This is a genomic window from Micromonospora sp. NPDC049836, assembly GCF_044465125.1.
Classification (GTDB): Bacteria; Actinomycetota; Actinomycetes; order Mycobacteriales; family Micromonosporaceae; genus Micromonospora.
On the sequence record NZ_JBITLH010000017.1, the window covers coordinates 1 to 56,664 of the forward strand.

Annotated in this window: 47 protein-coding genes (1 of these 47 only partly in view); 35 read left to right on the forward strand and 12 right to left on the reverse strand. The window is 74.9% G+C overall.

Annotation, left to right across the window (positions count from 1 at the left end; genetic code table 11):
- Positions 1 to 142: 142 nt before the first annotated feature.
- Positions 143 to 2,359 (reverse strand): family 43 glycosylhydrolase, encoded by a 2,217-nt coding sequence (locus tag ACIBPB_RS30150; RefSeq protein WP_396842828.1) that lies wholly within the window; start codon positions 2,357 to 2,359, stop codon positions 143 to 145.
- Positions 2,360 to 2,481: 122 nt separating this feature from the next.
- Here ACIBPB_RS30150 and ACIBPB_RS30155 point away from each other — a divergent pair, with 122 nt between their 5' ends.
- The 5 genes from ACIBPB_RS30155 (at position 2,482) to ACIBPB_RS30175 (ending at position 8,632) form a co-directional block, all read left to right on the forward strand.
- Positions 2,482 to 3,228, forward strand: coding sequence for an ArsR/SmtB family transcription factor (locus tag ACIBPB_RS30155; protein WP_396842829.1), 747 nt, complete (start codon positions 2,482 to 2,484; stop codon positions 3,226 to 3,228).
- Positions 3,229 to 3,801: 573 nt separating this feature from the next.
- Positions 3,802 to 5,145: a cytochrome P450 gene (locus ACIBPB_RS30160; protein ID WP_396842830.1), complete on the forward strand. Its 1,344-nt coding sequence runs from the start codon at positions 3,802 to 3,804 to the stop codon at positions 5,143 to 5,145.
- Positions 5,142 to 5,945 (forward strand): isocitrate lyase/phosphoenolpyruvate mutase family protein, encoded by an 804-nt coding sequence (locus tag ACIBPB_RS30165; RefSeq protein ID WP_396842831.1) that lies wholly within the window; start codon positions 5,142 to 5,144, stop codon positions 5,943 to 5,945. Before ACIBPB_RS30160 ends, ACIBPB_RS30165 begins: the two co-directional genes overlap by 4 nt.
- Before the next feature lie 100 nt (positions 5,946 to 6,045).
- Positions 6,046 to 7,014, forward strand: a complete 969-nt coding sequence (locus tag ACIBPB_RS30170; RefSeq protein WP_396842832.1) for a hypothetical protein — start codon at positions 6,046 to 6,048, stop codon at positions 7,012 to 7,014.
- 4 nt (positions 7,015 to 7,018) lie between these two features.
- Entirely contained in the window at positions 7,019 to 8,632 is a 1,614-nt protein-coding gene (locus ACIBPB_RS30175) for an asparagine synthetase B family protein (RefSeq protein ID WP_396842833.1), read from the forward strand.
- Between the two features lie 48 nt (positions 8,633 to 8,680).
- Here ACIBPB_RS30175 and ACIBPB_RS30180 read toward each other — a convergent pair whose 3' ends face one another.
- The gene (locus ACIBPB_RS30180; RefSeq protein ID WP_396842834.1) at positions 8,681 to 9,169 is read right to left on the reverse strand and encodes a GNAT family N-acetyltransferase; all 489 of its coding nucleotides are present in this window, start codon (positions 9,167 to 9,169) and stop codon (positions 8,681 to 8,683) included.
- A 59-nt stretch (positions 9,170 to 9,228) separates the two neighbouring features.
- Between ACIBPB_RS30180 and ACIBPB_RS30185 the strand changes: the two genes are divergently transcribed.
- The 4 genes from ACIBPB_RS30185 (at position 9,229) to ACIBPB_RS30200 (ending at position 12,079) form a co-directional block, all read left to right on the forward strand.
- Positions 9,229 to 9,654, forward strand: coding sequence for a MarR family winged helix-turn-helix transcriptional regulator (locus ACIBPB_RS30185; RefSeq protein ID WP_396842835.1), 426 nt, complete (start codon positions 9,229 to 9,231; stop codon positions 9,652 to 9,654).
- Between the two features lie 47 nt (positions 9,655 to 9,701).
- On the forward strand, positions 9,702 to 10,535 hold the full coding sequence (locus tag ACIBPB_RS30190) for an alpha/beta fold hydrolase (RefSeq protein WP_396842836.1): 834 nt from the start codon (positions 9,702 to 9,704) through the stop codon (positions 10,533 to 10,535).
- 102 nt (positions 10,536 to 10,637) lie between these two features.
- Positions 10,638 to 11,111, forward strand: a complete 474-nt coding sequence (locus tag ACIBPB_RS30195) for a DUF1203 domain-containing protein (protein ID WP_396842837.1) — start codon at positions 10,638 to 10,640, stop codon at positions 11,109 to 11,111.
- A gap of 38 nt (positions 11,112 to 11,149) precedes the next feature.
- The gene (locus ACIBPB_RS30200) at positions 11,150 to 12,079 is read left to right on the forward strand and encodes a PfkB family carbohydrate kinase (protein WP_396842838.1); all 930 of its coding nucleotides are present in this window, start codon (positions 11,150 to 11,152) and stop codon (positions 12,077 to 12,079) included.
- 165 nt (positions 12,080 to 12,244) lie between these two features.
- Here ACIBPB_RS30200 and ACIBPB_RS30205 read toward each other — a convergent pair whose 3' ends face one another.
- A complete protein-coding gene (locus ACIBPB_RS30205; RefSeq protein WP_396842839.1) occupies positions 12,245 to 13,690 on the reverse strand; it encodes an LVIVD repeat-containing protein in 1,446 nt (481 codons plus the stop codon).
- Between the two features lie 138 nt (positions 13,691 to 13,828).
- On the opposite strand from ACIBPB_RS30205, the gene ACIBPB_RS30210 reads away from it, so the two are divergent.
- The 5 genes from ACIBPB_RS30210 (at position 13,829) to ACIBPB_RS30230 (ending at position 19,864) form a co-directional block, all read left to right on the forward strand.
- Entirely contained in the window at positions 13,829 to 14,536 is a 708-nt protein-coding gene (locus tag ACIBPB_RS30210; protein ID WP_396842840.1) for a DUF305 domain-containing protein, read from the forward strand.
- Between the two features lie 49 nt (positions 14,537 to 14,585).
- A complete protein-coding gene (locus ACIBPB_RS30215) occupies positions 14,586 to 15,806 on the forward strand; it encodes a sensor histidine kinase (RefSeq protein WP_396842841.1) in 1,221 nt (406 codons plus the stop codon).
- The gene (locus ACIBPB_RS30220; protein ID WP_396842842.1) at positions 15,803 to 16,468 is read left to right on the forward strand and encodes a response regulator; all 666 of its coding nucleotides are present in this window, start codon (positions 15,803 to 15,805) and stop codon (positions 16,466 to 16,468) included. The genes ACIBPB_RS30215 and ACIBPB_RS30220 overlap by 4 nt, the downstream gene beginning before the upstream one ends.
- A 148-nt stretch (positions 16,469 to 16,616) precedes the next feature.
- On the forward strand, positions 16,617 to 17,378 hold the full coding sequence (locus ACIBPB_RS30225; protein WP_396842843.1) for an ABC transporter ATP-binding protein: 762 nt from the start codon (positions 16,617 to 16,619) through the stop codon (positions 17,376 to 17,378).
- A 5-nt stretch (positions 17,379 to 17,383) separates the two neighbouring features.
- Positions 17,384 to 19,864, forward strand: a complete 2,481-nt coding sequence (locus ACIBPB_RS30230) for an ABC transporter permease (RefSeq protein WP_396842844.1) — start codon at positions 17,384 to 17,386, stop codon at positions 19,862 to 19,864.
- Positions 19,865 to 19,896: 32 nt separating this feature from the next.
- Here ACIBPB_RS30230 and ACIBPB_RS30235 read toward each other — a convergent pair whose 3' ends face one another.
- Entirely contained in the window at positions 19,897 to 21,288 is a 1,392-nt protein-coding gene (locus ACIBPB_RS30235; RefSeq protein ID WP_396842845.1) for a protein kinase, read from the reverse strand.
- Positions 21,289 to 21,836: 548 nt separating this feature from the next.
- Here ACIBPB_RS30235 and ACIBPB_RS30240 point away from each other — a divergent pair.
- The 8 genes from ACIBPB_RS30240 (at position 21,837) to ACIBPB_RS30275 (ending at position 29,027) form a co-directional block, all read left to right on the forward strand.
- Positions 21,837 to 22,472, forward strand: a complete 636-nt coding sequence (locus ACIBPB_RS30240; RefSeq protein ID WP_396842846.1) for an RNA polymerase sigma factor — start codon at positions 21,837 to 21,839, stop codon at positions 22,470 to 22,472.
- 16 nt (positions 22,473 to 22,488) lie between these two features.
- Positions 22,489 to 23,298 (forward strand): hypothetical protein, encoded by an 810-nt coding sequence (locus ACIBPB_RS30245; protein ID WP_396842847.1) that lies wholly within the window; start codon positions 22,489 to 22,491, stop codon positions 23,296 to 23,298.
- 160 nt (positions 23,299 to 23,458) lie between these two features.
- The gene (gene egtA / locus ACIBPB_RS30250; RefSeq protein WP_396842848.1) at positions 23,459 to 24,694 is read left to right on the forward strand and encodes an ergothioneine biosynthesis glutamate--cysteine ligase EgtA; all 1,236 of its coding nucleotides are present in this window, start codon (positions 23,459 to 23,461) and stop codon (positions 24,692 to 24,694) included.
- 5 nt (positions 24,695 to 24,699) lie between these two features.
- Entirely contained in the window at positions 24,700 to 26,028 is a 1,329-nt protein-coding gene (egtB, locus tag ACIBPB_RS30255; RefSeq protein ID WP_396842918.1) for an ergothioneine biosynthesis protein EgtB, read from the forward strand.
- Positions 26,029 to 26,071: 43 nt separating this feature from the next.
- Positions 26,072 to 26,818: an ergothioneine biosynthesis protein EgtC gene (gene egtC, locus ACIBPB_RS30260; protein ID WP_396842849.1), complete on the forward strand. Its 747-nt coding sequence runs from the start codon at positions 26,072 to 26,074 to the stop codon at positions 26,816 to 26,818.
- Positions 26,819 to 26,857: 39 nt separating this feature from the next.
- On the forward strand, positions 26,858 to 27,823 hold the full coding sequence (gene egtD / locus ACIBPB_RS30265; protein WP_396842850.1) for an L-histidine N(alpha)-methyltransferase: 966 nt from the start codon (positions 26,858 to 26,860) through the stop codon (positions 27,821 to 27,823).
- Positions 27,824 to 28,065: 242 nt separating this feature from the next.
- Positions 28,066 to 28,653, forward strand: a complete 588-nt coding sequence (locus tag ACIBPB_RS30270) for a TMEM165/GDT1 family protein (protein WP_396842851.1) — start codon at positions 28,066 to 28,068, stop codon at positions 28,651 to 28,653.
- A gap of 170 nt (positions 28,654 to 28,823) precedes the next feature.
- Entirely contained in the window at positions 28,824 to 29,027 is a 204-nt protein-coding gene (locus ACIBPB_RS30275; RefSeq protein ID WP_357323027.1) for a hypothetical protein, read from the forward strand.
- A 68-nt stretch (positions 29,028 to 29,095) separates the two neighbouring features.
- On the opposite strand, the gene nhaA is transcribed toward ACIBPB_RS30275, so the two are convergent.
- Positions 29,096 to 30,406: a Na+/H+ antiporter NhaA gene (nhaA, locus tag ACIBPB_RS30280; RefSeq protein ID WP_396842852.1), complete on the reverse strand. Its 1,311-nt coding sequence runs from the start codon at positions 30,404 to 30,406 to the stop codon at positions 29,096 to 29,098.
- 393 nt (positions 30,407 to 30,799) lie between these two features.
- On the opposite strand from nhaA, the gene ACIBPB_RS30285 reads away from it, so the two are divergent.
- Complete coding sequence (locus ACIBPB_RS30285) at positions 30,800 to 32,257, forward strand: polysaccharide biosynthesis tyrosine autokinase (protein ID WP_396842853.1); 1,458 nt, start codon at positions 30,800 to 30,802, stop codon at positions 32,255 to 32,257.
- Here ACIBPB_RS30285 and ACIBPB_RS30290 read toward each other — a convergent pair.
- Entirely contained in the window at positions 32,238 to 32,792 is a 555-nt protein-coding gene (locus tag ACIBPB_RS30290) for a low molecular weight phosphatase family protein (RefSeq protein WP_396842854.1), read from the reverse strand. The genes ACIBPB_RS30285 and ACIBPB_RS30290 overlap by 20 nt on opposite strands.
- A 141-nt stretch (positions 32,793 to 32,933) precedes the next feature.
- Here ACIBPB_RS30290 and ACIBPB_RS30295 point away from each other — a divergent pair, with 141 nt between their 5' ends.
- The 6 genes from ACIBPB_RS30295 (at position 32,934) to ACIBPB_RS30320 (ending at position 39,393) form a co-directional block, all read left to right on the forward strand.
- On the forward strand, positions 32,934 to 34,190 hold the full coding sequence (locus tag ACIBPB_RS30295) for a glycosyltransferase family 4 protein (RefSeq protein WP_396842855.1): 1,257 nt from the start codon (positions 32,934 to 32,936) through the stop codon (positions 34,188 to 34,190).
- Between the two features lie 156 nt (positions 34,191 to 34,346).
- On the forward strand, positions 34,347 to 36,059 hold the full coding sequence (locus ACIBPB_RS30300) for a DUF4012 domain-containing protein (protein WP_396842856.1): 1,713 nt from the start codon (positions 34,347 to 34,349) through the stop codon (positions 36,057 to 36,059).
- Positions 36,060 to 36,072: 13 nt separating this feature from the next.
- On the forward strand, positions 36,073 to 36,714 hold the full coding sequence (locus ACIBPB_RS30305; RefSeq protein ID WP_396842857.1) for a hypothetical protein: 642 nt from the start codon (positions 36,073 to 36,075) through the stop codon (positions 36,712 to 36,714).
- A 173-nt stretch (positions 36,715 to 36,887) separates the two neighbouring features.
- Entirely contained in the window at positions 36,888 to 37,334 is a 447-nt protein-coding gene (locus tag ACIBPB_RS30310) for a protein-tyrosine phosphatase family protein (RefSeq protein ID WP_396842858.1), read from the forward strand.
- Positions 37,335 to 37,565: 231 nt separating this feature from the next.
- Entirely contained in the window at positions 37,566 to 38,840 is a 1,275-nt protein-coding gene (locus ACIBPB_RS30315; protein WP_396842859.1) for a D-alanyl-D-alanine carboxypeptidase family protein, read from the forward strand.
- A gap of 409 nt (positions 38,841 to 39,249) precedes the next feature.
- Positions 39,250 to 39,393, forward strand: coding sequence for a hypothetical protein (locus ACIBPB_RS30320; RefSeq protein WP_396842860.1), 144 nt, complete (start codon positions 39,250 to 39,252; stop codon positions 39,391 to 39,393).
- Positions 39,394 to 39,479: 86 nt separating this feature from the next.
- Here the strand turns inward: ACIBPB_RS30320 and ACIBPB_RS30325 are convergent, their stop codons facing one another.
- A complete protein-coding gene (locus ACIBPB_RS30325; protein WP_396842861.1) occupies positions 39,480 to 39,725 on the reverse strand; it encodes a hypothetical protein in 246 nt (81 codons plus the stop codon).
- A 202-nt stretch (positions 39,726 to 39,927) separates the two neighbouring features.
- Between ACIBPB_RS30325 and ACIBPB_RS30330 the strand changes: the two genes are divergently transcribed.
- Positions 39,928 to 41,628 carry a cellulose binding domain-containing protein gene (locus ACIBPB_RS30330; protein ID WP_396842862.1) on the forward strand — a complete coding sequence of 567 codons (1,701 nt, stop codon included), beginning with the start codon at positions 39,928 to 39,930 and terminating at the stop codon, positions 41,626 to 41,628.
- 129 nt (positions 41,629 to 41,757) lie between these two features.
- Here the strand turns inward: ACIBPB_RS30330 and ACIBPB_RS30335 are convergent, their stop codons facing one another.
- Together ACIBPB_RS30335 and ACIBPB_RS30340 are read right to left on the reverse strand one after the other, a co-directional pair.
- Positions 41,758 to 43,191 (reverse strand): endo-1,4-beta-xylanase, encoded by a 1,434-nt coding sequence (locus ACIBPB_RS30335; RefSeq protein WP_396842863.1) that lies wholly within the window; start codon positions 43,189 to 43,191, stop codon positions 41,758 to 41,760.
- Between the two features lie 251 nt (positions 43,192 to 43,442).
- Positions 43,443 to 44,633 (reverse strand): endo-1,4-beta-xylanase, encoded by a 1,191-nt coding sequence (locus tag ACIBPB_RS30340; RefSeq protein ID WP_396842864.1) that lies wholly within the window; start codon positions 44,631 to 44,633, stop codon positions 43,443 to 43,445.
- A gap of 367 nt (positions 44,634 to 45,000) precedes the next feature.
- Between ACIBPB_RS30340 and ACIBPB_RS30345 the strand changes: the two genes are divergently transcribed.
- Entirely contained in the window at positions 45,001 to 46,020 is a 1,020-nt protein-coding gene (locus tag ACIBPB_RS30345) for a LacI family DNA-binding transcriptional regulator (RefSeq protein ID WP_396842865.1), read from the forward strand.
- A gap of 52 nt (positions 46,021 to 46,072) precedes the next feature.
- Here the strand turns inward: ACIBPB_RS30345 and ACIBPB_RS30350 are convergent, their stop codons facing one another.
- Positions 46,073 to 47,053, reverse strand: coding sequence for a LacI family DNA-binding transcriptional regulator (locus tag ACIBPB_RS30350; RefSeq protein ID WP_396842919.1), 981 nt, complete (start codon positions 47,051 to 47,053; stop codon positions 46,073 to 46,075).
- Between the two features lie 205 nt (positions 47,054 to 47,258).
- Between ACIBPB_RS30350 and ACIBPB_RS30355 the strand changes: the two genes are divergently transcribed.
- The 4 genes from ACIBPB_RS30355 to ACIBPB_RS30370 are packed head-to-tail and all read left to right on the forward strand — an operon-like array spanning position 47,259 to position 52,748.
- On the forward strand, positions 47,259 to 48,527 hold the full coding sequence (locus ACIBPB_RS30355) for an extracellular solute-binding protein (protein WP_357322175.1): 1,269 nt from the start codon (positions 47,259 to 47,261) through the stop codon (positions 48,525 to 48,527).
- Positions 48,524 to 49,522, forward strand: a complete 999-nt coding sequence (locus ACIBPB_RS30360; RefSeq protein ID WP_396842866.1) for a carbohydrate ABC transporter permease — start codon at positions 48,524 to 48,526, stop codon at positions 49,520 to 49,522. Before ACIBPB_RS30355 ends, ACIBPB_RS30360 begins: the two co-directional genes overlap by 4 nt.
- On the forward strand, positions 49,519 to 50,385 hold the full coding sequence (locus tag ACIBPB_RS30365) for a carbohydrate ABC transporter permease (protein ID WP_357322193.1): 867 nt from the start codon (positions 49,519 to 49,521) through the stop codon (positions 50,383 to 50,385). Before ACIBPB_RS30360 ends, ACIBPB_RS30365 begins: the two co-directional genes overlap by 4 nt.
- A gap of 38 nt (positions 50,386 to 50,423) precedes the next feature.
- Positions 50,424 to 52,748, forward strand: coding sequence for a glycoside hydrolase family 3 N-terminal domain-containing protein (locus ACIBPB_RS30370; RefSeq protein WP_396842867.1), 2,325 nt, complete (start codon positions 50,424 to 50,426; stop codon positions 52,746 to 52,748).
- 47 nt (positions 52,749 to 52,795) lie between these two features.
- On the opposite strand, the gene ACIBPB_RS30375 is transcribed toward ACIBPB_RS30370, so the two are convergent.
- Positions 52,796 to 54,889 carry an alpha-glucuronidase gene (locus ACIBPB_RS30375; RefSeq protein WP_396842868.1) on the reverse strand — a complete coding sequence of 698 codons (2,094 nt, stop codon included), beginning with the start codon at positions 54,887 to 54,889 and terminating at the stop codon, positions 52,796 to 52,798.
- A protein-coding gene (locus ACIBPB_RS30380; protein ID WP_396842869.1) for a beta-galactosidase crosses the window boundary here: on the reverse strand, positions 54,886 to 56,664 show its 3' portion. The gene runs 255 nt beyond the window's last position; only the last 1,779 of its 2,034 coding nucleotides appear in the window; its start codon lies off the right edge, out of view — the gene reads right to left on this strand; the stop codon is at positions 54,886 to 54,888. The genes ACIBPB_RS30375 and ACIBPB_RS30380 overlap by 4 nt, the downstream gene beginning before the upstream one ends.

Here is a 56,664-nt window from a genome sequence, read left to right on the forward strand (position 1 = left end):
CCGGCCCCGCCCCCCCCCCCGGCCGCCCCCCCCCCCCCCCCGCGGGCCCCCCCCCGGCCCCCCCCCCCCCCCCCCCCGGGCCGGGCGCGGGCGCGCCCCCCCCCGGGGGGGGGGCCGCGGGGGGGGGCCCCCGACCCGGGGCTCAGCGGTAGAGACGCAGGTAGTCGAACTCGGCGGTGACCGGCGGCTCCGCGCCGCCGTGTGCGACCAGCCCGATCCGGGGCGTGGTGTCGGCCGGGAAGGTCCAGACCGCGCCCCACGTCCAGTGCTTCCCGTCCCGGCTGGAGCCGGCCCGGAACTCATGCTCACCGCTGGCCGGGTCGACGTGGTGGGCCAGCCGCAGCCAGGTCGTGGTGGCCGGGGTGCCGACGATGCTGCCGCCGTACACCGGCTGGCCGGCGAAGGGCTGTTCGTAGCCGTACTCGACCTGCCGGGTGTTCCAGATGGCCACCTGGGCCAGCCGCGCGAACCGGTCGTCGTCGACGTACGCGACCAGGCCGGCCTGCTGGTAGTTGCGGACGGTGTCCTCGCCGAGGTCGAGGGCCACCTTGGTCTCCGCCACGTAGTCGCCGGTCGGCGCGTCGCGCAGCAGCACCCCGGCGGTGTTGCCGGTGCCGACCAGATCCGTCGACTCCACCGGCCAGCGCAGCGCGCCGCCGGACACGGTGGCCGTCGGGTTGCGCCGGACCCACCGCCAGGCCGGATCGAGCCCGTCGGTGAACTCGTCGGACCAGCCGGGCAGCAGCCGGCCCACGGCTGGCGGGGCGACGGTGTGCCGGACCGGCCGGTACAGCCGGGCCACGCTGACGTTGTCGAACCGGGCCGGGCCGCCGTCGGCGAGCAGGGCGAGCGGGCCGGTCGCCGGACGGGCCAGCCGCAGGGTCACCACGGCGAGCTGGTCGCCGAGGCGGGCCGGGCTCAGCTCGGCGACGAGGTCCCGGCCGCGTACCTCGACCGCCAGGTTGTGCGGGTCGGCGAGGTCGAGGCCGGCGGGCAGCGCGGCGTGCGCGCTCGCGCCGCCGGCCTGCCGGACGGTCAGCCGGCCGGTGCCGACCCGGACGTCCACCCGGCCGAGGCGCAGCCCGGCGGCGGTCGCCCCGGACAGCCGCAGGTCGGCCTCCGCCCGCACGTCCCCACCGGAGACGGTACGGCTGGTCAGGGCGCCGGTGCCGGTGACCTGTCCGGCGTCCACCCGCCAGCTGCCGGCGGCCCGCCAGCCGGCGAGGTCGGCCGTGTCGAAGCGGGCGTCGAGCGTCCCGGTGGTGGTCAGGGCGGGCCGGGCACCCTCGGACGGGCCGGCGCCGGCGTTCACGGTCGGCCAGCCGTCCACCCAGTCCAGGCGGTCCAGCAGCATCGGCCGCTCGTTGATGCCGAACGGCTCGTCCAGGTACGGGTCGGCCCGGTCGATCGCGTGGTAGACGATCCAGTCCTGCCCGGACAGGTCGGTCAGCACCCCGTTGTGGCCGGTGCCGATCCACCGGTTGCCGTTCTGGGTGAGCACCGGGGTGCCGCCGGCCCGGGAGACGTCCAGCCGCTGCCCGTCCCGGTCCACGAACGGCCCGCGCGGCTCGCGTGCCCGTCCCACCTGGACGGAGTAGCCGGTGGCCGGGCCGGCGCAGCAGTTCGCGGTGGACGCGAAGAGGTAGTACCAGCCGTCGTGGCGGACCACGTAGCCGCCCTCGAACTTGTTGTCGATCGCCACCAGCGTCGGTGTGCCGACCGCGCGCAGCCCGTCCGGGGAGAGTTCGGTGACCGAGATGCCCCCGTAGTAGCTGCCGTAGTAGAGCCAGTGCCGGCCCGCCGGGTCGGTGACCTGGCTGGGGTCGATGGTCCAGAGGTAGCCGCCGCCCCCGCCGGGTCGCGGGGCCACCACCGGCTCGTCGGCGAAGGTCCACGGGCCGGCCGGGGTGGGCGCGGTGGCCGCACCGACCGCGGTGTCGAAGGTGTCGCCGGAGACGGTGGTGTCGGTGACCGTCACGTACATGACCCAGCGGCCGGCGACCCGGCGCACGTCGGGCGCCCAGAACGCCGCCCCCGGCGCGGCCCAGGACGGGCGCTGCTCGGGGGCGAAGGCGTCCCCGACGTACGTCCAGTCGGCCAGGTCGGCCGAGCGGGCGATCGGCACCCGGTGGGCCTGCCGTTCGCCCTCGCGGAGGGGGTCGGAGGTGCCGAAGGCGTACCAGAGGCCGTCGTCGCCGCGCACGACCACCGGGTCGGCGAAGGTGTCGGCGAACCCGGCGGAGATCGGGTTGCGGTAGCGGTCGGGGGCGGTGCCGGCGGCCGGCGCGGCGGCCGTGCCGCTCAGGGCGAGCGCGAGGACGGCGGCGAGCACGCCGGCGCGGTGGAGGTGTCGTCCCATCAGACCTGCCTCGGGTATGGACGGACGTCGGTCTGCCGCTTCTACAACGTTGGATACAACGATGTAAAGGCCGCCGCACCTGTCGACCGGGACCGAACCGTGGCCGTGCCAGCATGGAGGGCATGACCACGACCGGTACCGACGGCCGCGCGCTGGCCGGCCTCGCCGCGCTGCTCGCCGATTCCACCCGGGCCAGCTTCTGCCTGGCCCTGCTCGACGGGCGGGCCTGGACGGCCGGCGAGCTGGCCCGGACCGCCGGGGTGGCCCCGTCCACCGCCAGCGACCACCTCACCCGGCTGGTGCAGGGCGGGCTGCTGGTCGAGGAACGGCAGGGCCGGCACCGGTACGTGCGCCTCGCCGGCCCGGCGGTGGCCCAGCTCGTCGAGGACCTGGCCGGCCACGCGCCCATCCCACCCGCCCCGCCCCGCGGCCTGCGCGCCGTGTCGGCCGGCGTCGCCCTCGCGTACGCCCGGACCTGCTACGACCATCTCGCCGGCCGGCTCGGCGTGGTGCTGCACGACGCCCTGCTCGACCGGGGCGTGCTGGACCGCGCCGGCGGCCTGGCGCTCACCCCGGCGGGCGTCGGATGGCTGACCGAGCTGGGCGTACCGGTCGAGCCGCTGCGCGCCGGCCGCCGGCCGCTGGTCCGCGACTGCCTGGACTGGACCGAGCGCCGCCCGCACCTGGCCGGCGCGCTCGGGGCGGCGCTGTGCCGCCGCTTCCTCGACCTCGGCTGGACCGCCCGGGGCACCGGCCGGGCGGTCCGCCTCACCCCGGCCGGCCGGCCCGCCCTGGCCACCGCCCTCGGGGTCGCCCCCGACGACCTGGCCGCACCCGCCTCCCGCGACACCGCACCCGCCCGCGCCTGACCCGCCCCACCGCCCGACCCGCCCCCAGCGCTTCCCCCTCCGCCCCAACGCTTTCCGCGCCCGACCCGCGCCGACGCTCTCCGGGCCCGACCCGCGCGGACGCTTCCCGCGCCCCACCCGCGCCGACGCTCTCCGGGCCCGACCCCCGCGCAGCCACACCGCCAGGTCGACCCCGAGCCCGAGAGATCTTGGTAGGAAATGGCCCCCAGGGGGGCCGATTCTTACCAAGATCTCTTGTCTTTGCGTCTACGCCGCTCCCCGGCTCGGGATGGCGGTTCCCGTGTCGGCTTTCTGCGTGTTGCCGCTTTTCGGTATCCCGGTGAAGGTGGATCACGCGGGACGGCCGGTACTGAGGTGTGCGGAGGAACGGGGCGTGGGACCGGGCGGGAAGCCAGATCGCGATCCGTCAGGCCGTCGCGCACCGCCGGACACGCCGCTGGGTGGAGCGCCATGGGTGTCTCCGGGGTGCGGACACACCCATGGCGTTCCACCGGCCGGACGGGGCCCGTGGTCCGGTGGCAGGTGGGGAACCGTTCGGTCCGGACCGAACGGTGGGGCACCTACGGTCGGAGCATGAGCTGGTCGATCATCGCCCCCGCCCCTGGTACGCCACCCTGCGGACCGCCCACTCCCGGCGCCGACGGGTGGACCGTCACCCGGCATGCCGACGTGCTCGCCGTGCTGACCGACCCCCGGTGCGTCGTGCCCGCGGCCGCCCCCGGTGCGCCGGACGGCACCCTGGCCTGGCTGCGCGGCGCCGTCAGCCGGTTCAGCCCGCCCGAGCAGCATCCCGCCCGCCGGGCGGTCGGGGTCGCGGCGCTGGCCGACCTCGACCCGGACGAGCTGCGCACGACCGCCGCCCGGGCCACCGCCGTGCTGCTCGACGTGGTGGCCGCCCCAGCCGCCCCGGCCGGCCGCACCACCGCCGCGCCCACCGCCGTGCCGCCGCACCAGGCGACCCTGCCGGGCCCGGCGGACGCCGACCGGTCCGCCACCGTGCCGCCGCACCAGGCGACCCTGCCGGGCCCGGCGGACGCCGACCGGTCCGCCGCCGTGCCGCCGCACCAGGCGATCCTGCCGGGCCCGGCGGACGCCGACCGGTCCGCCGCCGTGCCGCCGCACCCCGTGATGCTGTCCGGCCCGGCGGACACCGACGGGTCCGGTGCAGGTGCGCCGACGGCACGGGCCGGTATGTCGCCGGCCGCCGGCGGGGCGGGTGACCACCCTGGTGCAGGGCGGGCCGACGTGATGGCGCTGCTGGCCCGGCGCGTACCGGTGGAGGTGCTGGCGGCCGGGCTCGGCCTGGCCGATCCGGTGGCAGCCGCGCCGGCGGTGGCGGCGGTGGCGGCCGCGTACCACCCGGGTGCGGACCCGGCGGCGGTGGCCGCCGCCGACCGGGCGGTGGCCGCGCTGCTGGCGCTGTCGCCGCCGGCCGCGCCGGAGGTGGCCGCGAACCGGATCGGGCTGCTGGTGCAGGCCTGCGACGCGACCGCCGGGCTGATCGGCGCGGCCGTCCGGTGGGGGCTCGCGGCGCCGGCCGCCGTCCCCACCGCCGACCTGCTGGCCGAGGTGCTGCGCCTGGAGCCGCCGGTGCGGGCCACCCGCCGGGTCACCACCGTGGCGCTGCGCCTCGGCGGCCGGACGATCGGCCCGGACACCCCGCTGCTGCTGCGCTTCGACGCGGCCAACCGGGACCCGGCGGCGCATCCGGAACCGGACCGGTTCCGGCCCGGCCGCGGGTCACTGACCTTCGGCGCCGGGCCGCGCGGCTGCCCGGGGGAGCGGCACGCGCTGGCCCTGGCCGAGGGGGTGGTCGACGAGGTGCGCCGCCGGTGCGCCGCCACCGGCGGCCCGGTGACCCACGAGACGCACCCCACCCTGCACGTCCCGACCCAGATCGAGGTGAGCGTCCGATGAACGCCCGTACCGCCTTCCGTGACCTGCACCGGCCCGGCCAGCCGCTGCTGCTGCCGAACGCCTGGGACCACGCCTCCGCGGCGGCCCTCGCGGCCCGCGGCCACCCGGCCGTCGGCACCACCAGCCTGGGCATCGCCGCGGCCGCCGGCAAGCCGGACGCGGCCGGCGCCATCCGGGCCGAGAGCGTCGCGCTGGCCCGGCGGCTGCGGGACCTGCCGGCGCTGCTCAGCGTGGACATCGAGGGCGGGGGCAGCGACGACCCGGCAGCCGTGGCCGAGCACGTCGCGGAACTGGCCGCGCTCGGCGTGGCCGGGGTGAACCTGGAGGACGGCCGCCCGGACGGCACCCTGGCGCCCGCCGACCTGATGGCCGCCAAGATCGCCGCCGTCCGGGCCGCCGCGCCGGAGGTGTTCGTCAACGCCCGCACCGACGCCTGGTGGCTGGGCGTGCCCGAGCCGCTGCCCGAGGCGCTGGACCGGGCCCGGGTGTACCGGGAGGCCGGGGCCGACGGCTTCTTCGCGCCGGCCGTGCCGGAGGACCTCGTGCCCCGGCTGGCGGCGCACGTAGGGCTACCGCTGAACGTGCTGTACCGGCCCGGCGGGCCGGGCATGGCCGCCCTCGGCCGGCTCGGCGTGGCCCGGGTCAGCACCGGGTCCCTGCTGTTCCGGGCCGCCCTGGGCGCGGCGTTGCACCTGGCGGACGCGGCCCGGGGGGACCGGGAGGCCGACCTGCCGGACGTGCCGGCCTATGACTGGGTCGCTGAGCTGTCCGTGCCGAATTCAGCCACTCGTCGCCCTTAAGGGGGGATAGGAGGATTGTTCGGGGATCGCCCTCTCGCTGCGATTACGGTGTGTTTCAGGTTCGACCACGCCGCGTGATGCCCGGAGAGGGGACCCGACCATGCGAGTGCCCAGCCGAAGCCCCGGGCAGCAGCCCGGGCCCGCCGTCGCGCCCGCCGCTCCCGCCCGCCGCCTGCCGCCCGCCACCGGCCGCCGCCCCGCCCCGGGGCGGCGGCCGGACCTGGCCGCGTACCGGGCCGCGGTGGCCGAGCTGCTGGTCGAGGTGGGCGCCCTCGCCGACGCCCCGTCGACCGCCGCCCGGCAGGTGCTGCTGGACCAGCGGCTGCGGGAGCCGGCCATCGCCGCCGTCCTCGACGCCACCCCGCAGGGATTCGTCGGCGCCCGGGAGACCCTGCTGCTGGAGATGGCCCGCTACCAGCCCAACGCCCGCAGCTCCGCGCAGGACCTCACCGCCCTGGTCCGGATCTACCTGCTGTCCCGCATCGACGTGATGTGGTGGCGGGACACCCCGACCCTGCTCACCGACAGCCAGGTCGACAGCAGCACCGACCTGGTCGACCTGGAGTGGCTGCGCCGGCGCGGGCTGCTCGCCTTCCGCTATCAGGAGCAGCCCGTCGGCGTGTTCGGCCGGGGGCTGCGGGCGGTCGGCCGACGGCTGCGGCCCGACGCCACCCCCCGCACCGCCGGGCTGCGGTTCCGCCGGGCCCGGCGCGAGATCGTGGCCCTGCTCAACGACATCGGCCGGCAGTTCGCCCTGGCCTGCCCGCCCGGCACGCCACCGCTCTGGGCCACCAGCCTGGCCCGCAGCGCCGAACACCAGTACCGGCTGCGCCGCCTCGGGTACGCCGCGATGGTGCCCAGCGGGCACTGCCTCGGCTGGGCCGCCGACGTGGAGGTGGCGTGGTACCAGCGGTTCGGCGTCCGGGACACGCTGACCGAGCTGCTGCTGGCCCGGCAGGAGGTCGGGGAGATCAACGTGATCGACGAGGGCCAGGCCTGGCACATCTGTCTCGCGCCCGACGCGCGGCGCCGGTTCCGCCGGGCGTACGAGGCCGAGATGGGGGTGTGAGGCGATGTGCGGCATCGCGCTCAGCCTCGGCCCCGAGGCCGATCCGGCGACCTTCCGCCGGATGCTCGCCGTCCTCGCGCCGCGCGGCGAGGTGACCGAGACCCGGCAGGAGAACGGTCTGCTGGCCGGCGTACGCCGGCTGCGGGTGGTGGATCCGGACCGGGCGGGCCAGCCGTGGCTCTCGCCCGACGAGCGGCACCTGCTCTGCTACAACGGCGAGATCTTCAACCACCACCAGCTGCGCGGGGAGCTGACGCGGCTCGGGTACCCGTTCCGCAGTGCCAGCGACACCGAGGTGGTGCTGGCCGCCTTTCGGCAGTGGGGCGAGGCGGCGGTGCACCGGCTGCGCGGGGAGTACGCCTTCGTGGTGGTCGAGCGGGCCGGCGGGCGGGCCTACCTGGCCCGCGACCCGCTCGGGGTCAAGCCCCTCTACTGGTCCCGCGGCCCGGGCTGCGTGCACCTCGCCTCGGAGGTGAAGGCGCTGGTCGGGCACGGCGCGCCGATCAGTGAGGTGCCGCCCGGACACCACGGCTGGGCCGAGCCCGACGGCCGGCTCCGGTTGCGCCCCCACGTGGACCTGCTCGCCCTCGGCGCGGGGCGGCCGGTGATCGACGACCCGGACGAGGCCGCCCTGCTCGTCCGGGCCGCGCTCACCGACAGCATCCGGGTGCGGCTGGACACCGACCGCACCGTCGGGGTGATCCTCTCCGGCGGCCTGGACAGCTCGCTGGCGCTGCTGCACACCCGGCAGTCGCACCCGGACTGCGTGGCGGTCACCGTCGGCGTGCCGAACAGCCCCGACGTGGCGTACGCGCGGCGGCTCGCCGCCGACCTCGGCGTGCCGCACGAGGTGGTCGAGCTGCGCCCGCGCGACATCCGGCTGGCCGACGTCCGGGAGGCGATCCGGATCTCCGAGCTGACCGAGTACGGCGACATCATCAACGCGGTCGTCTCGGTGCCCCTCTTCCGCCGGCTGCGCGAGCTGGGCGTCAAGGTGGTGCTCACCGGGGACGGCTCGGACGAGCTGTTCGGCGGCTACCCGATGTATCACCGCGCCGGCCCGGAGCGGTCCCGCCGGCTCTTCCTGCACAAGATCCGCAACCTGTGCCGCACCGAGTTGCAGCGGGTCGACCGGGTGAGCATGGCGCACCGGGTGGAGGCGCGGGTCCCCTTCCTCGACCTGAGCCTGGTGGAGCTGGCCATGCGGCTGCCGCTCGACCTCAAGGTGCGCGACGGGCAGGAGAAGTGGATCGTCCGGCGGGCCTTCGCCGACGTGCTGCCGGACTACGTCCGGCGGCGCCCGAAGAACCCGATGTCGTACTCGTCCGGGCTGCACGAGCGGGCCCGCCTGTACAAGCCGCTCTTCGCCCGGCTGTACCGCTCCTTCGGCTACGACCTGCTCGAACCGGTCCGCCGCGACTTCGACAGCGTGCTCACCCGCTGCGGCAACGACCTGGACCGGGCGATCGCCGACGGGCTGGCCCGCCCCGACTACACGGTGCTGGAGCACGCCCGGGACCTGGTCGGCGCGGCGAAGTGGAACGCCGTGCCGATGGTCCGCCGGCTGGTCGGCCCGCGCCGGACCCGGGGCGGCGACGGGGCGCCGCTACCGGGCTGAGCGGGTCGCCCGGACCGCACCCGGGTCGTCGGGTCGAAGGCTCCGGGTTCACCGGACCCGCTTCTCGTAACGCCGGCAGGCGACGAGGACGGGGGCGGTGCCGGCTTCGGCGGGGTAGTCCAGGGCCGCCGCGTCGCGCCAGCCGTGGCGGGTGTAGAACCGGCGGGCCCGGGTGTTGCCGACCGCGACCGCGAGCCAGGCCGAGTCGAACCGGGCGGCGACGGCGTGCTCGGCGGCGGCGAGCAGCGTGCCCGCCACCCCGGTGCCACGGGCCGGCCCGACGACGTACACCTGCTCGACCTCGTCCTCGCGGACGGTGACGAACCCGACGAGCCGGCCGTCCCGCGTGCCGACCGTGGTGGCGGACAGGCGGGGCGGTACCCGGTCGCGGAAGTCGGCGAGCCGCCGGTGCCGGTGCAGCTCGGCGGGGACGTGCCCGGCGTGCCCGTCCCGCCAGCCGGCATGCCAGAGCACGGCAATCGCCTCGACGTCGTCGGGTTGTGCGGGACGAAGGACGAGTCCGGCGTCGTGTGCCATCACGTGCTCCTCTCCGGCAGAGACTTGCATTCCTAAGTTAGGGCCCTAAGATAGCCCGCATGAACCATCCGAACAACCTCGGGCTGGAGCTGCACACGCTGGTGTCCCGCCTGGAGCGGGCCGGCGATGGCATCCTGCGCGCCGGCCACGGCCTGTCGTACCGCCGGTTCATGGTCCTGGTCACGGTCGGCCAACTGGGCGCCTGCACCCAGCGGGCGCTGGCCGACAGCCTGGCGGTGACCGAGCCCTCGGTCAGCCGGATGGTCGCCGCCCTCGCCGGCACCGGGCTGCTCACCGTGACCCCGGACCCGGCCGGCGGCAACCGACGCCGGATCGCCCTCACCGACGTCGGCCGGCAGCTGGTCGAGCGGGCGGGCACCGAACTGATCGGACGGCTCACCGAGCTGGTCGAGTCCAGCGGCGTGCCGTTCGACACCTACCTCGCGTACACCCGACGGTTGAACGCCGCCCTGGGCGGCGGCTGAGACACCGACGGACGCGCCCCCCACCCGGATCACCGTGAGGAGCTCCCATGCTGACGACCTCAACCGTGCGGACCGTCCGCTCCGCCGACGGCACCACCATCGCGTACCACACCACGGGCGGCGGCCCCGACCTGCTGATCGTGCCCGGCGCGCTCAGCGACGCCGCCGACTTCGCCGGGCTGGCCGAGGCGCTCGCCAGCACCTTCACCGTGCACACCGTGCAGCGGCGCGGCCGCCGGGGCAGCGGCCCGCTCGGACCCGGGTACGGCATCGAGGCCGAGTGCGCCGACCTGGCGGCGGTCCGGGCAGCCACCGGCGCGCGGTACGTCTTCGGGCACAGCTTCGGCGGCCTGGTGGCGCTCGAGGCGGCCCGCCGGGACCGGCACATCACGAAACTGGCCGTCTACGAGCCCGGCGTCAGCGTCGACGGCCTCATCCCGACCGACTGGATCCCGTCGGCCCGCCGGTTCCTGGCGCAGGGTCGGCCGATCGACGCGTTCGCGACGTTCTCCATCGCCACCGGCCCGCGGGCGGCGCGCCGCAACCCCCGCTGGCTGATGGCCACCATCCTGCGGCTGGTCTTCCGGGGCGAGAAGCGGGCGAAGATCGTCGAGCTGCTCGAACCGGCCCTGCACGAGCACGCCGAGGTCGGCCGGCTCGACGACAGCTACCCGCACTACCGCGCGGTCTCCGCCGACGTGCTGCTGATGACCGGCGGCCGGAGCGACCTGGCGCACGTCGGCCCGTCCACGACCCGGCTCGCCGAGGTGCTTCCCTCGTCGCGGGTGCAGGCCTTCCCGAAACTGGACCACTTCGGACCGCACCACCGGGGCGAGGCCGAGGTTGCCGCGGCACTGACCACGTTCCTGCGCGAGACCTGACGATCACCACGGGCGGGGCCGGCGCCGAGGCCGGGCCCCCGGACGCACCGCGACGTCCGATCACCGCCAGCCGCCGGCGCCGCCGCGCGCCAGGCTGGGGACATGACGACGACCCGGACCCGGTACCTGATCCGACCGCTGCCCGCCACGGTGCTCGCGCAGGTGCGACGCACCGGTCTCGACGCCGCCGGCCAGCCGGTCGAGCGCCGCCGCGCCGAGGGCGGCGAGCCGCTGCGCTGCTGCCTGCGCGACGCCACGCCGGGGGAGCCGCTGCTGCTCTTCGGCTACGCGCCGCCGATCCCGGCCGGCCCGTACCGGGAACTCGGGCCGATCTTCGCCCACGACGCCGACTGCCCCGGCCCGGCGGCGCCGGGCGGCTACCCGGCCGACTGGCAGGGCCGGCCCCAGGTGCTGCGGGCGTACGACGGGGCGGGGCGGATCGTCGGCGGCCGGCGGCACGACGGCGACGACCCGGCGGCGGTGATCGCCGAGCTGCTCGCCGACCCGGCGGTGTCGCAGCTGCACAGCCGCAACGTGGTGTACGGCTGCTTCATGTTCACCGTGGTGCGGGGCTGAGCCGGGCGTGACCGGCGGCGGCCGGGGTATCACCCGGCATGGCCGGACTGGACGCGATCGTGGTCGGGCAGGTGGCGCGGGACCTGGTGCTGCTGGTGGACGAGGTGCCCGGCCCGTCCGGGGCGGTGCCGGTGCGCCGCCGCCGGGAGCTGCTCGGCGGCAAGGGCGCCAACCAGGCCGTCGGGCTCGCCCAGCTCGGCGCCCGGGTCGGGCTGCTCGGGGTGGTCGGTGAGGACGAGGTCGCCGACCGGCTGCTGGGCCAGGCCCGCAGCGACGGCATCGACGTGGCCCCGGTGCTGCGCCGGGCCGGCACGCCCAGCGCGCTGATCGTCGACGTGGTCGACGCCGGGGCGCGCTGGCGTTACCTGGAGGACATTCCGGAGGAGACCCTGCTCTCCGAGGCGGACGTGGTCGGGGCCGCGGCGATGCTGCGGGCCGCCCGCGCCGTGGTGGTCCAGTTGCAGCAGCCGCTGCCCGCGGCGCTCGCGGCGGCCCGCTGCGCCCGCGACGCCGGCCGGCTGGTGGTCCTCGACGGCGCGCCGGCCGACCCGGCCGACGGGGCGGAGCTGTTCGCCCTGGCCGACGTGCTGCGGGCCGACGCCCGGGAGGCGGGGCGGATGGTGGGCGTCCCGCCGGCCGACGCCGAGGCGGGCCTGCGGGCGGGCCGGGAGCTGCGGGCCCGGGGCCCGGCGCTGGTGGTGGTCGAGGTGGCGGGGCAGGGCAACGCGGTCGTCTGGCCGGACGGCGCGGTCTTCCTGCCGCTGACCGACACGGCCACGGTGGACAGCACGGGCGCCGGGGACGCGTTCGTCGCCGCGCTCACCGCCGGCCTGCTGCGCGGCGAGTCGTACCCACAGGCCGCCCGCTACGCGGTCGCCGCGGCCGGCGCGACGGTGGGCCACCCCGGGGGCCGGCCGGCCCTCACGCCGGCGGCGATCGACGCCCAGCTGGCCCGCCTCCCCGGCTGAGCCGGCGGCATCGTGCGCGCCGGCCGGGCCGCGACTGCCGGGGGCGCGCCGGCCCCGGGGCGCGCGGCGGTACGGCGGCGCGGCCGGGGTGGACGCCGGCTCCCGGCGGCCCGGAACGTGGCCCGGGCCCGGCCCCGTGGTGGCGGCCGGGCCCGGACCGGGCGGTCACCAGCTCAGGTAGCCCGCCTGGGTCTGCACGTTCAGCTCCTGCACCCGGGTGAGCTTCGCCGTCCAGGTCCGCGGGTCCTTCAACTCCAGCACGTCCAGCCCCTTCTGGATGTCGCTGGAGTAGATGTGGCCGTTGTACCAGTACGCGGACCAGGAGCCGCCCAGGGTGAGGGTGGCGTCCGAGAGCGGGCCGCGCTCCCAGTAACCGATCTCCACGGGGTGCCGCGAGTCGGTGAAGTCCCAGACCGAGACGCCGCCCTGGTACCAGGCCTGGACCATGATGTCGCGGCCGAGCACCGGGATCAGCGAGCCGTTGTGCGCCACGCAGTTCTCGGTGTCGGCGTTGGCCCGGGGGATCTTGTAGTAGCTGCCGAAGGTCAGCGTGCGGGCGTCGCCCCGGCCGGTGATGTCGTAGATGGCGTCCGCGCCGCGCTGCGGGCCGGTGGCCTCGTTGCAGGTCGCCGCGCCGCCGCCGCCCAGCTCGTCGGTGAAGACCACCTTGGTCCCGGCGTTGTTGAACGTCGCCGAGTGCCAGAAGGCGAAGTTGACGGTGTCCCGGACGCGGTTGATCACCCGGGGCGCCTCCCGGTTGGCGATGTCCATCAGCACGCCGTCACCCATGCAGGCGCCGGCGGCCAGGTCGCGCGCCGGGTAGGCGGTGATGTCGTGGCAACCGGTGGTGGCCGAGCCGCCGGGCCGGCCCTCGTACCCGCCGTCGGGGAAGAGGTTCGGCGTGGCCACCACGGCGGCCGTGGTCGGCTTGTTCAGCGGCACCTTCACGATCGAGATGGAGTCGTGCGGCGGCTGGCAGTCCGGGAACTCGGCCCGCGGGCTGTACGACGAGACGTACAGGTAGACGGTCCGGCGGTCCTTGCCCGGCACCAGGGTGTGGGTGTGCGAGCCGCAGGCGGTCTCCACCGACTTGATGTAGCGCGGGTTCCGCTTGTTGGAGATGTCGAAGATCTTGATGCCCTCCCAGGACTCCTTGACCGACGCGGGCTGCCCGACGCTGGCGCAGGAGTCGTCGCTGCGCGAGGAGTCGGTGGAGAGGAAGAGCAGGTTGCCGTGGACCGAGATGTCGTTCTGCGACCCGGGGCAGAGCACCTGGGACAGGATCGACGGCGCGCTCGGCCGGGCGATGTCGTAGATGACGAAGCCGTTGTAGTTGCCGACGAAGGCGTACCGGCCCTGGAAGGCCATGTCCGTGCCGTACGCCGACTCGGTGTCGAACGGCGCCTGCTTCGGCAGGCTGGCGATCTGGCGGAGGTTCGGGCTGCTGGAGATCTCGTCGACGCCGAGGCCGGCGTCCACGGTGGTCGGCTCGGCGCTGAGCCGGGAGGTCTCCTGGGCGCTGCTGGGTGGGGCGGCGGCCACGCCGGCGACGAGCAGGGCGGCGGCGGCCAGGCTGACGATCCGGATGCGGGACGTGGGGGATCGGTGCATCGGCGACACCCTTCGAAAGGGGATGACGAGTGCCCACACCTTACCGTCTGCTGACCGACATCAATGTGTTCTGCGTCACATTCGGGAACGGTCATCTATGGATAGGATCGCTGCGACCTCGACCGGAGGGAGTGGCGTATGACCACTCGGCAGGCGCGGACGTGGGCCGGCGTCACACTGGCAGCCGTACTCCTGCTCGTGCTGGGCATCGCGCTGGCCCGGCGGGGCGGGCCGGCGACGCCGGTGGCCCGACCGGTCACCGCCACCGCCAGCCCTACCCCCAGCCCCACCGCCACGGGCGGTGCCGCGCCGCCGGTGATCGTGCCGGGCCGGCCGGGAGAACCGGCCAGCGTGCGCGCCGGGCAGGAGGTCCGCGACGCGGCACCGCCCCGCTACAACAGCCTCGACGTCTGGTTCGTCCGGATGATGATCCCGCACCACCAGCAGGCCCTGGAGATGGCCGCGCTCGCCCCCGACCGGGCCGCCGACCCCCGGGTACGCGCCGTCGCCGACCGGATCCGGGCCGCCCAACAGCCCGAGATCGGCGTCATGCGGGCCTGGCTCACCACCCGTGGCCTGCCCGCCGAGGTCCCCGACCACGACCACGGCACGATGCGCGGCATGCAGTCCGCCGAGGCGATGCGGCAGCTCGCCGCCGCCCGGGGCGCCGAGTTCGACCGGCGCTTCGTGCGGATGATGACCGACCACCACCAGGGCGCCGTCGCCATGGCCACCGACCTGCTCAAGGTCGGCGTGGACCAGACCATGCAGGAGTTCGCCAACTCGGTCGCCGCCGAGCAGACCGTGGAGATCGGCCGGCTCGGCGAGCTGCTCCCGTCCTCCTGACCCCGGGTGTCCGGGCCGGCGGCGACGGACCCGGCACCCCGTACGCTGGGTGACCGTGGAGCGCATGATCTTCGGCCGCCCGCTGCGCAGCGTCGCCTTCGACGTCGCCGTCGCGGGGCTGGTGGCGCTCTTCGCCGTCGCCGGGGTGGTGGCCCAGCCCGGCGGCTGGCCGGCCACCGTCGTCGGGCTGGCGATGGGGCTGACCCTGCTCTTCCGGCGCACCCACCCGTCGGCCGTCGCCGCCGCGGTGGCCGCGCTCGCCCTGACGCAGGTGCTCGCCGGGTGGGGTCCGCTCGGCTACGACATCGCCGTGCTGATCGCCCTCTACAGCGTGGTCAAGTACGCCGACCGGCTGCGGGACGGGGTGATCGCCGGCGGCGTCGCCGGGGTCGGGGTGGTGCTGGCCGCGTTCCAGGTGCCCGGACCGGCCACCTGGTGGGCCAGCGCGATCTGGTTCGGCACCGTCACCGGCGCGGTCTGGCTGGTCGGGCTGAACGTGCGGACCCGCCGGCTTTACGTGCTCAGCCTGGAGGAGCGGGCCGCCACCCTGGAACGCGAGCGGGAGGCCGAGGCCCGGGCCGCGGTCGCCGAGGAGCGCACCCGCATCGCCCGCGAGCTGCACGACGTGGTGGCGCACAGCATGGCCGTGATGATCGTGCAGGCCGACGGGGTGCGGTTCACCATCGACCGGGACCCGGCGACCGCCCGCGAGGCGGCGAAGGTGGTGGCGGACACCGGGCGGCAGGCGTTGGAGGAGATGCGCCGGCTGGTGGGCGTACTGCGCGAGCCGAGCCGGCCGGAGCCGGCGGCCGGGCCCGACGACGGGCTCTCCGCCGAGCCGGCGCACCGGCGGCCCGCGCTGGTCGAGCTGCCCGAACTGCTGGACCGGTTCCGCGCGGCCGGCCTCACCGTCGGCTGTGCCACGACCGGCCGGCCGCCGGCCCTGCCACCCGGGCTGGAGCTGACCCTCTACCGGGTGGTGCAGGAGTCGCTGACCAACGTGCTCAAGCACGCCGGGGTGGGCGCGTCGGTCGAACTGGACCTGCGCTGGACCCCGGACGCCGTCGTGGTCCGGGCCGCCGACGACGGGCGCGGCCGCCCCGCGGTCCGGCCCGCGCCGTCCGGCGGGCACGGCCTGGTCGGCATGCGCGAACGCGTCGGGGTGTACGACGGCAGCCTCACCGCCGGCCCTGGCCTCGGTGGTGGCTGGCGGGTCGAGGTGCGGCTGCCGCTGCCGTCGGCGCCGGAGACGGAGGAGGAGGTCGCATGACCGTCCGTGTGGTGATCGTCGACGACCAGGCGCTGGTCCGCGCCGGGTTCCGGATGGTGCTCGACTCGCAGCCCGACCTGGAGGTGGTCGGCGAGGCGGTCGACGGCGCCGACGCGCTCCGGGTGCTGGACCGGGTGGCGGCCGACGTGGTCGTGATGGACCTGCGCATGCCGACCATGGACGGGGTCGAGGCGACCCGCCGCATCGTCGGCCGCCCGGCCGACCGGCGGCCCCGGGTGCTGGTCCTCACCACCTTCGACACCGAGGCCGACGCGTTCGCCGCGCTGCGCGTCGGCGCCAGCGGCTTCCTGCTCAAGAACGTGCCGCCGGAGGACCTGCTCGCCGCGATCCGGGTGGTCGCCGAGGGCGAATCGGTGGTGGCCCCGTCGATCACCCGGCGGCTGCTGGACCGGTTCGCCGGCCAGCTCGGTCCCGGCCCCGCCGAGGATCCCCGGCTGGCGCAGCTCACCGAGCGGGAGCGGGAGGTGCTGCTGCTGGTCGCGCAGGGCCTGTCCAACGCCGAGATCGCCGCCCGGGTGCACGTGGCCGAGGCGACGGTGAAGACACACGTCGGCCGGATCCTGGCCAAGCTCCAGCTCCGCGACCGGGTGCAGGCGGTGGTGCTGGCGTACGAGAGCGGGCTGGTCACCCCCGGCGGCTGACCGGCGCGTACGACCTGGGTCGTACGGGTCCACCCGGTCCGGGGCGACCCGGGGCGTACTCGGGTCGAGCGCCCAGGTGGAGATCGACACGCCGGTGCCGCGCATAGCGTCGGAAAGGTCCGTTGACCAGCCCGACAGGAGCACCACCGTGTCCGCAACCCCGACCGCCGGCGTCGCCGTCAGCGCCCGCGAACTGCGCAAGGAGTACGGCGCCGGGCCCCAGCCGGTCGTCGCCCTCGCCGGCGTCGACCTGGACCTGGCCGCCGGCCGGTTCACCGCCGTGATGGGCCCGTCCGGGTCCGGCAAGTCCACCCTGCTGCACTGCCTGGCCGGCCTGGACCGGCCCTGCGCCGGCACGGTCCGGATCGGCGCGGCCGAGCTGGCCCGGCTCGACGACCGCCGGCTGACCCTGCTCCGGCGGGACCGGGTCGGCTTCGTCTTCCAGCGGTTCAACCTGCTGCCCACCCTCACCGCCGAGGAGAACATCGTGCTGCCGCTGGCCATCGCCGGCCGGCGGCCCGACCCGGACTGGCTGCGGCAGGTGGTGGCCGCGGTCGGCCTCACCGACCGGCTCGGCCACCGGCCGGCCGAGCTCTCCGGCGGCCAGCAGCAGCGGGTGGCGGTGGCCCGGGCCCTGATCACCCGGCCCTGGGTGGTCTTCGCCGACGAGCCGACCGGCAACCTCGACTCCCGCTCCGGCGCCGAGGTGCTGCGCCTGCTCCGGGAGGCCGTGGACGACCTCGGCCAGACGGTCGTCATGGTGACCCACGATCCGGTGGCCGCCGCGCACGCCGACCGGGTGATCTTCATGGCCGACGGCCGGCTGGTCGACGAGCTGCGTACGCCGACCGCCGGGCAGGTCCTCGACACGCTCGCCCGGCTCGAGCCGGCGCCGGCGGCGGGGCGGTGACCGGGATGCTGCGCCTCACCCTGCGCCAGGTCCGCTCGGACGGGCTGCGCCTGCTCCTCTCCACCCTGGCCGTCGTCCTCGGGGTCGCCTTCGTGGCCGGCACCCTGATCTTCACCGACGGCATCCGGGCCGGCGCGGAGGAGCGGGCCGGGGCCTTCGACCGGCACACCGACCTGGCCGCGTACGCCGGGTCGACGCCGTTGCCGCCCGCGCTGGTCGACCGGGTCCGCGCGGTCGACGGGGTGGCCGCCGCCGAGGGGGAGTTGATCGGCACCGCCGGGGTGGTCGGCGCCGACGGGCGGCCGGTGCTCGGCTACGCGGTGCTGGCCGCCGTCCCCACCGACCCGGCCCTGCGGTCGTACGACGTGGTCGCCGGGCGGCTGCCGGCGCGCCCCGGCGAACTGGTGCTCGACGCGCCCACCGCCGCCGCGCAGGGCTTCGGCCTGGGCGACCCGGTCCGGGTCGGCGGCGCCACGGCGGCGGCGCGGCCGTACACCCTGGTCGGCACCGTCGACGTGGCCGGCTCGACCCGGGACGTCGGCGGGCCGTACCTCGGGCTGGTCGGCGCGGACGCGCTGCGGGTCGCCGGCGTGGCCGGGTACGACCGGATCATGGTGGCGGCCGGCCCGGGGGTGGACCGGCAGGCGCTGGCCGAGCGGGTCCGCGCCGTGGTCGGCCCGGGTGTGCCGGTCAAGGACCGGCGGGTGATCCTGGACGAGGCGGTCGAGGACGCGGTCCGCGACGGCCGGCAGTTCGGGCTGTTCCTGTTGACCTTCGCCGCGGTGGCCGTGGTGGTGGCCGGCTTCGTCATCGCCAACACCTTCGCCATCGTGCTCGCCCAGCGGGCCCGGCGGACCGCGCTGCTGCGGCTGGTCGGCGCGACCCGTGGCCAGGTCTTCCGGGCCGCCCTCGGGGAGGCGGCGCTGACCGGGCTGCTCGCCTCGGCGGTGGGCGTGCTGGCCGGGGTCGGGCTGGCCGCCGGCCTCGGCGCGCTGCTGCCCGCCCTGGACGTGCCGGTCGCCGGCACGCTCACCGTGACCGCCGGCACGGTGCTGCTCTGCCTCGGTCTCGGCACCGCGCTGACCGTGCTCGCCGCCGCGCTGCCCGCCTGGCAGGGCAGCCGGATCGCGCCGGTCGCCGCGCTCACCGACGCCGCCGTGCGGCCCGCCCGCCCGGCCGGGCGGCTCCGGCTGGCGGCCGGCGCCCTGGTCCTCGCCGGCGGGGTGGCGGCGCTGGCCGGCGCCGGCGCCGCCGCTCAGGTGCCCCTGGTCGCGCTGGGCGGGGTGCTGGCCTTCCTGGGCGTCGTGCTGTTCGGTCCGGTGCTGGTGCCGGCGCTGGTCCGGCTGTTCGGCCGGCCGGCGCGGCGGCTGTTCGGCGTGACCGCCGCGCTGGCGGTGGCCAACGCGGTGCGAAACCCGCGCCGGGTCGCGGCGACCGCCACCGCCATGGTGATCGGGATCGGCCTGGTCTCCGCCTTCGTGGTGGGCGCCGGCAGCGCCAAGGCCGGCATCGAGGCCGCGGTGGACCGGGAACTCGGGGTGGACTTCCTGGTCACCGGGATCGGCGTCGACCTGCCCGCGCCGCTGGTGGACGAGCTGGCCGCCCGCCCCGAGTTGGGCGTGGTGCACGAGCAGCGCAGCCGGGTGGTCGATGGGATCGAGCTGCGCGCCGCCCATCCGGCCCTGGTCCGCCGGACGCTCACCGCGGTCGACGCAGGCGACCCGGCCGGGCTGGCGCCGGGATCGGTGCTGGTGCACCGGGAACTGGCCGCCGCCCGGGGCTGGCGGGTCGGCAGCACGGTCACCCTGGCCGGTCACCCGTTCCGGGTGGCGGCGGTGGTCGCCGCGCAGGAGCCGGCCCTGGCCGCCGGCCCGGTGCCGGCCGGGCACGAGGTGGACCTGGTCGACGCCGACTTCGGGCGGCTCTTCCCGGCCGAGCGGGGTCACCTGGCCGAGGTGGAGCCCGCCGAGGGCGTCTCCCCGGCGGCGGCCCGTACGGTCCTCGAGGCGGTGCTCGCCGACTATCCGACGGCCAACCTGCTGGACCAGGCCGCGTACAAGCGGATGCTCACCGGCACGGTGGACCTCGTGCTGGCCTTCGTCACCGCGTTGCTCGGCCTGGCGGTGGTGATCTCGCTGGTCGGCGTGGCCAACACGCTGAGCCTGTCGGTGGTGGAGCGCACCCGGGAGAACGCGGTGCTGCGGGCCGTCGGCCTGACCCGGGGCGGGATGCGGGCCGTGCTCGCGGTCGAGGCGCTGCTCACCGCGCTGGTCGGCACGGTGCTCGGCGTCGCGCTGGGCATCGGGGTCGCGGCCGCGGCGATGGCGGTGCTGGCCCGGATCGGTGGCGATTTCACCCTGGTGCTGCCGTGGGGCCGGCTCGGCCTGGTCGTCGCGGTGGCGGTCGGGGCGGCGCTGGCCGCCTCGGTGCTGCCCGCCCGGCGGGCGCTGTCCCGCCCGGTGGTGGCCGCCCTCGGCGGGGAGTGACCGCGGCGCCGTCGCGGGTCCGGTCCGTGCGGTCAGTCGCGGAGCCGGGCCGGCTGCGCCCCGTCGCCGCCGCCACCGCCGACCGGCACCTCGGTGGTGGGCGTGTCGGTGGGCGGGGTTGTGGCCTGCGTCGGCTCGGGCGAATCAGGCGGGGTGGTGGCCGGTGCGCTCGGGCTGCTGGACGGCTCCGCCGGCGAGGTCGTCTGCGCGGGCGCGCTCGGCGACGGGGTGGCCGTCTCGGACGTCGTCCCGGACGGCCGCGCCGGACCCGCCGGCCGGCTGGGCCGGCCGCCGGAGTCGGTGGGCGGCGCCAGGGTCTCGGCGGTGCCGGCGACCGAGCCGCTGGGGGCCGCCGCCGGGGGCGTCGTGGCGATGGTGGTCGCCGGCTCGCCCGCGCTCTTCGCCGCGCCGAGCGCCGCCCCGAGCGCGGCCAGCGCCACCAGGACGGCGGCGAGCGCGCCGACCAGGGTCCCCCGCCGGCGGCGCCGGCCGGCCGAGCGGCTGAGCGCCGCCGCCGGGCTGAGGTCGTCCCGGGTGCCGGTCGTGGCCGGGCCGGCCGCGCCGCGCAGCGCCACCGGCACCATGGCGGTGGTCGACTCGGCGACCGCCGCCCGGGCGGCGTGGGCCATCGCCCCGCCGGTCGGGAAACGGTCGGCCGGGTCCTTGGCCAGCGCCCGGGCCACCAGCTGGCGGACCGCGGGCGGGATCTCCGCCGGCAGCTCCGGCGGCTCGTCGTCGAGATGCCGCACGGCCACCTGCAACGGGCTGTCACCGGTGAACGGCGGCGTGCCGGTGAGGCAGCAGTAGGCCACCGCGCCGAGCGCGTAGATGTCGGTGGCGCCCGAGACGGGACGGCCGGCGGCCTGCTCGGGTGCCATGTAGAGGGCGGTGCCCGGCACCGCGTTCGTGCTGGTGATGCTGGTGACGTTCGTCGACCGGGCCACCCCGAAGTCGACGAGCACCACGGTGCCGTCCGCCTGCACCAGCAGGTTGCTCGGCTTGACGTCGCGGTGCACGATGCCCCGGGCGTGCGCGGCGTGCAGCGCCTGCGCCACCTGGGCGACGATCGACATCGTCTCGGCGACCTCGAGCCGGCCGGCTGCCTCGATCCGCTTCGACAGCGGCTCGCCGTCGACGAACTCCATCACCAGGTAGTCGGCCCGGCTCCCGTCGGCGAGCTGGTCCTCGCCGCAGTCGAAGACCTGGACGATGCCCGGACTGCGCAGCGACGCCATGATCCGCGCCTCGGAGCGGAAGCGGGCGATGAAGTCGGGGTCGGAGACGAGCGCGGGAAGGAGGACCTTCACCGCGACCTGACGCCCCAGCACCAGGTCGGTGGCGCGCCAGACGTCCCCCATGCCGCCGGTGGCGACACGGTCATCCAGGCGGTACCGACCGCTGAGCACGACCTCCGAAGACAACACGCCAATACCGTACCCAGAGCAGGCGCGAAGTATTTCCCGCGATATCGCCCGCCGGGGCCGGCGTGCGGCTCGCTCCGCTCCGCTGAACGGTCAGCGGCCCCGTTGCTGATCGGCCGACGGTGACGGGCCCGGTACGATCGGCCAACAACGTGCGCCCCAGGGTTCGTATGTCCGGATTCCGGACGGCGGTTTCGGCGCCCGACCGGCCGAAGCGTCGCGACAGTGTTCTCCGTTACACGGACTCGCCGCGCTCGTCGCTAGACAATCGTCACTTTTTTCCGTCCGGGCGGCGGCTTGCCCGGCTGATCGGCCGCTCCTAGCGTTGGCCCGGCTCCGGGGGGCCCTATGACGCCGGTACGGTAGGTCCCGCCGACGGCCGTGCCCGGCGGCACGTGTGCACAGGGGCGCGCCCGCTCCGGCGTCCGGCGCAGGGAACAGGGGCAGTGGGGGGCTGATGGTGCGGGTGAGGTACCGGCCAGCCGGCCCGACGAACGCCAGCCGGGGCACCGGCGCAGGCCGCGCGGGAAGACCGCGGGAACGGCACACCCATGACCGGTGAGCTGAGCGAGGCGGTGGTCGCCGCGCAGGCGGGCGACGAGGCGGCCTTCCGGTTCCTCTACCGCAGCCTGCAACCCGGGCTGCTGCGCTACCTCACCGCGCTGGTGGGGGCCGACGCCGAGGACGTGGCCTCCGAGACCTGGTTGCAGATCTCCCGCGACCTGCCCAACTTCACCGGGGGTGAGTTCCGCGCCTGGACCGTCACCATCGCCCGCAACCGCGCCATGGACCACCTCCGCCGGCAGCGCCGGCGGCCCTCCCTGCCGGTTCCCGTGCAGGCGCTCAGCGAACTGGCCGGTGACGCGGACACCGCCGAACGGGCCGGCGAGACGATCGCCACCGAGAGCGCGTTGGCGCTGATCGCCACCCTGCCGCCGCGGGAGGCCGAGGCGGTGCTGCTGCGGGCCGTGATCGGGTTGGACGCCGAGACCGCCGGCCGGGTGCTCGGCCGCCGGGCCGGTGCCGTCCGGACCGCCGCGCACCGTGGGCTGCGTCGCCTGGCCGCGCTGCTGGAACGCTCCGAGGCGGGGCAGCCGGCGGCCCGGGAGACGCCGGCTCCTCGCCCGCGCGGCGGCCGGGAACGGCCGGCCCCGGGCACGCCGACGGCCGAACCGGCGGACGGATGACATGGGGGGAATCTGGATGAGCTTCCACCGCGGGGAGGGACCGGCCGACCGGGCGGAGTCCGACCGCCTGCTCGACGCGGCCCGCGCCGGCGGTCCGCCGGGCCCCGACGCCGATCCGCTGGCCCGCCTGCTCGCCGCGGCGGCCGCCCCGGCCGAGCCCGGTGAACTCGGCGGCGAAGAACAGGCGCTCGCCGCCTTCCGGGCGGCCCGCGCCGAGCCGGCGCCCGCCCCCGTGCGGGCGTCCCGGCGCCGGCTGCGTCTCGGCGCGGCGGCCTGGGCGGCCGGGCTCGCCGCCACCGCCACCGCCGGGGTCGCCTTCGCCGCCGTACGCCTCGACCGCGCGCCGGCCCCGGCGCCGGCGCCGAGCACGGCCTCGACCGGCGGCCCGGTCGGGCCCACCCGGTCCGGCAGCGCGGACCCGACCGCCGGCAGCCCGGCACCGACCCCGGCCAGCGCCGCGCCGACCGCCACCGGTCTGCCCGGCCAGTCGGCGAGGACCCCGCAGCTCACCGGCCTGTGCCGGGCGTACCTGGCCAAGCCGGCGGGGCAGCGGGCCGCGGCGCTGGAGACACCGGCCTTCGGCACGTTGGTGGTCGCCGCGGGCGGGGCCGACCAGGTGACGGCGTACTGCACCCGGCTGGTTCCGGAGCCGGACCCGAAGGCCTCACCCAAGCCGGACCCGAAGGCCTCACCCAAGCCGGACCCGAAGGCCTCGCCGAAGTCCGACCCGAAGGCCTCGCCGGGCGCCCGTGGCCGCCAGTCGACCGAGCCCGGTGGCCGGCCGGCGGCCGACGCGACGACCACCGTGCCGGTCGCCGGCCGCTGACACCGGCCGGCCGGCGACCGGGATTCCGGACAAAAGTTCATCTCTCCCGGGGGTGCGGATTCCGTCTGCTAGACAGAGGATGGTGCGACCGGGGTGCGTCCGCCCGGCGGACGCCGGGGACGGGCGTGCTCGGCCGCCGGCGGGGGAGAGGAGCCGTCTCTTGGTGATGTCACCGGAGCTGGACCGGACCAGCGTCCTTCGGGACGAGGCCGGGGCCGCCCGGCACATCGGCAGGATCTGCTTCAAGACCGGTCCGCCCACCCTCACCGGCGTCGAACTGGAATGGACCGTGCACGACGCCGGAGACCCGACCCGCCCGGTCGACCGCGAACGGCTGCGCCGGGCCCTGGGGCGGCACAGCCCCGTCACCATCGATCCGACGAGCCCCGCCGACGGGCTCCGGCACGGCGGCGCCGTGACCGTGGAGCCGGGCGGGCAGGTGGAGATCTCCGCCGCCCCGCAACCCTCGGTCGCCGCCCTGATCCGGGCCACCGAAGCCGAGATCGCCCAGCTCACCGCCCTGCTCGAGGCGGCCGGCCTGGTCCTCGGCCGGTGCGGCATCGACCCGTGGCGGGCGCCCCGTCCGGTCGTGGAAACCCCGCGCTACCAGGCCATGCGCCGCGTCTTCGACCGGCACGGCCCGGCCGGTCGCACCATGATGGACAGCACCGCCGGCCTCCAGGTCTGCCTGGACGCCGGAGAGCCGCCCCGGCAGGCGGAGCGGTGGGCCGCCGCCCACGCGGTCGGACCGCCGCTGCTCGCCGCGTTCGCCACCGCGCGGCGACACGCCGGCCGGCGTACCGGATGGGCCTCCGCCCGGATGGTGGCCTGGCTCGCCATCGACCCGGCGCGGACCCGGCCGGCCTGGTCCCCGGACCGGCCCGACCGCGATCCGGTCGCCGCCTGGACCGGGTACGCGCTCGCCGCGCCGCTGCTCTGCGTGCGCAACGACGGGCCGGACTGGACGCCGCCGCCCGGGGTCACCTTCGCCGACTGGCTGGCCGGCGCGCTGCCCCGCCCGCCCACCACCGACGACCTGGAGTACCACCTCAGCACCCTCTTCCCGCCGGTACGCCCGCGCGGCTACCTGGAGCTGCGCTACCTGGACGCGCAGCCGGGCCGGGACTGGACGGTGCCGCTCGTGGTGCTCGCCGCGCTCTTCGCCGACCCGGCCACCACCGCCGACGCGCTCGCGGTCGCGGCGCCGGTCGCCGACCGGTGGACCGTCGCCGCCCGGCACGGGCTGGCCGACCGGCGGCTGGCCACCACCGCCAGCGCCCTGTTCGACCTGGCTCTGGCCGCCCTGCCCCGGCTGGACCTGCCGCCCGGGACGCAGACCGAGACGAGCCGAGAGATCCGGCGGCGCCGCGCCGCCGCGGAGAGGAGTCACCGGTGACCACGATCGAGCGGCCGGGGACCGGGAGCGAGCGGCTGCGCAGCCTGATCGCGGCGGAGCTGGAACGCACCCGGGCCCGGACGGCGCAGCTGACCGACGCGGTGGACGACGACGACCTGATGCGCCAGCACTCCACCCTGATGTCCCCGCTGGTCTGGGACCTCGCGCACGTGGGCAACCAGGAGGAGCTCTGGCTGGTCCGCGACGTCGGCGGCCGCGAGCCGGTGCGCCGGGACATCGACGACCTGTACGACGCGTTCAAGCAGCCCCGCAAGGACCGCCCCGCGCTGCCCCTGCTGCGCCCGGCCGAGGCCCGCGCCTACCTGAGCACGGTCCGCGACAAGGTGTACGACCTGCTCGACGGCATCCGGTTCGCCGATCGCCCGCTGGTCGAGGACGGCTTCGCGTTCGGGATGATCGTCCAGCACGAGCAGCAGCACGACGAGACCATGCTCGCCACCCACCAGCTGCGCGCCGGGGCCCCGGCGCTGGCCGCGCCCGCGCCGCCCGAGCCGCGCGTCCGGGTCGGCGGCGAGGTGCTGGTGCCGGCCGGACCGTTCACCATGGGCACCTCCACCGACCCGTGGGCGCTGGACAACGAGCGTCCCGCGCACACCGTGGAGCTGCCGGCGTACGCCATCGACGCGGCCCCGGTCACCAACGGCCGGTACCGGGCCTTCATCGCCGACGGCGGGTACGACGAGCCGCGCTGGTGGAGCCCGGCGGGCTGGCGGCACCGGGTCGAGGCCGGGCTGAGCGCCCCGATGCACTGGCGCCGTGACGGCGACGGCTGGGCGTACCGGCGGTTCGGCCGCTGGTCGCCGGTGCGCGACGACGAGCCGGTCGTGCACGTCTGCTGGTACGAGGCGGAGGCGTACGCGGCGTGGGCGGGCCGGCGGCTGCCCACCGAGGCGGAGTGGGAGAAGGCGGCCCGCTGGGATCCGGGGTCCGGCCGGTCCCGCCGCTATCCGTGGGGCGACGGGGACCCGACCGCCGAGCACGCCAACCTCGGGCAGCGGCACCTGTGGCCGGCGCCGGTGGGGGCGTACCCGGCGGGCGCCTCGCCGCTGGGCGTGCACCAGCTCATCGGCGACGTCTGGGAATGGACGTCGAGCACGTTCCGCGGCCACCCCGGCTTTGTGGCGTTCCCCTACCGGGAGTACTCGGAGGTCTTCTTCGGCGCCGACTACCGGGTGCTGCGCGGCGGTTCGTTCGGCACCGACCGGGCCGCCTGCCGGGGCACCTTCCGCAACTGGGACTACCCGATCCGGCGGCAGATCTTCAGCGGCTTCCGCTGCGCCCGCGACGCCGACCCCGAGGAGGCGGCGGCGTGACCGGTCGGTCCGCGACCTCCGGTGTGCCGGGCGGCCCGGCCTGATGTGTCGTCATCTGGCCTACCTGGGGCCACCGGTCAGCCTGCGCAGCCTGCTCTACGACCCGCCGTACGGGCTGCTGCGCCAGTCCTGGGCGCCGCGCGACATGCGCGGTGGCGGCACGATCAACGCCGACGGCTTCGGCGTCGGCTGGTACCCGGCGGCCGGCGAGCCGGTCCGCTACCGCCGGGCGCAGCCGATGTGGAGCGACACCACGCTGCCCGAGCTGGCCGCGGTCACCACGGCCGGCGCGGTGCTGGCGGCGGTCCGCTCCGCCACGGTGGGCATGCCGCTGCACGAGACCGCCGCCGCCCCGTTCGCCGAGGGGCGCTGGCTGTTCAGTCACAACGGCGTGGTGCGCGGCTGGCCCGACGCGCTGGTGCCGCTGGCCGCCGGGCTGCCGGTCCGCGACCTGATCACCCTGGACGTGCCGACCGACTCGGCGGTGCTCTGGGCGCTGGTGCGGGACCGGCTGCGGGCCGGGGCGGAGCCGGCCGACGCGGTCGCCGGCACGGTCGCCGGGGTGCTCGCCGCGGCGCCCGGCTCGCGGCTGAACCTGCTGCTCACCGACGGGGCCACGGTGGTGGCGAGCGTGGCCGGCCACGCCCTGTCGGTGCGCCGTGACCGGGACTCGGTGCTGCTGGCCTCCGAGCCCTTCGACGACGACCCCGGCTGGCAGGCGGTGCCGGACGGGCAGCTGGTGGTGGCCACCGCGTCCGGGCTGCGCACCCGGGCGCTGGCGGTCGCCTGACATCGACGTCCGGGCAGGTGGGACAGGAAGGGGCGGGACATGGGCGCGGAGCCGTTGGAGATCTATCTGGAGGAGCGGGACGTCCGGCGCAGCCTGTGCGAGGACGTCCGGTTCGGGCTGACCGCCACGCCGAAGTGGCTGCCGCCGAAGTGGTTCTACGACAGCCGGGGCAGCGAGCTGTTCGAGGAGATCACCCGCCTTCCGGAGTACTACCCGACCCGGGCGGAACGGGCCGTGCTGGCCGCGCACGCCGCCGACATCGCGGCGGTGACCGGCGCGAAGACGCTGATCGAGCTCGGCTCCGGCTCGTCGGAGAAGACCCGGCTGCTGCTGGACGCCTTCGCCCGCCACGGCGACCTGGGCACCTTCGCGCCGCTGGACGTCTCGGCCAGCGCCCTGCGCCGGTCCACCCGGCAGATCGCCGCCGAGTATCCGGCGCTGCGGGTGCGCGGCATCGTCGGCGACTTCACCCGGCAGCTCGACCGGTTGCCCACCGGCGGCCGGCGGCTGGTGGTGTTCCTCGGCGGCACGATCGGCAACCTGCTCCCGGTGGAGCGGGCCGAGTTCCTCACCGCGATGCGCGCCGCCCTGGAGTCCGGCGACTGGCTGCTGATCGGCACCGACCTGGTCAAGGATCCCGGGGTGATCGTGCCGGCGTACGACGACGCGGCCGGGGTGACCGCCGACTTCAACCGCAACGTGCTCCGGGTGATCAACCGGGAGCTGGGGGCGGACTTCGATCCGGACGCGTTCGCCCACGTGGCGGTCTGGGACCCGGAGCACGAGTGGATCGAGATGCGGCTGCGCGCCGAGCGGCCGCTCCGGGTGCACGTCCTGGACCTGGACGTCGAGTTCGCCGCCGGTGAGGAGCTGCGCACCGAGGTCTCCGCGAAGTTCCGGCCCGACGGGATCGCGGCGGAGCTGGCCGACGCCGGGTTCGTCCGGGAGGCGTTCTGGACCGACCCGGACGGGCTCTTCGGGGTCACCCTCGCCCGGGCCGACTGAGCCGGCCGGGGGCGGTGGCGGTGAGGTGCTTCACCCGGGGAGGGGCCGCGCCGAGTTGATCGGTTAGGCTGGGCGGCGCGAAGGGGAGTAGCCCCCAATGTCGTGGTCGACATGCTGACGCGTTCCGCGTCCGGCCACGCGGCCCCGGTCCTGCCGGGGCGGGCGAGACCTTCGACTCAGGCTGTCGCAGCCGGGTCGAGGGCGTCCCCATACCTCCTCCCGGCTTGATCGGGAAGGTTCACATGGACGGTTTCCTCGTCGCGCTGGTGATCAGCTTCGGCGTCATCTTCGTCGCCGAGCTGGGCGACAAGTCCCAGCTCATGGCGCTGACGTTCGCCACCCGGTTCCGGCCGCTGCCGGTGTTGATCGGCATCACCGTGGCCACCGCGATCGTGCACCTGGCGTCCGTGGCGATCGGGTACGGCCTCAATGCGGCGCTGCCCACCGGATGGATCTCGCTCGTCGCCGGCCTGGCGTTCCTGGGCTTCGGCGCGTGGACCCTGCGGGGCGACAAGCTGACCGAGGAGGAGAAGCGCAAGGCGGAGAAGAGCGGCCGCAGCGCCGTGCTGGCGGTCGGTGTCGCGTTCTTCCTGGCCGAGCTGGGCGACAAGACGATGCTCGCCACCATCACCCTGGCCACCAAGTACGGCTGGTTCGGCACCTGGCTGGGCTCGACGCTCGGCATGGTCGCCGCCGACGCGCTCGCCATCATGGTCGGCCGGATGCTCGGCCGGCACCTGCCGGAGAAGGCCATCCGGTACGGCGCGGCCGTGCTCTTCGCCATCTGCGGCCTCTGGCTGATCTTCGAAGCGCTCACCGAGCTGACCTGAGCCGGGCGGCCGGTCCCGCCCCCGTGCCGAACGGGCCCGGCGGCGGGACCGGCCGGGATGATCGAGGGGCCGGTTCTCGGGGTATGAACATCCGGGCGGCGCTGCGGCGGCTGCCCGGCAGCGCCTAGCGTGAGCCACCAGAGGAACCCGTCAGACCGGAGGTCCAGCGCATGAGCAGGCACGACGAGCCCAACGAGTACGGCTTCGCCGGGGGCGCCACCGCTCCGGAGCCGCCGGCCGGCGGCCGCGCCGACGAGCAGGACCGGGCCGAGCAGGTCGCGGTGCCGGGCGACGACCTCACCGAGCCGGTCGCCGACGCGCTGGAGGAGGAGACCGACGGCACCGAGGAGGAGCGCGCCGAGCGGCTGCGCTGACGGCGCCGTCCACGCGCGCTGCTCCTGAGCGCGCCGAACGGCTGCGCTGACGGTCGCGGCGGTGGTGGTCAGGCGGTCTCCTGCTGGTAGACGTCGGGCACCCCGTCGCCGTCGCTGTCCCGGTTCTCCCGTTCGGAGATCCGCCGGTAGACCCGGTTGCGCCGGGCCAGCACGGCGGTGGCGAGACCGGCCGCGACCAGCGAGCCGATCAGGACGGCCGCCTTGACCCGCTCGTTCTCGGCGCTGCCGGCCCCGAAGGCCAACTCGCCGATGAGCAGCGAGACGGTGAACCCGATGCCGGCCAGCAGGGCCAGGCCGAACAGGTCCGACCAGGTGATCTCCTCGTCCAGTTCGGCCCGGGTGAAGCGGGCCAGCAGGTAGGTCGAGCCGAGCACCCCGACCGTCTTGCCGACCACGAGGCCGGCGGCCACCGCGATCACCACCGGGTCGGTGAGCAGGCCGGCCAGGTCCGCGTCGACCAGCGAGACGCCGGCGGCGAAGAACGCGAAGACCGGGACCGCCAGGCCGGCGGAGATGGGACGCCAGCGGTGCTCCAGCCGTTCGGCCAGTCCGGCGGCGCCGGTGCGCGAGGGCAGCACCGGCACGGTGAAGCCGAGCAGCACCCCGGCGACGGTGGCGTGCACGCCGGAGGCGTGCACCAGCGCCCAGGCCGTCCCGGCGAGCGGGAGCAGCGCCCACCACCAGGTCCGCCGCCGCTGCACCAGCAGGGCGAACGCGGCGACCGCGACGAGCGCGCCGAGCAATGGCAGCGGGTGGAAGTCGGCGGTGTAGAAGACCGCGATGATGAGGATGGCGAACAGGTCGTCCACCACCGCGAGGGTGAGCAGGAAGGCGCGCAGGCCCTGCGGCAGGTGGGAGCTGACCACGGCGAGCACGGCCAGCGCGAAGGCGATGTCGGTGGCCGTGGGGATGGCCCAGCCCCGTAGGCCGGTGCCGCCGGCCGCCAGGGTCACGGTCAGGTAGCACAGCGCCGGCAGCACCATCCCGCCCAGGGCGGCCACCACGGGCAGCGCGGCCCGGCGCGGGTCGCGCAGGTCCCCGGCGACGAACTCGCGCTTGAGTTCCAGCCCCACCACGAAGAAGAAGATCGCCAGCAGGCCGTCGGCGGCCCAGGTCGCCAGGTCCAGGTCGAGGTGCAGGGCGTGCCCGCCGGACCACGGCACCCAGTCGCCGAGGTCGGCGTAGGCCGACCGCCAGGGCGAGTTGGCCCAGGCCAGCGCGATCACCGCGCCGAGCAGCAGCAGGCCGCCGCCGACGGTCTCGGTGCGCAGCACGTCGGCCAGGAAGCGGGCCTCCGGCCAGGAGCGGCGGGAGAGCAGGCGGTACGGCGGCGGGGTGCGCGGGGCAGGGTCGGTCATGCGGTGTCCACCTCGGGGTCCGGGGTCGGCGAAGACGTCGCCGACCAGACTTCCCGGCACACCGCGAGCAACCCTATCCCGCGCCGTACCCGGCGACGACGTCGCCGGGCCTGCCACCAGGCCCGGCGTTCCTCCGTACGGCCGGTTCCCCGGTCAAAGGGACCGAACCTCGCATCACACCGGGCGGTCGGGCGTTATCCGAGACGGGAGGGTGCGGGCGGTTCGGCACCCAGCTAGCGGTTTGTGCCTTCGGCGAAGTGCAAATCGTCTACAGTCACTAAGTCATTTTCGAGTGACTTATGACTGTTTGATACACGAATCAGGCTTTGATCGCTCCTAGGGGGTTTACGTGCAGTTCGATCGGCCAACGGGCCCGACGCGACGGAGGTCCTGATGGACGTTCTCGGCTACCTGCGCCTCGTCCGGCGCCACTGGTGGATCGTGCTGGTGACGCTGATGGCGGCGCTCGGCACCGCCGCCGTGATCACGGTCCGGACCGCGCCCCGCTACGAGGCCTCGGTGACCTTCTTCGTCACCACGCCGAGCCAGGGCGTCACCGACGCCTACCAGGGCGGGCTCTTCCTCCAACAGCGGGTCAAGTCCTACGCCGACCTGCTCAGCAGCGACCGGCTGGCGCAGAGCGTGGTGGCGGAGAACCCGCTCGGGCTCACCGCGGACCAGGTGCAGCGCCGGATCAGCACCACCACCGAGGCCGGTACGGTGCTGCTGCGGGCCACCTTCACCGACACCGACCAGACCCGGGCGCTGAAGACCACCGAGACGCTCTCGGCCAAGTTCGTCGAGCTGGTGCAGAAGGTGGAGACGCCGCCGGACGGCAAGGCGCCCCCGATCAAGCTCGAACTGGTCAGCGGGCCTCGGGTCAGTTCCAGCCCGGTCTCCCCGCAGCCGGTCCGGAACCTGATCATCGGGGCGCTGCTGGGTCTGCTGCTCGGCGCCGGGCTGGCCGTGCTGCGCGGGCTGGCGGACGTGCGGATGCGCGACGCGGCCGCGTTGCAACGGGTCACCGGCAGCCCGCTGCTCGGCGAGATCCCGTTCGAGGCCGGTGCGAAGTCGGCCCCGCTGATCGTCGGCGAGGCGGCCAACTCGCCCCGCGCCGAGGCGGTCCGCAAGCTCCGGACCAACCTGCGCTTCGTCGACGTGCACGAGCCGGCCCGGGTCATCGCGGTCACCAGCGCCCTGCAGGGCGAGGGGAAGACCACGATGGCCTGCAACACCGCCATCGCGCTGGCCGAGGCCGGCTGGCGGGTGCTGCTCATCGACGCCGACCTGCGCCGGCCGAAGGTGGCCGACTACCTGGGCCTGGACGGCGGGGTTGGCCTCACCGACGTGCTGGTCGGCGACGTCCAGGTCGGCGACGTGGTGCAGCGCTGGGGCGACAAGTCGCTGCTGGTGCTGCCGAGCGGGTCCACCCCGCCCAACCCCAGCGAGCTGCTCGGCTCGAAGGCGATGGCCGACCTGCTGGTGGCGCTGCGCGAGTCGGCGGACATCGTGGTCATCGACACCGCCCCGCTGCTCGCGGTCACCGACGGCGTGGTGGTGGCCGTGCAGGCCGACGGCGCGCTGCTGGTCACCCAGCAGGGGCGTACCTCCCGCAGCCAGGTGGCGGCGGCGGCCCGCGCCCTGCACTCGGTCTCGGTGCGGCTGCTCGGCTGCGTGCTCAACATGGCCAAGGTGGCCAAGGCGGACGCCTACCAGTACGAGGCGTACAAGGTGGTCGTGCCGGCGGCGCCGGCGGTGCCGACCGACCGGGCCGGTGTCGCGCGTCGCGGCGGGCACGCCGCCGAGGGCGTCGGCGACCGTACCCAGGAACTCACCCGGCTGTCCCGATGAGGGCCAGCACGGGCCGGATCGACCGCTCGATCTCCTCGGCGCAGCGCCGGAAGTCGGCGGGCGAGCCACCGATCGGGTCGCGCAGGTCGTCCGCGTCCGGGGCGGCGGGTTGCAGCCCCGCCCGGGCGCGGGCGGCCGCCTCGACCGCGGCCCGCAGCGGGGACCCGGCGCCGGTCGGCGCGGGCTCGGCGGCGGCGGCCAGCCGGGCGAACTGGCGAAGCGTGAAGGTGCGGTGCAGCGCGGCCGGGGCCAGCGCGGTGCAGACGGAGCGCTGCCGCCGGGTCGCGGTCAGCACCAGGCTGGCCCCGGCCAGGTGCTCGGCGCGCAGCCGGCGGGTGCGGAACGCCGCCGCGTCCGCGCCGGTCCCGGCGGCCACCTCGACCGCGTACGGGTGCATGGGCGCCCCGTCGAGGGCGTCCGTGCCCGCGCTGGCCACGGTGACGGGACAGTCGGCGAGCAACCGGCGCGCGATGAACTCCGCCATCGGCGACCGGCACATGTTGGCGTGGCAGACGAAGAGCACCTCGTCGACCATCTGCACCCCTCTCGTCGGGATCGCGGCGCGGTGCGCCGGGAGAACGCTCGTCCGGCCGGTGTGGGCGGACGTGGAGGGGATGCCGGCATCGTACGGGGTGGCCATGGTCGCCGGGCGCGATGCCGCGCCGGGAGCGCGCGCATGAAGATCGGAATCCTGTCGTACCACTTCCCGCCGGAGCCGGCGTTCATCCCCGGCAGCCTGGCCGAGGAACTGGCCGCCCGGGGCCACGAGGTGCGGGTGCTCACCGGCTTCCCGGACTATCCGGGCGGGCAGGTCTATCCGGGCTGGCGGCAGCGCTGGCGGCACCAGACGCACAGCGACCGGCTGACCGTCCGGCGGGTGCCCCGGTACGCCGGCGGCGACCGGTCCGCGGGCGCGCGGATGGCGAGCTGGCTCTCCTTCGCCGGCAGTGCGGCGCTGACCGGCCGCCGGTTCCTCGGCGACGTCGACGCCCTCTACGTCTTCCAGCTCCCGGCGGTCACCTTCGCCGCCGCCGGCCTGCTGCGGTTGCTCGGCCGGGTGCCCACCGTGCTGCACGTGCAGGACGTGTGGGCCGAGGCGGACCGGGCCGGCGAGGCCCGGCGCTGGTCCGGGCGGCTCGACGCCACCACGCGCCGGATCTACCGGGAGGCCGGGGCCGTCGCGGTCGCCGCCCCGTCGATGCGCGACCTGGTGGTCGCGGGCGGCGCCGATCCGCGGCGGGTGCGGGTGGTGCTCAACTGGACCGACGAGCGGATCTTCCGGCCCACCGAGCCGAGCCCGGCCGCGCAGCGGCTGATCCGCCGGGACGGCCGGTGCGTGGTGATGCACGCCGGCACCATCGGGGTCCGCCAGGGGCTGGAGACCGCGGTGCGCGCGGCGGCCGCGCTGGACAACCGGATGGACCTGGTCCTGGTGGGCTCGGGGGCCGAGGAGCGGCGGGTGCGGGGGCTCGCCGCCGAGCTGCGGGCGGAGAACGTCCGGTTCGTCGACCGGCGCTCACCGCTGGACATGCCCGAGCTGTACGCCGCGGCGGACTACCAGTTGGTGATGCTGCGGAACCTGCCGGAGCTGCGCGGGACCGTGCCCGGCAAGCTCCAGGCCGCGCTCTCCTGCGCGGCACCGGTGATCGCCGCCGCGGGTGGGGACACGACGGAGCTGGTCGAGCGGGCCCGGGCGGGGCTGTCCTGCCCGCCGGAGGACTGGGCGGCGCTCTCCGACCGCTTCTGGTTGGCCTCGGCGATCCCGCCGCCGGCACGGCTGGAGATGGGCCGCCGCGGGCGGGACGCCTACCTGCGCGAGATGTCGCAGCGTGCCGGCGTGGACCGGATCGAACAGCTGCTCGTCGAGGTGACGCGGGGTGCCGCCGGACCGCCCCGGCGAACCGGGCTCGCCGAAAGGCCAACGGGCGCGTAATACGTCATAGCCGCCACCTCTTCGTCTGTTTCGTGCTAGAAAGCGATCAATAGGTTTAGTGTCCGATTCAGCCTGGGGGAGAGTGGCGTGACGGAGAGCGGCGTTTCCCGCCGGCGGCGTGGTTCCCGACGGCAGCGTCGAGCCCGCGTACGGCGGATGCTCCTGACCGCGCTGGTGGTCGTCTCGCTGCTGCTGACCACCGGCGGCTGGGTCGCCTTCCGTGGTTGGCAGGCGCGGACGCACCTGCTCAACGCGGCCGGCCTGGCCAAGGAACTCAGCACCGAGGTGGTCGGCGGGGACGCCGACCGGGCCCGTCGTACGCTCGCCGCCCTCCAGGAGCAGGCCGGGGCCGCCCGGAGCGCGACCGACGATCCCGGCTGGTCGGTCGGCCGCCGGACCCCGTACGTCGGTGACGACCTCACCGCGGTGCGGCAGATCGCGGTGGCCGTGGACGACCTGGCCCGGCTCGCCTTCCCGACCCTGCTCCGGATCGACCTGGCCTCGCTGGTGCCCCGGGAGGGGCGGCTGGACCTGGCCCGACTGCGGTCGGTCTCCGGCGAGGTCGCCACCGCCGACCGCTCGGTCCGGGAGACGACCACCCGGTTGGCCGCGGTGCCGACCGGGGACCTCGTCGGTCAGGTCCGTACGGCGCTGGTGGGGTTGCGGGCGGAACTGGATCGGCTCGGCGAGTTGACGTCCGCCGCCGACCGGGGGGCCCGGCTGCTCCCGCCGCTGCTGGGTGCCGACGGCGCCCGCAGCTATCTGCTCGTCTCGCAGAATCCGGCCGAACTGCGCGCCACCGGGGGCATGGTCGGCGCGTACGCGGTGCTGCGCGCCGAGGGGGGCCGGGTCAAGATGACGGCCCAGGGAGCGAGTTCCAGCCTGGGCCGGTTCGACCCACCGCTGCGGCTCAGTCCGGAACTGCGCCGGCTCTGGCACGACCTGCCCGGGATCTACCCGGCGGACGTGAACCTGAGCCCGGACTTCCCGACCGCGGCGACGCTCTACCGGGAGATGGTGCGGCGGCGCACCGGGACGACCGTGGACGGCGTCCTCGCCGTCGACCCGGTGGTGCTGTCGTACCTGCTCGGGGTCATCGGCCCGGTCTCCGTGCCCGGCCAGCCCGCGTTGGCGGGCAGCACCGCGGTCCGCACGCTGCTCAGCGACTCCTACCGGGAGCTGAACGGCCGGGGCCAGGACGAGTTCTTCGCGGCGGCCGCCTCGGCGGTCTTCGACGCGCTCTTCACCAGGAGTGTGAACCCGCGGAGCGTTTTATCCGTTTTAAACCGTTCCATAGCCGAACGTCGGATATTGTTCTGGAGTGCCCATCCCGAGGAGCAGCGTGTTCTGGCCGACAGCCGGTTGGCCGGGCAGCTCCCCGAGAAGGACACCGTGCCGACGGTCGGCGTGTTCCTCAACGACGGCAGCGGCGCGAAGCTCGGCTACTACCTCAGGTTCTCGGCCACCGTGACGGTCGGCGACTGCCAGCCGGAGGGGCGCCGCGAGCTGCGGCTGCGGCTGGTGGTGCACTCCACCGCGCCGCGGTCCGGCCTGAGCGATTCGGTCACCGGCCTGGCCCTCTCCGGGGATCCGTACACCGCCCGCACCTTCGTGTCGGTGTACAGCCCCGCCGGAGGGTCGGTGCTCGGCGGCCGGCTGGACGGAAAGGCCACGGCGATGGGCAGCGGGATGGACCGTCGCCGCCAGGTCACCGTGGCGACCGTGGAGGTCCGGCCCGGCAGGACCCGGACCCTCGACGTCACGCTGCTCACCCAGACGACCAGCGCCGGTACGGCCGAGCTGGTAACCACCCCCACCGTCACCCCATGGACCACCCAAGTTGTTTCCGCACCAAGCTGTGAACAGTAGGAGGGAATCCACTATGCGGCTATCCCGCATGATCATGGCGCTCACGGTCGGTGTGGCCGTGGCGGCCGTGCCGACGGCGGCGGGGGCGGCGCAGCCGCAGCCAGCACCGTCGGCCAGCACACCGCAGCCACCGTACGTGCCGCAGACCGCGCAGCTGACGGTCGACCCGACCAGCATCCGGCTGGGGGAGACCGTGACCCTGCGCGGCCGCGGCTTCGGCCCGGGCGAGACCGTGCGCATCACGGTCGCCATCCGGGCGCTGCCGCAGGCGGCACCCGCGCGGCTCAGCGACGGCACCTCCGTCGATCTGACCACCGTCTCGTACGCGCAGGCCCCCCAGCCCGCGCCCCGGGACTTCACCGTGGTCGCCGACGGCGCCGGAAACTTCACCGTGGACTACCGGCCCACCCGGGTCGGCGTGCACACCTTCACGGCCACCGGGCAGACGACGGGGCGCACCGACGACGCGGTGCTCACGGTGCGGCCGCCGCGGGTAGGCCCGCCGCCGCACGGGGGCGGCCACCTGCCGGTCACCGGCAGCAGCCTCAGCACGCCGATGAAGGTCGGCGGCGGTCTGGCGGGCGCGGGCGCGGTGCTCGTGCTGCTCTCCCTGGCCTGGCGGCGTCGCGACCGGTTCGGGCTGGGTTCGCGCTGACCGTAGCCACGCCGGGCAGGGCCCGGATGTCGGAGTGGGTGCCCGCCGGACGAACCGTCCGGCGGGCACCCTCGCGTCCGGGCCTGTGCTCGCATCCGGGCCGTCCTTTCGCGGCCGGGCGTGGGCGGGCGGCCGACGTGCGCCGCGACCGGCCGGCACCGCACAATGGCGGGGTGGGCGTGGCGGCGGGTTGGGCCGAGCGGACCGGTCTCGTGGTGCTGCCCGGCGGTGCCCTGGTGCGCGGCCGGCGGATCGGCGTGCCGCCGCCCGCACCCGCCGACTTCGCCCTCCTGCTGGCACCCGGCCCGGTTCCGGCCTGGCCGTACCGCCGGCTCCGCTGGCCCGACTTCTGGGTGCCGCGAGATCCGGCGGACGCGCTGGACGCCCTGCGTGAGGCGTGGCGGCGGGCCTACGCCGGGCAGCGGGTGGAGGTGGCCTGCCGCGGCGGCGTCGGCCGGACCGGCACCGCGCTGGCCGCGCTGGCCATCCTCGACGGCCTGACGCCGGAGCGGGCGGTGGCCTGGGTGCGCGCCCACCACCATCCGGGCGCGGTGGAGACCCCCTGGCAGCGGCGCTGGCTGCGCCGGGTGCCGGGCGGGCCCGACCAGCGACGCCGGTAGAACCCGACCGGCCGGTTGCCGGCCAACGGGGGTGCGCGCGCCGCCGGCGTCCCGGCCCCGAACCGGTCGTCCCAGGCCTCGCATTCCCCGCCGCGGGGCTCCGGTCGCGGCCCGGTGGCAGCGGGTTTCGCGGCGTCCCACCGCACGGTGCGCGGTCGGCCGGTGGACGCGGCGTGGCGGGGGCCGGCCGCTGCCACCCGTCGGCGATCTTGCGGGTTAGTCTGCGTGGTCATGAGAGTTCGGGCCCTGGCCGTCGCCGCCGCCGTCCTCCTGAGCACCGCCACCGTCCCCGCCGGTCACGCGGCCGCCCGGGGCCGGGCGGCGGCACCGGCCGCCGCGCCGGTGCCCTGCCCGCGGGCGCCGGCGCCGAAGGTGTCCCGGCCGCCCCGCCCGGTGCCGCCGCCCGCCGTGCCGGCCGACCGGGTCGTCGGCGGCGAGCGGCTGGACACCACGGGACTGGTGACGCCCGCGGGTGCGCCCGCGCCACCGGCGGTCACCGCAACCACGTGGCTGGTCGCCGACCTGGACTCCGGCGCCGTGCTGGGGGCCTGCGGCCCGCACGAGTACGGCACCCCGGCCAGCACCCAGAAGCTGCTGCTGGCGGCGACCATGCTGCCCAGGATCGACCCGAAGCAGGTGGTCACGGTGACCCGCGGCGACCTCGACATCGTCCCCGGCAGCTCCGCGGTCGGCCTGCTCGTCGGCGGCCGGTACCCGGTGGAGACGGTCTGGTTGGGGCTGCTGCTCAACTCCGGCAACGAGGCGGCCAACGTGCTGGCCCGGCTCGGCGGCGGCCCGGACGGCGTGGCCGGCGGCGTGCGGGCGATGAACGACGAGGCCCGCCGCCTCGGCGCCCGGCAGACCCACGCGGTGACGCCCTCCGGGCTGGACGGCAAGGGGCAGTTCACCAGCGCGTACGATCTGGCGCTGATCGCCCGCGCCTGCTTCGGCAACCCGCTGTTCCGCCGCTACACCCGCACCGAGCGCACCCAGATCCCCGCCCAGCCGAAGCTGAAGGCCGGCGGTTTCCAGATCCAGAACGAGAACCAGCTCATCTACCGCTACCCGGGCGCGCTCGGCGGCAAGACCGGCTTCACCGAGCTGGCCCGGCACAGCTACGTCGGCGCGGCCCAGCGGGGCGGGCGGCGCCTGGTGGTGACCCTGCTCGGTGCCGAGGCCCGCCCGGTACGCGGCTGGCAGCAGGGCGCGCAACTGCTCGACTGGGGCTTCGCCCTGCCCCGGGACGCCTCGGTGGGCCGGTTGGTCGAGCCCGGCGAGCTGGACGCCGCGCAGGCGGCCGCGAGCGGGTCACCGAGCCCACCGGCCCCGGCCCCGCCCCCGCAGTGGCAGGGCCCGGCCGGCGTCGCGCTGCGCCGGATGGCCGACGGTGACTGGACGGTGATCCTGCCGGTCTCCGGGCTGCTCGCGCTGGCCGTCGGAGGGCTCGTCACGATCCTGGTCGCCCGCCGCAACCGCACCCGCCGGGTGGGTCGACGGCGGGCCTGACCGCGCCGACGGCGTGGATCCCGCGACCCTGGGTAACCGCTGCGGCATGGAGTCCCGGGTACGCGTCGGGGTGGACACCGGGCCCGCCGGCGCCCGTCACCACTCGGCCGGGTCCGCCGGCGCCGGTCATTACGAGGCCGGGCGCGCCGGTACCGGTCACCACGAGGCCGGGCGCGCGGGCGCCGGCCATCACGAGGCGGCCGCCGGGCCGATCCGGCGGCCGGAGGCGGGTGGCGTGTGCGGCCGGTCGGGGCGGGGGAGGCCGCTGTCACGACCGCTGCGGCGGGCGTTCCGCGCGACGTGCCGGCGGTCCCGGTGCCGGCTGGGGCGTCTGCTCCGCGCGCTGTCCGGCCGGGCCCGGCTGTCCGGTTCGGCACTGGCTACCCTGCTGCGTCCGGTCGGTGACCGGATGCGCCGGTCGGGCCGCCGGTGGGCGCGGTCGGTGGTGGGCGGCGGGCCGTCGCCCGGTGCGCGCCGGGTGCTGGTCGACTCGCTCGGTGACGCCGTGGCCGTGGTCGCCGCGCTGCTCCAAGCGTCCCAGGGCGTCCGGTGAGCGCTGCCCGCCCGGCGGTGTGCGGACCGCGCCGGCGGGCGGGGTCACGCCGGGGCCGGTCGTCGGTGACCGGCCCCGGCGTCGGTTCAGGGCCGCGGCTCGCCGTCCTCGCCGGCCGCCCGGGCGCGGTCCGCCTCAGCATCGGCGGCGCCCACGGGCGTCCCGTCCGTGTCGCGGTCGGCCTCGGTCAGGTCGGTCTCCGCGCCGGCGCGCGCCGCGTCGGCCCGGGCGTCGTCCGCGCCCACGATCGGGCCGTCGCCGTGCTCTCCGGAGTCCTCGACGAGGTCGGCACCGGCGACGAGGCCGAGCGGGGCGTATCGGGGGTCGGTCATGACTTCCTCCTTCGACACTGTGCCTGCGGGCTACCCTGCGCGCCGCGCGCTGACACCTGATCGCCCCGGGTCGATGTGTCCCGATACTTTCCGGAAGGTGTTGCCGGGTATCGAAGGGCTGCCGGACGCTGGATGGCGGCGACATTCACGGTGATCAATGAGTGTGGGTCGCTTCCGTTGTCCACCGGAAAGGAGAGCCCTGGTGATCATCAACGCGGGCCGGGCCAGGGTCCGTTCCACCCTCGTCGTACTGGCGGCAGCGGCGCTCACGGTCACCGCGGCGGTGACGGTCGTGGCGGGGCCGCCGAACGCCGTGGCCGGCAGCCTGGTGGCCGCCGCCCCCGTGGAGGACGAGGGCCTCGACTGCCCGGTGTCCGAACCCGGCCCGCTCACGGCCAACGCGAAGCTGCCGGATCCGTTCCGCAAGCTCGACGGCGCGCGCATCGCCACCCGGTCGGAGTGGCGGTGCCGGCGAGCGGAGATCAGGAAGCTGGCCGAGCGGTACGTCTACGGCACCAAGCCCGGCAGGCCGGCGACCGTCACCGGCACGGTGTCGAGCACCGGCATCACCGTGAGCGCGACCGACAACGGCCGGACGGCCGGCTTCTCCGCGGGCGTCCAACTGCCCAGCGGCCCGGGTCCCTTCCCGGCGGTGGTCGTGGTGGGCGGGCTCGGCGCCGACACCGCCACCATCAGGGCCGCCGGGGTGGCCGTCATCAGCTACGACCCGCTCGCCGTCGGCAAGGAGGGCACCGCCCGGACCAGCAAGCAGGGGGCGTTCTACAGCATCTACGGCGCGTCGAGTGGCACCGGTCTGCTGGCCGCCTGGGCCTGGGGGGTCAGCCGGATCATCGACGTCGTCGAGCGGTCGGGCGGCAGCCTGCTCAAGGCCGACGCGATGGGCGTGACAGGGTGTTCCCGCTACGGCAAGGGCGCCTTCGCGATCGGCGCGTTCGACCAGCGCATCGCGCTGACCATGCCGATCGAGTCGGGCAGCGGCGGGTTGCCCATCTTCCGCGGGATACCGGGGGAGAGCGGCGCCCAGCCGCTCAGCAGCGCGTACGCAGAGCAGCCGTGGTTGGGCGACGCCTTCGGTTCGTTCACCGGGAACCCCGCCACGCTGCCGGTGGACACGCACGAACTGGCGGCGATGGTGGCGCCGCGCGGCCTGTTCGTCATGGAGAACCCGCACATCGCCTGGCTGGCGGCCCGATCCGGGAGCGTGGCCGCGCTGGCCGGCGCGGAGGTCTACCAGGCGCTCGGCGTGCGGGAGAACATCACCTACTGGTCCGATGTCCAGGACGGCACGCACTGCGCGGTCCGGCCGGAATGGCGGGACCCGCTGCAGCAGAACCTCAAGAAGTTCCTGCTGCGCACCGGGAACGACCCGGGCACGATCCGGATCTCGAGCAAGGCGCTGGGCAACCTGGCGGAGTGGCGGGACTGGTCGACGCCGACGCTCCCCGACGGCCCGACCCCGCCCCCGACGACCCCGCCGCCGACGACCGCGCCGCCCACCACCGCGCCGCCGACGACCGCGCCGCCCACCACCGTGCCCCCGACGACGACGCCGCCGACCACCGCGCCACCCACGACCGATCCGCCGACCGGCCCGTGCACGGCGACCTACCGCACGGTCAACGCGTGGTCCGGCGGCTTCCAGGGGGAGATGACCGTGCGGGCCGGCGCTGCGGCGATCACCAGCTGGACGGTGTCCTGGACCCTCGGCGGCGGCCAGTCCGTCACCCAGGTCTGGAACGGCACGCTGAGCACCAGCGGCAGCGCGGCGACCGTGCACAACGCCTCGTGGAACGGCCTGCTCGCGCCGAACGCCGTCACCACGTTCGGCTTCCTCGCCAACGGCACGCCGTCGGCGCCCTCGGCCACCTGCGCCAGCCCCTGAGCGGTGGCACCGCTCGGGCGGCCGGGACACCGACCGCCCGAGCGGCGCGGCGCGGACCGACGGCGGACCGGGGGCCGAGCCGCGGGACGCGGCCCGACGCCGGAGGCTCCGGCGCCGGGCCGCGGCCGGTCAGCCGGCGGTGCAGGTGGCGGTGCCGGACGGCCCGGTGCCGACACCCTGGAAGCCGAACTCGGTGGTCGCGCCGGCGCCGACCTGGCTGTTGTAGTCGACGTTGCGGAACGTCACGGCACCGCTGGTGGCGCTCGGCTGGGCGCTCCAGGTGTTGGTGATCGTGGCGCCCGAGGGCAGCGTGAGCGTGACGCTCCAGCCGTTCAACGGGGTCGCGCCGGCGGTGACCCGCACGCTCGTGACGAAGCCACCCTGCCACTGGTTGAGCGTCAGCGACGCGGTGCAGCCGTTGCCCGAGGGCGGCGGCGTGGTCGGCGGCGCGGTGGTCGGGGGAGCCGTGGTCGGCGGAGCGGTGGTCGGGGGAGCGGTGGTCGGCGGCGGCGTGGTGCCGCCGGCGTTGAGGGCGTCGAGCACCGCCGTGTACGCCTGCTTCTTGTTGCCGTTGCCGTCGAAGAGCAGCGGCGTGCCGCTGGCCCGCCACGAGTCGCTGTCCCGGATGCCCCAGACGGTGATGCCGTTGCAGCGGGACACGGCCAGGCAGTCCTTCACCACGTTGCCGTAGGTGGCGGCCTGGGTGCTGCCGGAGCCCTCGATGTCCAGCTCGGTGATCTGCACGTCGACGCCGAGGGCGGCGAAGTTCTGCAGCGTGGTGCGGTAGTTGCCCGGGTACGGCGAGCCGCTGTTGAAGTGCGACTGCAGGCCGACGCAGTCGATCGGCACGCCCCGCGCCTTGAAGTCCTTGACCATGTTGTACACGCCCTGGGTCTTCTCCCAGGTCCAGTTGTCGATGTTGTAGTCGTTGTAGCAGAGCTTGGCGTCCGGGTCGGCGGCGCGGGCGGTGCGGAACGCCACCTCGATCCAGTCGTTGCCGGTGCGCTGGAGGTTGGAGTCGCGGCGGCCGCCGCCGCTGTCGGCGTAGGCCTCGTTCACCACGTCCCAGGCGTAGATCTTGCCCCGGTAGTAGGTGGCGACCTGGGTGATGTGGTTGATCATCGCCTGCCGCAGCGCCGTGCCGGAGAGGTTCTGCGCCCAGCTGGGCTGCTGCTGGTGCCACGCCAGGGCGTGCCCGCGTACCCGCATGCCGTTCGACCGGGCGTGGTTGACGATCCGGTCGGCGTTGCTGAAGGAGAACTGGCCCTGGGACGGCTCGGTGGCGTCCCACTTCATCTCGTTCTCGGGGGTGACCATGTTGAACTCGCGGTTCAGGATGCCGACGTAGGTGGCGTCCGAGAGCTTGTAGGCGGCCACCGCCGTGCCGAAGTAGCGCCCCTGCTCCGCCGCCGCCGAACCCAGCGTGGTGCCGGCGCTGGCGCTGGAGGCCACCACCACCGAGGCGGCGATCATCGCCGCTCCGGCCGCCGCCGCCAGCAGCGCGGCCCGGGGCCGGCGCCGGCTCGTCGAACTCCCGCTGCCGCGGGCGAGCACGTTGTCCATCAAGGAGCCTTTCGATAGCTGTACCGATGAGGAGGTCCGCTTCGACGACTGCCCGCCACGGTGGTCGGCTCGGCTCGCGACGCGGCCGCCCGGGGGCCGCGCGGATCGGGATGGTCTCCCGCCCCACCGTGAGTAATCGAAGCTAATCTCTCGAAAACTAACGGAACAATTCCGAAATATCAATGCCCCGGCCCCGGACATGGTGAGCGGGGCCGGTGGATCGACCGGCCCCGCTCACCATCCACCCGCGCCTAGCGGCGGGGCCGCTGCGGGATGCGCGGCAGCACGTACGGCGGGCCGCTGTAGATCAGGTCGGCCTTCAACGCCTGGTACGCCCGCTTGGGCTGGTAGTTCTCGTCGTAGATGGTGGCCATGCCCTCCGGCGGGTCGGTGAACCAGCCGGGCACCCAGGAGTGCTTGTCGGTGAAGCCCCAGACGGTGAACGACAGGCAGTGCCGCTCCGCCAGGCAGGCCTGCAGCAGCACGTCGAAGTTCGCCGCCGCCGCCTGCAGCCGCGGGTTGATCTCGGCCTCGTCACCGGCCTGCACGCCCTCGGTCAGCTGGCTGCGCACGTCGACCTCGGTGAACGCGGTGGCCAGGCCCAGGCCGGCGAACTTCCGCAGCGCCTCGACGACCTGGAAGGTGTCGAAGTTGCCGTACTGCGTGCCGAGGTGGCCCTGGCTGCCGATGCCGTCGATCGGTACGCCCTGGGCCCGCAGTTGCTTGGCCATGTCGTACACGAACTGGGTCTTGTCGTTGGCCGGGTCCCGCGAGCCGAACGCCTCGATGTTGTAGTCGTTGTAGAACAGCAGCGCGTGCGGGTCGGCGGCGCGGGCCCAGCGGAACGCGTCGGCGATGTAGCCCGGGCCGAGGTGCTCGGCCCAGAATCCCTTGTAGTGCAGGGTCGACGGGGTGTCCCACGGGTCGCTGACCGCCTCGTTCACCACGTCCCACTGCCAGATCCGGCCCTTGAAGTGGGTGACCACGTTGGTGATGTGTCGGCGCAGGATGTCGCGCAGCTCGGCGGTGCTGATCGAGCCGTCGGCCACGCCGCTGGTCAGCCAGCCGGGCAGCTGGTTGTGCCAGACCAGGACGTGCCCGCGGACCCGCTGGTCGTGCTGCCGGGCGAAGGTGACCAGCTCGTCGGCCGGCCCCCAGTTGTACGTGCCGCGGGTCGGCTCCAGGCTCTCCCACTTCATCGCGTTCTCGGCGGTGACCGTGGAGAACTCCGAGGCGGCCAGCTCGCGGTAGCGCGGGTCGGCGGGGTCGTTGAGGGCCGCCAGGTCCACGGCCGTGCCGACCGCCAGGCCGTGGCGCAGCGCCAGGTTGCGCAGGCTCTGGTCGGTGGGATCGTAGGGGCGGCCGGCGGTGGCCGGCGAGGTGAGCACGGCGGCGGTCGCCACGGCGACCGCGCCGGCGGCTATCCATCGTCGCAGTTTCATGAGCGTTCCTCCGGGTGGTGCGAACGGGCGGACCAGGAGTTGATGCGGGTCGCGGCCGGTGCGGCAGGAGCGGCGCCGATCAGCGGGGACGGTGCGGGAGCCGATACTTCCGGGCAAACTTCCGGTAGCTGAGCCGGAACAATACGATCGTCAATCCCCCTCGTCAACACCGCCGTCGCTCCGGTCGGCGGCGGCGGCGAAGCGGCCGACCAGGTACGGCAGGGCCTTGACCCGGAACGTGAGGGGTCATACGGTGCCCTTCAAAGCGATCGAAAGTATCGGTGTCCGGCCGGGTGCCCGTGGGCGCAGGGCGGCTGCCGGCCGGGGTTTGTCGTCGGTCGCTCGAGCCAGGACGAAAGGGCGACCGGTGACGTCGGACGATTCCCGGAAAGTCACCATCGCGGCGATCGCGCAGCTGGCCGGCGTCTCGGTGCCCACGGTGTCGCGGGTCATCAACGGCCGCTCCGACGTCGCGCCGCAGACCCGGGAACGGGTCGAGGAACTGCTGACGCGGCACGGTTACCGCCGCCGCCGGCCGAGCATGCGGGCCAGCTCCGGCCTGATCGACCTGGTCTTCAACGACCTGGACAGCCCGTGGGCGGTCGAGATCATCCGTGGGGTCGAGGACGTGGCGCACGCCGCCGGCATCGGCACCGTGGTCTCCGCGATCCACCGGCGCAGCTCGTCCGCCCGGCAGTGGCTGGACAACCTGCGCACCCGCTCCACCGAGGGGGTCATCTTCGTGACCTCGACCCTCGAGCCGCCGCTGCAGGCGGAGCTGCGCCGGCTCAACATCCCGGTCGTCATCGTCGATCCCACGGGGGTGCCGCCGCAGGAGTCACCGACCATCGGCGCGACCAACTGGGTGGGCAGCCTGCGCGCGACGGAATACCTGATCGCGCTCGGCCACCGGCGGATCGGCTTCATCTCCGGGCCGCCGCAGCTGATGTGCAGCCGGGCCCGCCTGGACGGTTACCGGGCGGCGCTGGACAGCGCCGGCCTCAGCGTCGACGACGAGCTGATCCACCCGGGCAACTTCTATCACGAGGCCGGGTTCGCCGCCGGCGCCCAACTGCTGCGCCTGGCCGACCCGCCCACCGCGATCTTCGCCGCCAGCGACCAGATGGCCCTCGGCGTCTACGAGGCCGTCCGGCGGCGCGGCCTGCGGGTGCCCGACGACATCAGCGTGATCGGCTTCGACGACCTGCCGGAGGTGCGGTGGTGCTCCCCGCCGCTGACCACGGTCCGGCAGCCCCTGGCCAAGATGGGTCTGCTCGCCGCCCGGACGATCCTGCGCCTGGCGCAGGGGGAGCGGATCGAGAGTCCGCGGGTGGAGCTGGCCACCGAGCTCGTGGTGCGCGACAGTGCGGCCCCGCTGGCCGGCTGACCCCCGCCGGGTCGCGCGGGAGGTGGCTACGGGCGCGGCCCGGGCCGCGGCGTCACGGGTGGGCCCGGCACGAGGCCCGCACGACCAGCTCGGTGGGGAGCCGGATGTGGGTGTCCCGTTCGACGCCGGCGATCAGGTCGATGAGCAGGCGCAGCGATTCGGCGCCCATCCGTTGCAGCGGCTGCATGATCGTCGTCAGCGGCGGGTTCACCAGTGCCGACTCCGGGATGTTGTCGAAGCCGATCACGGACAGGTCGTCGGGCACGGTGAGCCCCATGTTCCGGGCGACGTCCATGGTGGAGATCGCGGAGAGGTCGTTGCCGGCGAAGATCGCCGTCGGCCGGTCGGGGAGTGTGAGCAGCTCGGCGGCCGTGCCGGCGGCGCTCTCGGTGCGGAAGCCGCCGATGCGCACGATCCGCTCGTCCACCGCCACCCCGGCGTCGGACATGGCCTTGCGGAAGCCCGCCTCGCGCAGGCGCGCGGACTCCAGGTCGGGGCGCCCGCTGATGTGCCCGATGCGGCGGTGGCCGAGCGCCAGCAGGTAGTTGGTGGCGAGCACGGCGCCGGCGAAGTTGTCCGAGTCGACGGTGGGCAGGCCGGACGGGCCGGTGTGGGGGTCGACGGCCACGACGTGGAAGCCGTGCTTGGTTTCGATCACCGTCGGGGTGACGATCACGGCGCCGTCGATGAGGGTCCCGGACAGCCGGGCCAGCGAGCGCCGCTCCCAGCCTATGGCGGCGCCCTCGCCGTCGCCGCTGGAGTAGGCCAGCAACTGGTACCCGCTGCCGGCGACCTCCCGGGACGCTCCCTTGAGCAGCTCGGTCGAGAACGGCTCGAACTCGGCGACCAGGATGCCGAGCACGTTCGTACGGTGGCTGCGCAGGCTCTGCGCCCCCAGGCTGGCCTCGTAGCCGAGCTCGCGGATCACCTGCTGGACGCGCTCCACGGTCGCCTGAGCCACGCCGTACCTTCCATTGACAACCTTCGATACGGTTGCCACCGAGACGCCGGCAGTTCGTGCCACATCCGACATCTTGACGCGCTCCGGGAACACCACGCCGACGATGATAGAGCCGCTGCTTAGCCCGTGTCCCGAGTGATTCGAAAACGTTATCGATACCGATTGACAGTGACGTACCCGACTGAAAAACTCCCCCGCAGGCCGAGTACCACCACTGCCTACGGAGGAGACGTCGATGGCGATAAAGCGCCGTGCGGGTGCCGCCCTGGCACTGCTTATGACAAGCGCTCTCGTCGTCGCTGGTTGCAACAGCGGCGGCGACGATGAGAAGTCCAACGAGAGTGAGCTGTACAAGAACCCGGTGACCCTCACCTGGTGGCACAACGCCAACCAGGACGGGCCCGGCAAGACCTACTGGGAGAAGGTCGCCAAGGACTTCTCCACGGCGCACCCGACCGTCAAGATCGAGATCGAGGCGATCGAGACCAACCAGCTCCAGCGCACCCGGATCCCCGCCGCGCTGCTGAGCAACGACCCGCCGGACATCTTCATGACCTGGGGTGGTGGCGAGCTGCGCGATCAGGTCGAGGCCGACTACCTCAAGGACATCACCGACCAGGTCAAGACCGAGGTTGCCAACATCGGCAGCGCGGCCGAGATCTGGCAGGTGGACGGCAAGCAGTACGGCCTGCCGTTCCGGATGGGCATCGAGGGCATCTGGTACAACAAGGACATGTTCGCCCAGGCGGGCATCACCGCGCCGCCGGCCACCTTCGACGAGCTCAACGCCGCCGTCACCAAGCTCAAGGCCATCAACGTCACCCCGATCGCCGTCGGTGCCGGCGACAAGTGGCCCGCCGCGCACTGGTGGTACAACTTCGCGCTGCGCGACTGCTCGGTCGACACCCTGAAGAAGGCGTCCCTCGACAAGAAGTTCGACGACCCGTGCTTCGTGAAGGCCGGCCAGGACCTGAAGGCCTTCATCGACACCAAGCCGTTCCAGAACAACTTCATCGCCACCCCCGGCCAGAACGACCCGACCAGCGCCAACGGTCTGCTCGCCAACGGCAAGGCCGCGATGGAGCTGATGGGCGACTGGAACCGCGGCACCCTGGACACCGTCGCCACGGACAAGGCCAAGCTCGCCAAGTTCCTCGGCTGGTTCCCGGTGCCGGCGATCTCCGGTTCCGCCGGTGACCCCAAGGCCGCCCTCGGCGGCGGTGACGGGTTCGCCTGTGCCAAGAACGCCCCGGCCGAGTGCGTCGAGTTCCTCAAGTACATCGCCAGCCCCGAGGTGCAGAAGGGCTACGCCGAGACCGGCACCGGTCTGCCCGTGGCGAAGGGCGCGGAGGCCGGCATCAAGGACCCCGCCCTGAAGTCCATCCTGGAGGCCACGTCCCAGGCCAGCTACGTGCAGCTCTGGCTGGACACCGCCTACGGCAGCACCGTCGGCACCGCGATGAACGACGGGATCGTCGGCATCTTCTCGGGCAAGGGCACGCCCGAGCAGGTCGTCGAGCGGATGAAGGCAGCCGCGAGCAAGTGACCTCCACCGACCAGACCCGGTTCCCCGCCGGCGGCGTCTCGACGCCGCCGGCGGGTCACCGGCCCGCCGGGCGCGCATCCTCCCGGCGGGCCGAGACCCGCCGCAAGTGGTACGAGATCGTCGGGCTCACCACGCCGGCGATCGTCGTGTACGTGATGTTCGTGCTGGTGCCCATGGGCTTCGCGGTCTACTACAGCCTCTATCGCTGGCGCGGCGTCGGACCGCCCACCGACTACGTCGGCCTGCGGAACTACACCCTGGCCTTCCAGGACCCGATCTTCCTCGACGCGCTGCGCAACAACGCGATCATCGTGTTCGGGTCGCTGTTGATCCAGGGTCCGGTCGCCCTCGGCATCGCCCTGCTGCTCAACCGCCGCTTCCGCGGACGCGCCGTGTTCCGGCTGCTGGTGTTCGTGCCCTACGTGCTCGCCGAGGTCACCGTCGGCATCATGTGGAAGCTGATCCTGGTGGAGAACGGCTCGCTCGACGCGCTGCTGAGATCGCTCGGACTCGGCGGCCTGGTCCATGCGTGGCTCGCCGACCTCGACGTCGTCATCTGGACGCTGCTGTTCGTCCTCACCTGGAAGTACGTCGGCTTCGCCATCATCCTCCTGCTCGCCGGCCTGTCCAACGTGCCGCACGAGCTGACCGAGGCCGCCGCCATCGACGGCGCGAGCTGGTGGCAGACCCAGCGGCACGTCACCCTCCCGCTGCTCGGGCCGACCATCCGGATCTGGGCGTTCCTGTCGATGATCGGCTCGCTGCAGGTCTTCGACGTGATCTGGGTGACCTCGGTGCCCGCGGTGCGGTCGCTCGGTGCGTCGGGCACGATGGCGACGTACATGGTGGACAACGGGTTCTTCGCCCGGCTGTGGGGCTACGGCAACGCGGTGGCCGTCATCCTCTTCGTCATCTCGTTCGTCGCGGCGCTGCTGTTCCAGCGCTTCATCCTGCGCCGGGACATCGAGGGCGCCATCACCCGGAGGGCGAACTGATCGTGGCCACCAACCCCGTCCTCTCCCCGTCCGGGCAGCGCCGGCCGCTGTCCTGGGGCACCCCGCTCACCTACGCGCTGGCGCTCGCCATCGCGGCCGTCTCGATCGCCCCGATCCTTTACGTGGTCATCGGCGGCTTCCGGACCACTCCCCAGATCGTCGCGGACCCCGCCGGCCTGCCCGACCCGTGGGTCTGGGAGAACTACTCCCGGGTGCTGAGCCGGAGCAACTTCTGGCAGCAGGCGTTCAACAGCGGAGTGATCGCCCTCGGTACCACCCTCGGCGTCGTGGTGCTCGGGATGGCCGCCGCGTTCGTGCTGGCCCGCTACACCTTCCGGGGGCGTGAGGCGCTCTACACCTTCTTCACCCTCGGCCTGCTCTTCCCGGCCGGCGCGGCGATCCTGCCGCTCTACCTGATGCTGCGCGACCTGAACCTGATCAATTCCTACTACGCCGTGATCCTCCCGCAGGTCGCCTTCCAGCTACCGCTGACGATCGTGATCCTGCGGCCGTTCCTGTCCGCCATCCCTCGCGAGTTGGAGGACGCGGCCGCGATCGACGGCGCGAACCGGCTGGGCTTCCTCTGGCGCATCGCGCTGCCACTGTCGCGGCCCGCGCTGGTCACCGTCGGCGTGCTCGCGTTCGTGGCCAGCTGGAACGCGTTCCTGCTGCCGCTGCTCGTCCTCGGCGACGTCAACCTGCACACGCTGCCGCTCGGGGTGCAGAGCTTCTCGAGCCAGTACTCCACCGACACCGCGGGCGTGCTCGCCTTCACCTCACTGGCGATGCTGCCGGCACTGCTCTTCTTCACGATGGCCGAGAAGCAGATCGTCGGTGGCCTCCAGGGTGCGGTCAAGGGCTGAGCGACAGCGGTAGCAGCACAATCAAGGAAAGGCACAACATGACTGAGGTCCACGCGGCTGTGGGCGGGCCGGTACCGGCTCAGGCAGCTCCCGACCACGACCGGCCCGATGGACACGCCGGCGAGGCCCGCGTACGCGAGCTGCTCGGCCGGATGACGATCGAGGAGAAGGTCGCCCAGCTCGTCGGCTTCTGGGAGAAGGAGGACGGCGAGGCGGTCGCGCCCCTGCAGGGCGAGTTCGGCGATTCCACCAAACTCGAGGACTTCGCCCGGCACGGGCTCGGCCACCTCACCCGCGCCTACGGCACCCGCCCCGTCGACGCGGTGACCCGCGCGGCCTGGCTGTGGAAGTTCCAGCGGGAGCTGGTGACCGGGACCCGGCTCGGGATCCCGGCGATCGTCCACGAGGAGTGCCTCACCGGGCTCTCGGCGTGGCAGGCCGCCACCTTTCCCACCCCGCTGGGCTGGGGGGCCGCGTTCGACCCGGAACTCGTCACCGAGATGGCCGAGGCGATCGGGGCCTCCATGCGGGCGCTCGGCATCCACCAGGGCCTCGCCCCGGTGCTCGACGTGATCCGGGACCCGCGCTGGGGCCGGGTCGACGAGTGCATCGCCGAGGACCCCTACCTGGTCGGCACCATCGGCACGTCGTACGTGCGCGGCCTCCAGTCGCAGGGCGTACTGGCCACGCTGAAGCACTTCGCCGGCTACTCCGCCTCCCGCGCCGGGCGTAACTTCGCCCCGGTGCACGCCGGGCCGCGGGAGCTCGCCGACGTGCTCTTCCCGCCGTTCGAGATGGCGATCCTCGACGGCAACGCCCGCAGCATCATGCACTCGTACACGGAGATCGACGGCGTGCCGGTGGCCGCCGACCCGACGATGCTGACCGGCGTGCTGCGCGACAGGTGGGGTTTCGACGGCACCGTGGTGGCCGACTACTACGGCGTCGCGTTCCTGAACCTGCTGCACCAGGTCGCGGCCGACCACGCGGAGGCGGCCGCGCAGGCGCTCGCGGCGGGTGTCGACATCGAGCTGCCGACCGGCGACGCCTACCTGACCCTGCGGGAGCAGGTGCGGGCCGGCACGGTCGACGAGGCGCTCGTCGACCGGGCGGTGCTGCGGGTCCTGCGCCAGAAGCTGGAACTCGGGCTGCTCGACGCCACGTTCACCGACGAGCCGCCCCGCGCGGTCGACCTGGACTCACCGCAGCACCGGTCGATCGCCCGCCGCCTCGCCGAGGAGTCGCTCGTCCTGGTCGCCAACCAGGGCGTGCTGCCGCTGCCCGCCGGCCGGCGGGTGGCGGTCATCGGCCCGAACGCGGACCGCCAGGCCGCCCTCTTCGGGTGCTACTCCTTCCTCAACCACGTGCTCGTCCAGCACCCCGGGGTGGAGACCGGCATCGAGGTGCCGACGGTGCTCGAGGCGCTCCGGGCCGAGTTCGGCGCCGACCTCGTCACCGCGGCGAACGGCTGCGACGTGGACAGCGACGACCGGTCCGGCTTCGACGAGGCGGTCGCCGCGGCCAGCGCCGCCGACGTCGCCGTCCTGGCCGTCGGGGATCACGCCGGCCTCTTCGGGCGCGGCACGGTCGGCGAGGGCTGCGACCGGGAGGACCTGGAGCTGCCCGGCGTCCAGCGCGAACTCGTCGAGGCGGTCCTGGCGACCGGTACCCCGGTCGTGCTCGTGCTGCTCACCGGCCGGCCGTACGCGATCGGCTGGGCGCTGTCCCGCTGCGCGGCCGTGGTGCAGGCGTTCTTCCCCGGTGAGGAGGGGGCCGGGGCGATCGCGGGCGTGCTCTCCGGACGGGTGAACCCGTCGGGCCGGCTCCCGGTCAGCCTGCCGGGCTCGGCGGGGGCGCAGCCGTACTCGTACCTGCACCCCACCCTCGGCGAGGGCAACGAGGTGACCAACCTGGCGGCGACGGCGGCGGCCCCGTTCGGGCACGGCCTGTCGTACACGACGTTCGCGCACACCGGCCTGACCGTGCCCGCCACGGTGCCGACCGACGGGGCGCTGCGGGTGGCCGTCCAGGTGACGAACTCCGGCACGGTCGCCGGCGACGACGTGGTCCAGCTCTACGGCCGCGACGTGGTGGCCTCGGTGACCCGGCCGGTGGCCCAGCTGCTCGGCTACCAGCGGGTGCACCTGGAGCCGGGCCAGACGGTCACCGTGGAGCTGACGGTGCCCACCACCCGCCTGGCCTTCACCGACCGCACCCTCACCCGGGTGGTGGAGCCCGGTGACGTCGACCTCTGGGTCGGCACCAGCGCGCAGCGGGACACGGAGGCGCGCACCACCCTGGTGGGCGCCACCGTGCCGGTCACCAACGACTCACCGCGCTGGACGACCGCCGAGATCAGGTGAGGCCGGTCCGCCGGGCGCCCCCGTGGGCGTCCGGCGGGCCAGCCCGGTCAGTGGATCCGCCGGCCCCGCGCGTCCGGCACCCCGGACTTGCGGAAGAAGTAGGCGTTGACCTGGTCCCGCCACTCCTGCGCGCAGCGCACCTGCTCGTCGAGGCGCTCCCGGACCCGGTCGTGCAGCGCCCGGTCGACCAGGCCGGACAGCGCATCCCACCGGCGCCGCATCGCGTGGACCTGCTCGACGCCGGCGAAGTGGGTGTCGTAGATGTGCTGGATCACGGTCGAGCCGCTGCGCAGCACGTGCCCGTACGGCACGTGGTGGAAGAAGAGCAGCAGCTCGTCCGGGCACCGCTCGACCGACTCGTAGATTTCCGACCAGGGCGGCGGGTACTGGCCGGTGAACCCGGTGCCCGAGGCGCGGGTGCGGTCCACGCCCACCCCGTCCCGGTCGGCGAAGTGGTAGGTGCCCCACCGGCTGTACTCGTACCCGTCCACGTCGGGGCCGTAGTGGAGCCCGGGGCGGACCATGAAGCCGACGCCGAGCGGCGCGGTGTACCGCTCGTAGGTGCGCCAGGAGTCGTCCATCAGCTCGTGCAGGGTCCGCCGCACCAGGTCGGGGTCGCCGTCCGGAGCCGGCGGGAAGGTCAGGTCGATCCACTCGTCGAGCACGGCGGCCGGATCCAGCCGGGGATCCCAGGCCAGCCGGCCGAACGCGTACAGGTTGGCCTGGGCGAGCGGATGCCCGGTCCAGAACGGGTCGTCGCCGACGTTCGAGACGGCGACCAGCCCACCGCCGTCCCCCCGCTCGCCGGCGGCCACACCGGCGACGGTACGGTCGTCGCCCCACGGCGCGAACCGGAGCACCTCGCTCCACCACGGGCCCAGGTAGCACACGTGCCGCTGCTGGCCGGTGTATTCCTGGGTCACCTGGAACTCCACCGCCAACCGGGTGGCCGGCATGGCCGCCAGCACCGGGGAGACCGGCTCCCGGACCTGGAAGTCGATCGGGCCGTGCTTCACCTGGACGACCACGTTGGGCCGGAACCGCCCGTCGAGCGGCGCGAAGTGGTCGAAGGCGGCCCGGGCCCGGTCGGTCGACCGGTCCCGCCAGTCCTGCCGGTGGTTGTAGACGAAGGCCCGCCAGTGCACCACCCCGTCGAACGGCGCCAGCGCGTCGGCGAGCAGGTTCGCGCCGTCGGCGTGGTCCCGCCCGTAGCTGAACGGGCCGGGCTGCCCCTCGGAGTCGGCCTTCACCAGGTAGCCGCCGAAGTCCGGGATGCGGTCGTACACCTGGCGGGTGGTCGCGGCCCACCACGCCCGTACCCGCCCGTCCAGCGGGTCGGCGGTCGGCAGGCCGCCGAGCACGACCGGCGCGGCGAAGGTGACCGACAGGTGCACCCGGATCCCGTACGGCCGCAGCAGGTCCGCGATCGCGGCCACGTCGCCGAGCCGGTCGGTCAGCAGCCGCGCCTCCGTGCCGTGCACGTTGACGTTGTTCACCGAGACCGCGTTGACCCCGGCCGCCGCCAGCAGCCGGCCGTAGGCCCGGATCCGGCCCAGGTCACCGCGCGGGGCGCCGTCCCGCCAGAAGATCGACCCGCCCGCGTAGCCGCGCTCGACCTGCCCCATCACCGGATGCACGTCCACGTTGTCCCAGTGGTCGAGCATGCGCCGCCGCATCGCGGGCCGGTGCGCCTGCGGCGGGCGGCCGGCGCCGAACGCCGACTCGCCGAGGCGGACCACGTGGAACAGGCCGTACAGCAGTCCCGCCGGTTCCTCGGCCAGCACCACCGTGACGCCGGCCCGCCGGGCCAGCAGGAAGCCCTCGGCGCCGAGCGCCTCCCGGCCGCGCCGGTGCTCGGCGGCGACCTCCTCGGCGCCGGCGGGCAGCGGCCCGGCCGTGGCCAGCGCGAACACCAGGTCGGCCGGGCCGTCGTCGGGGCGCCCGTCCGCCGGGCCCGCCGTGGCCGGCCCCCGCCGCCGTACGTTGCCGCCGTACCGGGCGCAGGCCGCGGTCACCTCCCGCAGCACCGTCTCCACCAGCGGGCCGGCACCGCAGACCAGGGTGCGACGGGCGCCGAGGGCGCGGAACGCCTCCGGCGGCAACCAGGCGGGGTGCACGTCGACGGGTCGGTCGGTGGTCATGAATCCTCCCGGAGCACCAGGACACCGCGCGCCGCGAGCGTGACCGGTCCGCCGGCCTCGACCCGGTCCCCGGTCAGCAGGTCGACCGCGCCGGCGCGGGCGGTCACCTCGACCGGCTCGGCGCGGTGGTTGAGCAGGAACTGCAGGCGCGTGCCGTCCCCGGCGACCCGGACGGCCGTCTCGAGGTCCGGCACGTCCGGGTACGGCCCGATCAGGTGGTGCCGGTCGAGCACCCGCCGGACCACCCAGGAGACGCCCGCCTGGTCCAGCCCGGTCGCGACGTACCAGCCGTCGCCGGCGCCGTAGGCGTTCCGGGTGACGGCCGGGGTGCCGGCGTAGAAGTCTGCCTGGTAGGTGCCGACCGTCTCCGCCCCCTCGGGGATCACCAGCTCGAAGACCAGCCGGCCGGCCACCTCGACCCGGTCGGCGCCGCTGCCCAGGAGCACCGGGTTGACGAACTCCGGTCCGCGGGCGTCCCACTCGTCGACGCGTACGCCCATCAGCTCGGCCAGCGGGCCGGGCACGTCCATGAGGAAGGCGTTGTCGTTCTCGTCGACCCGCCCGGACAGGAACGTGGTCAGCACCGAGCCGCCCCGGCCGGCCACCTCCGCCAGCCGCCCCGCGACGTCGCCCTTGAGCAGGTGCAGCGCCGGCGCGACGACCACGTCGTACCGGGACAGCTCCGCGGTGACCGCCACGACGTCGACGTCCACGCCGGCGTCCCAGAGCGCCCGGTGGTAGGCCAGCACCAGCTGCTGGTAGCGGACCAGCCGGGACGGGCCGTCGGAGAGTTCCAACGCCCACCAGCTGTCCCAGTCGAACAGCAGCGCGACCCGGGCCGGGGTACGCGCGCCCAGCGTCGCCGCGCCGAGCCGCTCGAACTCGGCCCCCAACTGCGCGACCTCCCGGAACACCCGGGTGTCCGACCGCCCGGCGTGGCCGATGACCGCGCCGTGGTACTTCTCGCTGGCACCCCGGGAGGCCCGCAGCTGGAAGAAGAGCACCGCGTCGGCGCCGTGCGCCACCGCCTGCCAGCTCCACAGCCGCAGCACCCCCGGCCGCTTCAGCGGGTTCACGTCCCGGCAGGCGGTGTGGCTCGGGGTCTGCTCCATCAACCAGAACGGCTGGCCGTCCTTCAGCCCGCGCATGAGGTCGTGCGTCAGCGCCATCCAGGACGGCGAGCTGTCGTCCGGCGGGTAGTTGTCCCACGAGGCGAAGTCGAGATGGGGCGCCCAGCGGTGGTAGTCGATCGGCCGGTACATGCCCATGAAGTTGGTGGTGACCGGGACGTCCGGGCTGGACTCGCGGATCGCCGCCTTCTCGTCGAGGAAGGTGGCCAGCATGGCGTCGGACATGAACCGGAGATAGTCCAGGGTGATCCCCTGGAACGCGGTGTGGTCCGGTCCGCGCCAGTGCTCGGTCAGCGCCGACGGCGGTTCGATCTGGTCCCAGCCGGTGAAGGTGTGCGACCAGAAGGTCGTGTACCAGGCCTCGTTGAGCGCGTCCAGGGTGCCGTACCGGAGGCGCAGCCAGTCCCGGAAGCCGGCGGCGCACCGGTCGCAGTAGCAGGCCCCGCCGTACTCGTTGCCGACGTGCCAGGCCACGATCGACGGGTTTCCGGCGTACCGCGCGGCGACCCGGCGGGCCAGTTCGGTGGCGAGCCGCCGGAAGACCGGGGAGCTGGGGCAGGAGTTGTGCCGCTGCCCGAACCGGTGTCGGCGTCCCTCGAAGTCGGTGCGGGTCACCTCGGGGTGGGCGCGGGCCAGCCACGCCGG

Bases quoted from the DNA above. Each gene is read 5' to 3' on its own strand.
- ACIBPB_RS30230 (WP_396842844.1), top strand. From the start codon at position 17,384: ATGCTGCGCCTCACCCTGCGCCAGGTCCGCTCGGACGGGCTGCGCCTG.
- ACIBPB_RS30325 (WP_396842861.1), bottom strand. From the start codon at position 39,725: ATGACCGACCCCCGATACGCCCCGCTCGGCCTCGTCGCCGGTGCCGAC.
- ACIBPB_RS30305 (WP_396842857.1), top strand. From the start codon at position 36,073: ATGCGGCTATCCCGCATGATCATGGCGCTCACGGTCGGTGTGGCCGTG.
- ACIBPB_RS30180 (WP_396842834.1), bottom strand. From the start codon at position 9,169: ATGGCACACGACGCCGGACTCGTCCTTCGTCCCGCACAACCCGACGAC.
- ACIBPB_RS30295 (WP_396842855.1), top strand. From the start codon at position 32,934: ATGAAGATCGGAATCCTGTCGTACCACTTCCCGCCGGAGCCGGCGTTC.
- egtD (WP_396842850.1), top strand. From the start codon at position 26,858: ATGGGCGCGGAGCCGTTGGAGATCTATCTGGAGGAGCGGGACGTCCGG.
- ACIBPB_RS30335 (WP_396842863.1), bottom strand. From the start codon at position 43,191: ATGGACAACGTGCTCGCCCGCGGCAGCGGGAGTTCGACGAGCCGGCGC.
- ACIBPB_RS30220 (WP_396842842.1), top strand. From the start codon at position 15,803: ATGACCGTCCGTGTGGTGATCGTCGACGACCAGGCGCTGGTCCGCGCC.
- ACIBPB_RS30245 (WP_396842847.1), top strand. From the start codon at position 22,489: ATGAGCTTCCACCGCGGGGAGGGACCGGCCGACCGGGCGGAGTCCGAC.
- nhaA (WP_396842852.1), bottom strand. From the start codon at position 30,406: ATGACCGACCCTGCCCCGCGCACCCCGCCGCCGTACCGCCTGCTCTCC.
- ACIBPB_RS30320 (WP_396842860.1), top strand. From the start codon at position 39,250: ATGCGCCGGTCGGGCCGCCGGTGGGCGCGGTCGGTGGTGGGCGGCGGG.
- ACIBPB_RS30170 (WP_396842832.1), top strand. From the start codon at position 6,046: ATGCGAGTGCCCAGCCGAAGCCCCGGGCAGCAGCCCGGGCCCGCCGTC.
- ACIBPB_RS30165 (WP_396842831.1), top strand. From the start codon at position 5,142: ATGAACGCCCGTACCGCCTTCCGTGACCTGCACCGGCCCGGCCAGCCG.
- egtC (WP_396842849.1), top strand. From the start codon at position 26,072: ATGTGTCGTCATCTGGCCTACCTGGGGCCACCGGTCAGCCTGCGCAGC.
- ACIBPB_RS30195 (WP_396842837.1), top strand. From the start codon at position 10,638: ATGACGACGACCCGGACCCGGTACCTGATCCGACCGCTGCCCGCCACG.
- ACIBPB_RS30200 (WP_396842838.1), top strand. From the start codon at position 11,150: ATGGCCGGACTGGACGCGATCGTGGTCGGGCAGGTGGCGCGGGACCTG.
- ACIBPB_RS30290 (WP_396842854.1), bottom strand. From the start codon at position 32,792: ATGGTCGACGAGGTGCTCTTCGTCTGCCACGCCAACATGTGCCGGTCG.
- ACIBPB_RS30340 (WP_396842864.1), bottom strand. From the start codon at position 44,633: ATGAAACTGCGACGATGGATAGCCGCCGGCGCGGTCGCCGTGGCGACC.
- ACIBPB_RS30210 (WP_396842840.1), top strand. From the start codon at position 13,829: ATGACCACTCGGCAGGCGCGGACGTGGGCCGGCGTCACACTGGCAGCC.
- ACIBPB_RS30160 (WP_396842830.1), top strand. From the start codon at position 3,802: ATGAGCTGGTCGATCATCGCCCCCGCCCCTGGTACGCCACCCTGCGGA.
- ACIBPB_RS30190 (WP_396842836.1), top strand. From the start codon at position 9,702: ATGCTGACGACCTCAACCGTGCGGACCGTCCGCTCCGCCGACGGCACC.
- ACIBPB_RS30285 (WP_396842853.1), top strand. From the start codon at position 30,800: ATGGACGTTCTCGGCTACCTGCGCCTCGTCCGGCGCCACTGGTGGATC.
- ACIBPB_RS30270 (WP_396842851.1), top strand. From the start codon at position 28,066: ATGGACGGTTTCCTCGTCGCGCTGGTGATCAGCTTCGGCGTCATCTTC.
- ACIBPB_RS30375 (WP_396842868.1), bottom strand. From the start codon at position 54,889: ATGACCACCGACCGACCCGTCGACGTGCACCCCGCCTGGTTGCCGCCG.
- ACIBPB_RS30155 (WP_396842829.1), top strand. From the start codon at position 2,482: ATGACCACGACCGGTACCGACGGCCGCGCGCTGGCCGGCCTCGCCGCG.
- ACIBPB_RS30355 (WP_357322175.1), top strand. From the start codon at position 47,259: ATGACAAGCGCTCTCGTCGTCGCTGGTTGCAACAGCGGCGGCGACGAT.
- ACIBPB_RS30240 (WP_396842846.1), top strand. From the start codon at position 21,837: ATGACCGGTGAGCTGAGCGAGGCGGTGGTCGCCGCGCAGGCGGGCGAC.
- ACIBPB_RS30315 (WP_396842859.1), top strand. From the start codon at position 37,566: ATGAGAGTTCGGGCCCTGGCCGTCGCCGCCGCCGTCCTCCTGAGCACC.
- ACIBPB_RS30350 (WP_396842919.1), bottom strand. From the start codon at position 47,053: ATGTCGGATGTGGCACGAACTGCCGGCGTCTCGGTGGCAACCGTATCG.
- ACIBPB_RS30185 (WP_396842835.1), top strand. From the start codon at position 9,229: ATGAACCATCCGAACAACCTCGGGCTGGAGCTGCACACGCTGGTGTCC.
- ACIBPB_RS30370 (WP_396842867.1), top strand. From the start codon at position 50,424: ATGACTGAGGTCCACGCGGCTGTGGGCGGGCCGGTACCGGCTCAGGCA.
- ACIBPB_RS30150 (WP_396842828.1), bottom strand. From the start codon at position 2,359: ATGGGACGACACCTCCACCGCGCCGGCGTGCTCGCCGCCGTCCTCGCG.
- ACIBPB_RS30300 (WP_396842856.1), top strand. From the start codon at position 34,347: ATGCTCCTGACCGCGCTGGTGGTCGTCTCGCTGCTGCTGACCACCGGC.
- ACIBPB_RS30275 (WP_357323027.1), top strand. From the start codon at position 28,824: ATGAGCAGGCACGACGAGCCCAACGAGTACGGCTTCGCCGGGGGCGCC.
- ACIBPB_RS30175 (WP_396842833.1), top strand. From the start codon at position 7,019: ATGTGCGGCATCGCGCTCAGCCTCGGCCCCGAGGCCGATCCGGCGACC.
- ACIBPB_RS30205 (WP_396842839.1), bottom strand. From the start codon at position 13,690: ATGCACCGATCCCCCACGTCCCGCATCCGGATCGTCAGCCTGGCCGCC.